Origin of the sequence: Serratia sp. EWG9, from assembly GCF_019913725.1 — a bacterium.
Classification (GTDB): Bacteria; Pseudomonadota; Gammaproteobacteria; order Enterobacterales; family Enterobacteriaceae; genus Serratia; species Serratia ureilytica.
This window is the reverse complement of record NZ_JADNRO010000003.1, coordinates 338,604-395,210: the sequence shown is the minus strand read 5'-3', so window position 1 is coordinate 395,210 and position 56,607 is coordinate 338,604. Positions and strand designations below refer to the sequence as shown.

The following is a 56,607-nucleotide window of genomic DNA, read 5'->3' as shown; positions in this document are numbered from 1 at the left end:
AAGGCTATCATCTGCGCGCCGGCGAGCCGCACGCGGAAGTGCACGCGCTGCGCATGGCGGGCGACAAGGCGCGCGGCGCCACCGCCTATGTGACGCTCGAGCCGTGCAGCCATCACGGCCGCACGCCGCCCTGCGCCGATGCGCTGGTGGCCGCCGGCGTGACGCGGGTGGTCGCGGCGATGCAAGATCCCAATCCTCAGGTGGCGGGGCGCGGCTTGTACAAGCTGCAGCAAGCCGGCGTCGAAGTACGTCATGGCCTGATGCTGGCCGAGGCCGAAGCGGTCAACCTGGGCTTCCTCAAACGCATGCGCACCGGTTTTCCCTATGTGCAACTGAAGCTGGGCGCGTCGCTGGACGGCCGCACGGCGATGGCCTCCGGCGAAAGCCAGTGGATCACCTCACCCGAAGCGCGTCAGGACGTGCAGCGACTGCGTGCGCAGAGCGCCGCCATTCTCAGCACCAGCGCCACCGTGCTGGCGGACGATCCGTCGCTGACGGTGCGTTGGGATGAGCTGGATGCCGAGACCCAGCGCCTCTATCCGCGCGAAAATCTGCGTCAGCCGCTGCGTATCCTGCTCGACAGCCAAAATCGCATTACCCCACAGCACCGCGTGGTGCAGCAGCCGGGCGCCACCTGGCTGGCGCGGCTGCAGGCGGATGAACAGGCCTGGCCGCAAGACGTTGAGCAGTTTATCTGCCCGGCGCACGGCGGCGGCGTCGATCTGGTGGTGATGATGATGCTGTTGGCCAAGCGCCAGGTGAATTCAATCTGGGTGGAGGCGGGGGCGACGCTGGCCGGCGCGCTGCTGCAGGCCGGCCTGGTGGATGAGCTCATTTTGTACATCGCGCCAAAACTGTTGGGCGATAATGGCCGCGGCCTGTGTCATTTGCCGGGCCTCGAGCGTCTGGCCGACGCACCGGAATTCGTCTTTAGCGACGTGCGCCAGGTTGGCCCCGATCTGCGTTTGCGCCTGCGGGCGAAACACTGAATCTCGCGCCCGCGCGCCGGTTTTACAAAAGCGCCGCGCAGGCGATGAAAGAATATGATAGAATCCGCCCCCCTGCGGGGTATTGAACCCATTTTTAAGGAAAGCCCATGAAAGTTATCGAAGGTGTTGTTGCTACTCCAAATGCCCGTGTGGCGATCGCAATTGCACGTTTTAACAATTTCATCAACGACAGCCTGCTGGAAGGCGCCATCGACGCGCTGAAACGCATTGGTCAGGTTGCTGACGACAACATCACCGTTGTCTGGGTCCCGGGCGCTTACGAGCTGCCGCTGACGGCGAGCGTATTGGCCAAAACCGGCAAATACGACGCGGTTATCGCGCTGGGCACCGTTATCCGTGGGGGCACCGCGCACTTCGAATATGTGGCGGGCGAAGCCAGCTCCGGCATCGGCAACGTTGCGATGAATGCCGAAATCCCGGTTGCCTTTGGCGTGCTGACCACCGAAAGCATCGAACAGGCGATCGAACGCGCCGGCACCAAAGCGGGCAACAAGGGCGCTGAAGCCGCGTTGACCGCACTTGAAATGATTAATGTTATCAAAGCTATTAAAGCCTGAATTTAGTTAAGGGGAATTCCGTGAAACCTGCTGCTCGTCGCCGCGCTCGTGAGTGCGCTGTTCAAGCGCTTTACTCTTGGCAGTTGTCTAAAAACGACCTTGCCGATGTTGAACACCAGTTCCTGACGGAGCAGGATGTCAAAGATGTTGACGTCGCCTATTTTCGCGAGTTGCTGTCCGGCGCGGCAGTGAATGCAGGTATGCTGGACGAACTGATGGCGCCTTACCTGTCGCGTCAGCTCGAAGAGCTGGGCCAGGTGGAACGCGCGGTGCTGCGCGTCGCGCTGTTTGAACTGAAAATGCGCGAGGATGTCCCTTACAAGGTGGCGATCAACGAAGCGATCGAGCTGGCGAAAACCTTCGGCGCGGAAGACAGCCACAAGTTTGTGAACGGGGTGCTGGATAAAGTGGCGCCAACCCTTCGCAAGAAAAAGTAAAAACATTAAGGCCGGCATTCCCGGCCTTAATTTCTTCTAGTGGAATATCGATATGGCATGCGGCGAATTTGACCTCATTGCCCGCTATTTTGACCGGTTTAAGCGCGTGCGCCGGGATGTACAGTTGGGCATTGGAGATGACTGCGCACTGCTGGCAGTGCCGGAAAAACAGCTGGTGGCCGTCAGTACCGATACGTTGGTCGCGGGCATTCACTTCCTGCCGGACATCGATCCGGCCGATCTCGGGTATAAAGCGCTGGCGGTCAATCTGAGCGATCTGGCGGCGATGGGCGCCGATCCGGCGTGGCTCTCGCTGGCCCTGACGCTGCCGGAGGTGAACGAACCCTGGCTGAAGGCGTTCAGCGACAGCCTGTTCGATCAACTCAATTATTACGGCATGCAGCTGATCGGCGGCGATACCACGCGCGGCCCGCTGAGCATGACCTTGACCATTCAGGGGCTGATCCCGGCCGGCCGGGCGTTGAGCCGCAGCGGCGCGCGCATCGGCGACTGGATCTATGTGACCGGCACGCTGGGCGACAGCGCCGCCGGTTTGGCGATCCTGCAGGATCGCCTGGCGGTGACGGATAGCGCGGCGCGTGATTATCTGGTCGCTCGCCATCTGCGTCCGCAGCCGCGGGTGCTGCAGGGGCAGGCGCTGCGCGATCTGGCCAGCTCGGCAATCGATCTTTCCGACGGCCTGATTTCCGATCTGAAGCATATCCTGAAGGCCAGCGACTGCGGCGCGCGCATCGTGCTGGACGAGCTGCCGATGTCGCAGGCGCTGAGCAGCCATGCCGATGCCGAACAGGCGCTGCGTTGGGCGCTGGCGGGCGGCGAAGACTACGAGCTGTGCTTCACCGTGCCGGAGATCAACCGCGGCGCGCTGGACGTGGCGCTGAGCCACCTCGGGGCCGATTACACCTGTATCGGTCAGATTGGCCCGCTGTCTGAAGGCATTCGCTATTACCGCAACGACGAGGCGGTGGTGCTGGACTGGGCCGGGTTCGATCATTTCAACGCGGAGCCGGGCACCCATGGATGAAGCCAAGCGTCGGCTGCGGATGAGCAATCCGTGGCACCTGCTGGCCACCGGTTTCGGCAGCGGTTTGTCACCGGTGATGCCGGGCACCATGGGATCGCTGGCGGCGATCCCGTTCTGGCTGCTGCTGATCCAACTGCCGTGGCAGCTCTACTCGCTGACGGTGATGTTCAGCATTTGCATCGGCGTCTATATTTGCCACCGCACGGCAAAAGACATGAAGGTGCACGATCACGGCAGCATCGTCTGGGATGAGTTCGTCGGCATGTGGATCACGCTGATGGCGCTGCCGGTCAACGATTGGCGCTGGGTCGCCGCCGGTTTCGTCATCTTCCGCATTCTGGATATGTGGAAGCCGTGGCCGATCCGCTGGTTCGACCGCAACGTGCATGGCGGCATGGGCATCATGGTCGACGATATCATCGCCGGCGTGCTGTCTGCGGGCATCATCTACCTGATTGGGCACCACTGGCCGATCGGGCTGTTCTGACAGCCGGGCGCGCTTCTTCGCGCCCGCCTCTCTTATTCAAACCCCGTCACCCGATGCGGCACGTAAGCCGTTTCCAACTCCGCCACCTCTTGCGGCGACAAACTCAAATCGACCGCGGCAATGGCGTCGTCCAACTGCTCGCTGCGTGACGCGCCAACGATCGGCGCGCTGACCGCCGGCTTGTTCAGCAGCCAGGCCAGCGCGATCTGCGCGCGTGGCACGCCGCGTTCCTCCGCCAGGCTGGCGACGCGCTCGGCGATAATGGCGTCGATGCCTTCGGTTTCATCGTACAGACTCTTGCCGAACTGGTCCGAGACCAGGCGGGCGGTGGTTTCGCCCCAGGGGCGGGTCAGGCGGCCGCGCGCCAGCGGGCTCCACGGCAGTACGGCGATGCCTTCGGCGACGCACAGCGGGTGCATCTCGCGCTCTTCTTCGCGCTGGATCAGGTTGTATTGATCCTGCATGCTGACGAAGCGCGTCCAGCCGTGCAGATCGGCGGTATACAGCGCCTTGGCGAACTGCCAGGCGTACATGGAAGAGGCGCCGATGTAACGCGCCTTACCGGCTTTCACCACGTCGTGCAGTGCTTCCAGCGTCTCTTCCAGCGGCGTTTCGTAATCCCAGCGATGGATTTGCAGCAAATCGACATAGTCGGTGCCGAGACGGCGCAGGCTGTCGTCGATGGACTGCATGATCTTGGCGCGCGACAAACCGCGCTCCAGGTTGCTCAGCGGGAAATAGACCTTGGTTGCGATCACCACCTCCTCGCGGCGTGCATAGTCGCGCAGCGCCCGGCCGAGGATCTCCTCGCTGCTGCCGTCGGAATAGCTGTTGGCGGTGTCGAAAAAGTTGATGCCGGCTTCCAGCGCCTGTTTCAACAGTGGGCGGCTGCTTTCTTCCGGCAGCGTCCAGGCGTGATTGCCGCGGCTCGGTTCGCCGTAGGTCATGCAACCCAGGCAGATGCGCGAGACGTTCAGATCGGTGTTGCCCAGTTTGAGATATTTCATGCTTGCCTCCCATTCACAGCTCAGACAGTAACTGTAGCGCGGATCCCGGAGGGCGGAAATGAAAACGCCCCCGAAGGCGGAGGCGTTTTATCAGGCGCGAGTGGCGAATTACTGCGCCAGCCAGGTTTCGATTTGGCGCTGAATGCCGGCGGCGTCCAGCCCCAGATCGGCGCGCAGTTCTTCCTGGGTGCCCTGTGAGACGAAGCTGTCCGGCAGGCCGAGGTTCAGCACCGGCACCGGACGGCGTTTGGCCATCAGCAGTTCGTTGACGCCGCTGCCGGCGCCGCCCATGATGGCGTTCTCTTCCAGCGTGACCAGCGTTTCATGGCTGGCGGCCAGTTCGAGCACCAGCTGCTCGTCCAGCGGTTTGACGAAGCGCATGTCGACCAGCGTGGCGTTGAGCGCTTCCGCCGCCGCAGCGGCCTCCGGCAGCAGGGTGCCGAAGTTGAGAATGGCGATCTTTTCCCCCTGGCGGCGCACCACGCCTTTGCCGATCGGCAGCAGGCTGAGCGGCTCCAGCGCAGCGCCGGTGCCGGTGCCGCGCGGATAGCGCACGGCGCTCGGGCCGTCGTTGTAGTGATAGCCGGTATACAGCATCTGGCGGCATTCGTTTTCGTCGCTCGGCGTCATGATCACCATGGTCGGGATGCAGCGCATGAACGACAGATCGAACGCCCCCTGGTGGGTCTGGCCGTCGGCGCCGACGATGCCGCCGCGATCGATGGCGAACATCACCGGCAGGTTTTGGATCGCCACGTCATGGATCAGCTGATCGTAGGCGCGTTGCAGGAAGGTGGAATAGATCGCCACCACCGGCTTGTAGCCGCCGATCGCCAGCCCGGCGGCGAAGGTGACCGCGTGTTGCTCGGCGATCGCCACATCGAAATATTGCTGCGGATAGTCGCGCGAGAACTGCACCATGCCGGAACCTTCGCGCATCGCCGGCGTGATCGCCATCAGTGAGCTGTCTTTGGCGGCGGTTTCACACAGCCAGTCGCCGAAGATTTTCGAATAGGTCGGCAGACCGCCGGCGCTTTTCGGCAGCGTGCCGCTGGCGGGATCGAACTTCGGCACCGCGTGGAAGCTGATCGGATCCTTCTCCGCCGGCGCGTAACCGCGGCCTTTCTTGGTCATGATGTGCAACAGCTGCGGGCCTTTCAGATCGCGCATGTTTTTCAACGTGGCGACCAGGCCCTGTACGTCGTGCCCGTCTACCGGGCCGATGTAGTTGAAGCCCAGCTCTTCGAACAGCGTACCCGGCACCACCATGCCTTTCAGGTGCTCTTCGGTGCGTTTCACCAGCTCCTTGATCGGCGGCACGCCGGCCAGCACTTTTTTGCCGCCTTCGCGCAGGGTGGAGTAAAGCTTGCCGGACAGCAGCTGCGCCAGATGGTTGTTCAGCGCGCCGACGTTTTCCGAGATCGACATCTCGTTGTCGTTCAGCACCACCAGCATGTCCGGATTGATGTCGCCGGCGTGGTTCATCGCTTCGAACGCCATGCCGGCGGTGATGGCGCCATCGCCGATCACGCACACCGTGCGGCGGCCTTTGCCTTCACGCTCTGCCGCCACCGCCATGCCGAGGCCGGCGCTGATCGAGGTTGACGAATGGCCGACCGACAGCACGTCGTATTCGCTTTCGGCGCGCCACGGGAAGGGGTGCAACCCGTTCTTTTGCCGGATAGTGGCGATCCGGTCGCGGCGGCCGGTCAGGATTTTGTGCGGGTAGGCCTGGTGACCGACGTCCCACACCAGATGATCGAACGGCGTGTTGTAGACGAAATGCAACGCCACCGTCAGTTCGACGGTACCCAGCCCGGAGGCAAAGTGGCCGCTGGAGCGACTGACGCTGTTCAGCAGATATTGCCGCAGCTCATCGCACAGCTTCGGCAAGCTCTCTTTGGGCAGTGAGCGGAGTTCCTCGGGGTTTTCCGCTAGCGCCAGGGTTGGGTATTTGGCTATATCAAGACTCATTCGATACTCATATCAGAGGAGTTAACGTCACACGTTAATTGTCGCGTTCAATAATGAAGCTGGCTAACGCTCGCAATGGCGCTGTGTTATAAGATTGCGCTGCCAAAGTGTCTAATGCAGCTAATGCTTCCTGATAGAGATCCCACGCTTTTGCTTTCGCGCTGTCAAGCCCGAGTAACGCCGGGTAGGTACTCTTTCCGTGTTGTTGGTCCGCTCCCTGGCGCTTGCCGATCTTTTCAGTCTCGCCGACAACGTCCAAAATGTCATCCTGCACCTGGAACGCCAGGCCGACCGCAGCAGCATAACGATCCAACTGCGGCAGCGCCGCTCGTCCTGCTTCGCCGGCGCTCAGCGCGCCCAGACGCACCGCGGCGCGGATCAGCGCACCGGTTTTGTGGCGGTGGATCTGCTCCAGCGCCTGCAGATCGACACGCTTGCCTTCGGCCTCCAGATCCAGCGATTGGCCGCCGCACATGCCGGCGACGCCGCTGGCTGCCGCCAGTTCGGAGACCATCGCCAGCCGATCGCGCAGCGCCACGTCGGGCATTTCGGCATCGGCCAGGATCGAAAACGCCAGCGTTTGCAGCGCATCGCCGGCCAGGATCGCGTTGGCTTCGCCGAATTTAATGTGGCAGGTCGGCTGGCCGCGGCGCAGATCGTCGTCGTCCATCGCCGGCAGATCGTCGTGGATCAGCGAGTAGGCGTGAATGCATTCCACCGCCGCCGCCGGCGCGTCCAGATTGGTCAGCGATACGCCGAACATCTGGCCGGTGGTGTACACCAGGAACGGGCGCAGGCGCTTGCCGCCCAGTAAGGCGCCATGACGCATCGCCGCCACCATGTTGCCGTTGTTGAACGGCAGCGGGGCGATGAAATCCAGCAGCGCGCGATCGGCGCGCCGGCGGAAAATCTGCAGTTGATCGGCAAAAGCGGCCGATGGGACGATCTCAGACATGTCGGTTACTCGGTATCCGGTGTGAAAGGCGCCAACGCCGCGTCGTCGGCGCTGTCGTTAAGGAGGATCTGCACACGCTGTTCCGCCTGTTGCAGTTTCTGCTGGCCTTGACGCGCCAGCTGCACGCCGCGTTCGAATTCGTTCAGCGCGTCTTCCAGCGGCAGTTCGCCCGACTCCAGACGCGTCACGATGCTTTCCAGCTCGCCGAGGGCGCTTTCAAAGCTGGCTGTTTGCTCTGTACTGGCTGATTGTGCTGGTTTTTTCGGCATAATTTTCTTTTTACGTCATCATGTGAACCGTGGCGCCAGAGCCTATCCTAGCGGATCTTGATTAGCAAATCATGGCGCTCATGTGTGGTTTTGTGCGCAGAGCACGGCGATATGGTGATATACTCCGCGCCGTAATTCTTATCTGACAACAAAGACCGCCATGAAGTTTATCATTAAATTGTTCCCGGAAATCACCATCAAGAGCCAATCTGTGCGCTTGCGCTTTATCAAGATTCTCTCGACCAATATTCGCAACGTCCTGAAGCAGTATGATGAAACGCTGGCGGTCGTCCGTCACTGGGATCATATCGAAGTTCGCGCCAAAGATGAAAACCAGCGGCCGGTCATCGCCGACGCGCTGACGCGCATTCCCGGCATCCACCATATCCTGGAAGTGGAAGATCGCGCTTATACCGATATCCACCACATCTTCGAGCAGACGCTGGAAGCCTACCGCGCCCAGCTGGAAGGCAAAACCTTCTGCGTGCGCGTCAAGCGCCGCGGCAAGCAGGCGTTCAACTCGCAGGACGTGGAGCGCTACGTCGGCGGCGGTCTGAACCAGCATATCGACAGCGCGCGCGTTAACCTGACCCGCCCGCAGGTCACGGTAAACCTCGAGATCGAAGACGACAAGCTGATGCTGGTTAAACGCCGCCTCGAAGGCATCGGCGGTTACCCGGTCGGCACTCAGGAAGACGTGATGTCGCTGATTTCCGGCGGTTTCGACTCGGGCGTGTCCAGCTATATGCTGATGCGTCGCGGCTGCCGCGTGCACTTCTGCTTCTTTAACCTGGGCGGCGCCGCGCATGAGATTGGCGTGAAGCAGGTGGCGCACTATCTGTGGAACCGTTTCGCTAGTTCGCACAAGGTGCGCTTCGTCGCCATCGACTTCGAACCGGTGGTGGGCGAGATCCTGGAGAAAGTCGACGACGGCCAGATGGGCGTGGTGCTCAAGCGCATGATGGTGCGCGCCGCTTCGCAAGTGGCCGAACGCTACGGCGTGCAGGCGCTGGTAACCGGTGAGGCGCTGGGGCAGGTGTCCAGCCAGACGCTGACCAACCTGCGCTTGATCGACAATGCGTCCGATACGCTGATCCTGCGTCCGCTGATCTCGCACGATAAAGAGCACATCATCAAACTGGCGCGTGAAATCGGCACCGAAGACTTCGCCAAAACCATGCCGGAATACTGCGGCGTGATTTCGAAGAGCCCGACGGTAAAAGCCGTCAAGGCCAAGATTGAAGAGGAAGAAAGCCACTTCGATTTCAGCATTCTCGATCGGGTGGTGAGCGAGGCGAAGAACGTCGATATTCGCTCCATCGCCGAGCAGGCGCAGGAGCAGGTGACCGAAGTGGAAACCGTCGCGGCCTTCGGCGCCGACGAGGTGATCCTGGATATCCGTTCCAACGACGAGCAGGAAGAGAAGCCGTTGCAGCTGGAACAGGTTGAAGTGAAAGCGCTGCCGTTCTATAAGCTGAGCACCCAGTTCGGCGATCTGGATCAGAGCAAAACCTATCTGCTGTACTGCGAGCGCGGCGTAATGAGCCGCCTGCAGGCGCTGTACCTGCTGGAGCAGGGCTTCAGCAACGTGAAGGTTTATCGCCCGTAACGCGGGCAGCGGCGTAAATGAGAGGGGCTGAACCGGTGTTCAGCCCTTTTTTATCGACAAGCCGCTCAGTCGCGGAAATCGTACATCCCAGGGATCAGCACCAGCTGCGCGGCGATCTCCGCCGCTTTGGCCTTGCCGAGCAGCAGGTCTATCAGCTTCAGTGCAAACTCCATCGCGGTGCCCGGCCCCTGGCTGGTGAGCAGGTTGACGCGCGCGTCGTACACCACGCGCCGCTCCATCCATTTATCCGCCGGTATCCGATCTTTCAAACCCGGGAAACCGGTCATGTTGCCGATCGGGAACAGATCGTGGTGCTGCAACACCAGCGCCGGGGCCGCGCAGATGGCGGCAACGATGTGGCCCTGCAGATGCATCTGCCGCACTTTTTCCACCAGCAGCGGACTGTCGCGGAAGCATTCCGCCCCCTGCAGGCCGCCGGGCAGCACGATGGCGTCGAAAGGCTCATCGACGATCGCCACCAGCGGCGCGTCGGCCAGCAGCTTGACGCCGCGTGAACAAACGATAGTCAGCTCGCCGTCGCCGGCGACGCTGGCGGTAGTGACTTTAACGCCCGCCCGCACCAGCAGATCGATGGTGGTGACGGCTTCGGTTTCTTCGCTACCAGGTGCCAGGCAGACCAGCGCCGATACGCTCATATTCATTTTCCTTTCGTTTAATCAATTCAAACAGCCGCGCATTCTCCGGCAGCGTGAGGCCGTGGCTGCGCGCGCGGCGCAGCAGGTAGCCGGTGATGTAGTCGATCTCGGTATGCCGCTGGCTGCGGATATCCTGCAGCATCGACGAAACGTTGTCGGCGGTGCTGTGGATCACGTCCATCACGTATTGCATCAGGCCTTCGCAGGAGGTGTGGTAACCCTCCATGGCCATCACGCTGGCGACTTCACGACACAGCGCTTCGATCTGCTCCGGGTAGCGCTGCAGATCGCCGTTGCGGCAGCCGTACAGCGCCGTCAGCGGGTTGATCACGCAGTTGACCGCCAGCTTGCGCCAGTTGGCCGAGGCGATGTTGTTGTGCCAGGCGACGTCGGGCAGCGCCTGATGCAGCACTTCCGCCAGGTGGCTGAGGTGCTGGGCGGCCGGTGAGGTGGGGCCGATGTGGGTGATGCCGGTGGCGACGTGGATAATGGTGCTGCCTTCGTGGCGCGCGGCGTGGGTGGTGGTGCCCTGCAAGATGGGCTGGCCATTCGGCGGCAGCTCCTCCTGAGTGCCCATGCCGTTGTGCAGCAGCAAGATGGCGCAGCGGGGGCTCAGCTTCGGCAACAGCGCGCTGACCGCGCTGGATACCTGCCAGGCTTTCAGCGTCACCAGCAGCAGCTCGCTTTGCGCGAGGTGCTCCGGATCGTTGGTGGGCAAATTGCGATTAAACGAGACGCCTTCCGGCTCTATCACGTTCACGGCGCAAAAAGGCTGCGGCACTCTTAGCCATCCCTGTACATCGTGGCCCTGCTGATACAGCCGGGAGAGCCACAGTTGTCCGAGCGCGCCGCAACCAAGAATGGTTATTTTCATTCAGTCTCCTTGGAAACACGGGAATACCGCTCAATTACCGTGATCTAACTATAGGCTTTATAGCAGCCTGAAGCGCTATCCCTGCGTGCGTTCAGCAGATTTTGTCTGAGGCGGCAAAGCGGTTATCATGCTCGGCATCAAAATCGCCTAAGCTATTAGGCACTCATTCAGGAGGAAGAAGTATGCCATCTTTCGACATCGTTTCCGAAATTGATATGCAGGAAGTGCGTAACGCCGTTGAGAACGCCACCCGCGATCTCGGCACCCGCTGGGATTTTCGCAACGTGCCGGCCAGCTTTGAGCTAAACGAGAAGAATCAAAGCATCAAGGTTGCCACCGAGTCTGATTTCCAGGTGCAGCAGCTGCTCGACATTCTGCGCGAAAAGCTGAGCAAGCGCAGCATCGACGGCGCCGCGCTGGAGATCCCGGACGAGTTTACCCACAGCGGTAAAACCTACAGCGTGGAAGCCAAGCTGAAGCAGGGGATTGAAACCAGCGTGGCGAAGAAAATCGTCAAGCTGATCAAAGACAGCAAGCTGAAGGTGCAGGCGCAGATCCAGGGCGAAGAAGTGCGGGTGACCGGCAAGTCACGCGACGACTTGCAGAGCGTGATGGCGCTGGTGCGCGGCGGCGATCTGGGCCAGCCGTTCCAGTTCAAGAACTTCCGCGATTAATCTCGACGGGGCCGGCATTGCCGGCCCCGTTTCTTTACAGCGAATTGACCAGCGCTTCCAGCTGACCGCGGTTGGTCTGCTTGGTATCCACCTTGACGTAGGCGCTGCGCTCTTCCGGCACGACGATCGCCTCGGCCACGCCGGGCTGCGCCTTCAGGCGGCTTTCCAGCGCTGAATCCTTCACCGCCAGTTCCGACAGCGTAATGCGCAGGCTGCTGACATACGGCGGCTCTTTCATGGTGCTGCTGACCAGGAACCAGACGGCGGCCAATACCGCGCCGGCGATAAACACCAAGCCTGCCCCCTGCAAACCGTACAGCCAGCCGCCGAGGCTGCCGCCGATCGCCACGCCGATAAACTGGCTGGTGGAGTACACCCCCATCGCGGTGCCTTTGTAGCCGGCCGGCGATTCTTTGCTGATCAGCGAAGGCAGGATGGCTTCCATCACGTTGAAGGCCATAAAGAACAGCTGCACGCCGGCGATGATGCCCCATAGATGAGCGCCGGAGAGCCACAGCAGCACTTCGGCGCAGAACAGCACCGCCACGCAGCCCATAAACACCTGCTTCATGCGGCGATATTTCTCGGCATAGATAATGAACGGCACCACGGCGGCGAACGACACCAGCATGGTCACCAGGTAGACGATCCAGTGTTCGCTGGCCGCCAGCCCGGCTTTTTCCATCGCCAGCGGCAGCGCCACGAAGCTCGACATCAGCAGAATGTGCAGACACATGATGCCGAAGTTGAGTTTCAACAGGCGCGAGTTGCTCAGCACTTTGCGGAAGCTGCCGCGCACGATGCTGGACTCGCGGTTCAGCAGATGGGTGTCGGCGGAAGGCACCACCGCCAGGGTGATGACGATGCCGGCCAGCGCCAGCACGGCGATCATCCAGAACAGCGCGTGCAAGCCCAAGGCGTGAGTGATGATAGGGCCCAGAACCATGGCGATGGCGAAGGTGATGCCGAAGCTGACGCCGATAAACGCCATCGCTTTGGTGCGGTTCTGCTCGCGGGTCAGATCGGAGAGCAGGGCCATTACCGCGGCGGCGATGGCGCCGGAGCCTTGCAACGCGCGGCCGAGGATCACGCCCCAGATAGAGTCAGTGACGGCTGCGATCACGCTGCCGAGGGCAAAGATCAGCAGGCCGCCGACGATCAGCGGCTTGCGGCCGATGCGATCGGACACCAGGCCGAACGGGATCTGAAACACCGCCTGCGCCAGGCCGTAAATGCCGATGGCGATGCCGATCAGCGCTTCGCTGGCGCCGTTGAGCGCCATGCCGTAGGTGGTCAACACCGGCAATACCATAAACATGCCGAGCATGCGCAGGGAGAACACGGTGCCCAATCCCCAGGTGGCGCGGCGCTCCTGCGGGGTCATTGAATTATCGTTCACGTCAAACCTCGGTAAAAACCATGCCATCAGACGTTGAGACAGCGCCTGATGGCATGATTTCTGTAAAGCTGCGTCATTTTAGTGTGCAGGGCAGGGGGGGTAAATCGAATGTTGTTTAACAGATATTACAGTTTGGCCGCTTTTCGGCGTGACAAATAAAATGGGCCGCATACGCGGCCCATTGACAGATGATTTGGCTTACCAAACGTAGGTCACCAGCGCTTCAGGCGCCGCCGTGGCGCTGAAGTCGATCGACATCATCACGCTCAGCGAGGTGATGGCGACGATGGAGAACACGAACAGTTTACGCGCCCAGACGCTGTCGTTTTCGGTTTTGTAACCGCGCAGCGCCATGCCCAGCCACCATACGCTCACCGCCGCAGCGACGATCAGGTATTTGTAGCCGGCGTAGCCCACCAGGGTCAGCATCAGCGTGGCGATCATAAACGCCAGGATGTAGACCGTGATGTGGTTCTTGGCGACGGAAATGCCTTTCACCACCGGCAGCACCGGAATGTTGGCCGCCTGGTAATCTTTAAAGCGGAAGATAGCGATCGCATAAGAATGCGGCATCTGCCACAGGCTAAAGATAGCCAGCAGGATCAACGCGCCGGCGTCGAACTCGTTGGTGACCGCGCAGTAACCGATAACCGGCGGCGCGGCGCCCGACAAGCTGCCGATCAGCGTGCCGTAGACCGAGTGGCGCTTCATGTACAGGCTGTAAACGCCGACATAAACCACGAAGCCCATCACCGCCAGCCACATGGCCAGCGGGTTGGCCGCGATATACAGCAACGCGAAGCCCACAATACCCAACGCGGTCGCATAAACCAGGGTGACACTCGGCGCGATCAGGCCTTTTACCAGCACCCGATTCTTCGTTCTCTCCATCTTCTTGTCGATGTCGCGGTCGATGTAGTTGTTAAACACACAGCCCGACGCGACCACCAACGAGACACCCACCAGGGTGGCGAGAAACAGGGGATAGTCGATGCTCCCTTTGGAAGCGAGCAGGAATCCCCCAACGACAGAAATTAAATTGCCGAAAATAATTCCTGGTTTAGTGACTTGCAGGTATTGCTTAATCATCACGTGCAGCTCAGCTCTTAATCGACCATCATATTGATGTTGAGGTTGTACATAATCCAGAGTGAACCTACAACAACGATACCGATGATCATAGCGGTGAACAGCAATGCCACCAGGTTCCAGCGCTCTTCCGATGAGGTGTTCATGTGCAGGAAGTAAACCAGGTGAACAATCACCTGGATAACCGCCATACCGACAACAACCGCCAGGATGGTGGAGTGGGAGATGCTGCCATCGTTCCCGTACATTACCATCGCAAATGGAATTACCGTCAGGATGATCGACAGGATAAAGCCGATCAGGTATGACTTCACGCTGCCGTGGCTTGCGCCGCCGTGAGAGGTTTCATGGGATGAATGACTCATGACATAGCCCCCAGCAGGTAGACAACGGTAAATACGCAGATCCAGACCACGTCCAGGAAGTGCCAGAACAGGCTCAGGCACATCAGGCGGGTTTTGTTGGTCGCGGTCAGGCCGAACTTGCTCACCTGAATCATCATCACGATGATCCAAACCAGGCCGGAAGTCACGTGCAGACCGTGGGTGCCGACCAGCGCGAAGAAGCTGGACAGGAACGCGCTGCGATCCGGACCGAAGCCTTCGGTGATCAGTTTGTGGAATTCAAAAACTTCCATTCCAACAAAGCCCAGACCGAACAGGAAGGTCAGGAACAGCCAGGTGTTTACACCGCCAACTTTACCCTTGTTCATGGCGATCATCGCCATGCCGTAGGTGATGGAGCTGAACAGCAGCAGGAAGGTTTCAACCAGGACGAAGTCCAGGTCAAAAATGTTTTTGCCTGCAGGGCGCCGGCGGTCCCGTTCACCAGGACTGCATAAGTCGCGAACAAGCTCGCAAACAAAATACAGTCGCTCATCAGGTAGATCCAGAATCCGAAGACCTTGGTCCCACCCGCGTCGTGGTGCCCATGCTCTGCATGGGCTGCGTTATGATTGGTCAGAGTATCAGTTGACATGGTTCACGCCTGCTTTACGGATTTGTTCGTAGTGTTGGTTCTCAATGCGCTCGATTTCATCAACCTGCACATAGTAGTCAACATCGTTATCGAAGCTCTTGCCGATCCAGACGACGATCATACCGATGAAGCCGGCCAGAGCCATCCACCAGATTTCCCAAATCATTGCGAAACCGAATACCAGGCTGAAGAAGGCGATGATAACGCCGGCGCCGGTGTTCTTAGGCATATGAATCGGTTCGTATTTAGCCGGTTTCTTATAAGCTTCGCCTTTTTCTTTCATGTCCCAGAACTCATCACGGTCATGAATCTGCGGCACTACGGCAAAGTTATAGAACGGCGGTGGAGAAGACGTTGACCACTCCAGAGTACGAGCGCCCCATGGGTCACCGGTCAGATCGCGGTTCTGTTCGCGGTCACGGATACTGACGAAGATCTGGGTCAGCTGGCACAGGATGCCGCAGGCGATCAGCGCCGCACCGCCGGCAGCAACCAGCAGCAGAGGGTGGAACTCAGGGTTGATGTTCTGGCTGATACGACGGGTCATGCCCATAAAGCCCAATGCGTACAGCGGCATGAAGGCGGTGAAGAAGCCGATGATCCAGAACCAGAACGCGCGGATGCCCCATTTTTCGTTCAGCGTGAAGCCGAAGGATTTCGGGAACCAGTAGGTCAGGCCCGCGAAGCAACCGAACACCACGCCGCCGATGATGACGTTGTGGAAGTGCGCGATCAGGAACAGGCTGTTGTGCAGCACGAAGTTCGCGCCCGGCACCGCCAGCAGAACGCCGGTCATACCACCCACGGAGAAGGTGATGATGAAGCCAACGGTCCACAGCATTGCGGAGTTGAGCTTGATGCGGCCCTGATACATGGTGAACAGCCAGTTGAAGATTTTCACCCCGGTCGGGATGGAAATGATCATGGTGGCGATACCGAAGAAGGCGTTAACGTTCGCGCCGGACCCCATGGTGAAGAAGTGGTGCAGCCATACGATGAACGACAGAACGGTGATCGCGATAGTTGCCCATACCAGTGAGGTATAGCCGAACAGGCGTTTTCTGGAGAAGGTCGCGGTGACTTCGGAGAACACGCCGAACACCGGCAGAACCAGAATGTACACCTCTGGGTGACCCCAGGCCCAAATCAGGTTGATGTACATCATCATGTTGCCGCCCATATCATTGGTGAAGAAATGGGTGCCCAGATAGCGATCCAGGGTCAGCAGCGCGATGGTGACGGTCAGAATTGGGAAAGAAACGATGATCAGGACGTTGGTACACAGCGCCGCCCAGGTGAACACCGGCATCTTCATCATAGGCATGCCAGGGGCACGCATCTTCAGAATGGTGGCGAAGAAGTTCACGCCGGTCAGCAGGGTACCCAGACCGGAAATCTGCAGACTCCAGATCCAGTAATCGACCCCGACGCCAGGACTGTACTCTTTACCCGACAGCGGCGGATACGCCAGCCAACCGGTCTGAGCGAATTCACCGACCCCCAGGGAGATGTTGATCAGCACAACGCCCACCACGAAGAACCAGAAGCTCAGGGAGTTCAGGAACGGGAAGGCGACGTCGCGCGCGCCGATTTGCAGCGGCACCACGACGTTCATCAGGCCGACCACGAAAGGCATCGCCATGAAGAAGATCATGATGACGCCGTGCGCGGTGAAGATCTGGTCGTAGTGGTGCGGCGGCAGGAATCCGGCTTCGCCGGCGGACGCCAACGCCTGCTGGCTACGCATCATGATGGCGTCGGCGAAGCCGCGCAGCAGCATGACCATCGCCACGACGATATACATGATACCAATTTTTTTATGGTCGACCGAAGTCAGCCATTCGCTCCACAGCCACTTCCATTTGCCGAAATAGGTCAGCAGCGCCAGCACTGCCAGGCCCCCGACGATAATTGCGGCTACGGTGACCATGATGATCGGTTCGTGGTACGGAACCGCATCAAGTGTTAATTTTCCCAACATCAGTTATTCCTCGGCTCCGGCGTGAGCAGCATGTTCACCCATGTCCATACCTTGGCTCATGTCCATGCCTTCGTGCGCGCCAGCGCCCTTGTGCATATCCATGTCGCCCATGAATTTGGCAATTGTTTCTTTGAACAAATTCGGTTTGACAGCGGCAAAGTACTCGACCGGGTTGTTTTCACTCGGCTCTGCCAGTTTGTTAAAGTCGTCGGTGGTGTTCAGGTTTTTAGGCGATGCCTTCACCTTGGCCACCCACTGATCGAAGTCGCCTTCGGTCGGGGTAACGATCGCGGTGAATTTCATACCGGAGAAGCCTGCGCCGCTGTAGCTGCTGGAGATGCCCTTGTAGGCACCGGCTTCGTTGCCGATCAGGTGCAGTTTGGTCTGCATGCCGGCCATCGCATAAATCTGTCCACCCAACTGCGGGATAAAGAACGAGTTCATTACCGAGTTAGAGGTGATCTTGAATTCGACTGGAACATCTTTCGGGAAAGCCAGCTCATTAACGGTCGCAATGCCTTGTTCCGGATAGATGAACAGCCATTTCCAGTCGAGCGACACCACTTCGATCGTCATCGGCTTCTTGTCGGTGACAATCGGCTTGAACGGGTCGAGTTCGTGGGTAGTCTTCCAGGTAATGGTGCCAAGGATGGCGATGATAATGATAGGAATGGTCCAGACGACCGCTTCGATCTTGTTGGAGTGGGCCCAGTTCGGACTGTACTTGGCGTCTTTGTTGGAAGCGCGATACTTCCAGGCAAAGGCGAACGCCATGAAGATAACTGGCACCACCACGATCAACATCAACGCGATTGCAGTGATAATCAGTGTCCGTTGCTCAACACCAATTGCTCCTTTGGGATTCATCAAAACCATATCGCAGCCACTGAGCAATACAGTGCCTGCAATTAATGACAGCATCCCAATACTTTTATTGTATTTCTTAAGTCTCATCTAACGACCTCAATAACAAAGGCTCAATTGTCGTTTCATGTGTGCGGGCATTTTACGGGAAGGTTGCAGTACTGTAAACATGCTTAAGGGAGTGTCAGCGGCTTGTTGACACTTTCTGTTAAGGGGGTCACAGATGTAACCCTGCGTGACAATTTACCAATGACAACAACGCGTTGGCACGCTGAATCGTGACGAGCAGTCCGTATGTTAAGGAAAACTAAAGGTATGATGAATCTGGCGAAGAAATGCGCGGCGGGGAAATACGCAGAAAAGGTTTATTTAATGTAAAATAATTGTGTCTTAAAGGTGAATTTAATTTTATTTCCGAGCGCCGCAGTCGGATAAAAAAATAATTTTCTCGCTGATTATCTTTTTTTAACGAAATAAATACACCCCCGGATCGCTTTTTTTTCGGCCGGCAAAATCGCCGGCCGGTCGGGTTACGCCAAACGAGCGCGGCGCAGCGCCAGATAATCCAGCATGCTGCCCATCGCGACGCCGAGCAGGCTCAATGCGGCGCCGATCTGCAGCAGCCGGTCGGCCAACAGCGGCGCCTGCGTCCAGTCGAGCGCATTGGCGATCAGCAGCAGCAACCACAGCCCCAGCAGCGAGCAGCCCAGCGTCAGCAGGCGCAGCGCCCAGCGGTAAGCCTGGGTAAACGCGGTGCGCGGCATAAAGTCGCCATGCTGCTGGGTGTGTTCCAGCGTCTGGCGGCAGACGCCGAGCAACAGCAAGCCCGGCAGCGCGGCGGCGATCGAAAACAGATAGAACAGCGGCCAGCCATGGGCTTCGACGAACCAGCCGGCGATCGGCCCGACATAAACGCGGCCCACGGCGGACAGCGCCGACAGCAGCGCGAACTGGGTGGCGGAGAACGAACGGTTGCATAGCGTCATCAGCAGCGCGACGAAGGCCGCGGTGCCCATGCCGCCGCACAGGTTTTCAAGGAAGATGGCGCTGCCCATGGTGAGCAGGTTCTTGTCGGTCACCGCCAGGATCCAATAGCCGAGATTGGAGACCGCCTGCAGGACGCCGAACAGCATCAGGGCGCGGAACAGGGTGAGACGCTGCATCAGCACGCCGCCGAACAGAGCGCCGACGATGGTGGCGAACAGCCCGAGGGTTTTGTTCACCAGCCCCACTTCGCCGGCGTCGAATCCCACGCCGCGGATCAGGAAGGTGGTGCTCAGGCTGCCGGCGAAGGCGTCGCCCATTTTGTACATCACGATCAGCAGCAGGATCAGCCAGGCGTTGTTGCGGCCGAAGAAATCGCGCAGCGGCGCGACGACCGCCTGTTCCATGGTGCGCGGCGCCGGGATGCTTTCATCCGGCTCCGGCGCCATCAGCGTGGCGGCCACGCCGATCAGCATCAATCCGGCCATCAGCCAGTAGGTGGCTTGCCAGCCGAAATAGCGATCCGCCAGCCACAGCGCCAGGCCGCCGGAAACCAGCATCGCCAGCCGATAACCCAGCACCGATATCGCCGCGCCCGCGCCGCGTTCTTCGGCTTTCAGCAGGTCGGTTTTATAGGCGTCGAACACGATATCTTGCGAGGCGGAGCAGAACGCCACCAGCACCGCCAACGCCGCCAGCCACCACAGGTGCTGCGCGGGTTGCATAAAGCCCATCGCCACGATCGCCGCCACCAGCAGCAGCTGGCTGATCAGCAGCCAACCGCGCCGCCGCCCGAGGAACGGCGGGGTATAGCGATCCATGAAGGGCGACCAGAGGAATTTGAAGACGTAGGCCTGGCCCACCAGCGAGAAGATGCCGATGGTTTTCAGATCGATGTTTTCGACGGTCATCCAGGCTTGCAGCGTGCCGGAGGTCAGTGCCAGCGGCAGACCCGACGCGAAGCCCAGCAGCAGCAGAATGGCGGAGTTACGCTGGGTGAAGATGTTCAGATAGTGTTTCGACATGAGTTCCCTGTCTGCGCCGCCCGATCCGCCGGGCGGCGCCAGGCGCGCCGATTAGCGCGCGTTTTGCTTGATAAAGTCGTTGACGCTGGTGTCCTGCGCCATGTCGGCGATCACGTCGCCCAGCACGGAGTTGACGGCGTCGGTGATCTTGTCGTTGGTCGCCGTGAAGGCGCCCTGCACGTTATAGGTCGAGCGGTAGTTTTTCACCTGCTTGTTGCCGTTCTTCGCCTGGGCGATGATCGAGATGTCGGCTTTGGTGGTGATGTTGTAGCGCAGGTTGCCTTCGGATACGTCCGCGTACAGATTATTGACGACCACCTGCAGCGCGACCGGGCCGTCGGCGCCAATCATGTAACCGCGGGCGCCCATTTGTTTCTCCAGCACTTCCTGCAGCAGGAAACGCAGATCGCGCGACGGCGTCAGCGTGACCAGTTGGCCGTCGCGGTTTACCTTGGCCAGCGCCTGATCGGTGCGCTGATCCGCGCCGTTGATGCTGATGGTGATGCCCTGCAGGGTCGGATCCTGCTGCGGCAGAACGATTTTCGGCGTGACGTTCAGGGTGTTGCTGCTGGTCGCGCAGCCGGCCAGCAGCAGGGCGGCCAGCAAAGGAAGACAAAGTTTCTTTAACATGTTTTCTGTCTCATTCTCGATGGATTTAGCAATAATCAGAGCGGGATAGCCGACAACGAATTGCCGACATCATAGCATCGCCGCCGTGCGGTGGAAGCGCGGAAGGCGCCTGAGTGACAAATTTTTACCTGCCGTTGATAAAAACACGCTTTTTTGGCCCGCTCAATCGGATAATCCCCCAAGCGGCGGGGATGACGCTCATCCTCTGACCGCAGAAAAGAGAAATTTGTCCAGGCGATGGTCTAAACGGGGGAAAACCGGCTAATATTGAACTAGATGGGCACGGTCCTCTGCCGGTGTTGTAAGGAGATCCTATGATTCGCGAGCAAATAGAAGCAAAGTTAAGGGCGGCGTTTGAGCCCGCGTATCTGGAAGTCGTTGATGAAAGCTATCGTCATAACGTTCCGGCGGGTTCAGAAAGTCATTTCAAAGTGGTATTGGTCAGCGATCGCTTCGTCGGCGAACGGTTTTTGACGCGTCACCGCTCCATCTACGGGGTATTGTCGGAAGAGTTGGCCGATGGCGTACACGCGCTGGCGCTGCACACCTATACGCTCAAAGAGTGGGAAGGGTTGCAGGATACCGTGCCGGCCTCGCCGCCGTGCCGCGGCGCCGGGACGCTGGCCTGAGGGGGAAATTTTCAGGTATCAGTGGAACTTTGCCCTCGAATTAGGGTATTACTACTGACGAATTTTGAAACGGCCTGCGGGCCGTTTCTGTTTTTGACGACGACACGGCCGATGCGCAATATGGCCAACGTTCGGTCTGTTTTGGCGGCCTTTTGGCGATCGAATCGACAAAAGTGTGATTTTTAGCGCGCCTGCGCCGCCTAGCTTTCCTCGACTCGCCATGCATGCGCCGCTATAATGTCGCGTCTTATTTTTCCGGAATGGTTTCGGGACGCTTCTGTCATCAGGGAACTCGGTTCTTATTTGTAGCCGTCCTGGTTCTTGGAACGGAGTTGACCGAGCACTGTGATTTTTTTGAGGTAACAAGATGCAAGTTTCAGTAGAAACCACTCAAGGCCTTGGGCGCCGTCTCTCTATTACTGTACCGGCTGATACTATCAAGCAGGCGGTGAAGAAAGAGCTGATCAACGCAGCGAAAAGCGTGCGTATCGACGGCTTCCGCAAAGGCAAAGTGCCGATGAACATCGTGGAACAGCGTTACGGCGCCTCTGTTCGTCAGGACGTGCTGGGCGAAGCGATGCAGCGCAGCTTCGTTGACGCGATCATCAAAGAAAAGATTAATCCGGCCGGCGCACCAAACTACGTGCCGGGCGAGTACAAAGAAGGTGAAGACTTCACTTTCGCCGTTGAATTCGAAGTGTATCCAGAAGTTGAGCTGAAAGGCCTGGAAAACATCGAAGTTGAAAAACCAGTAGTGGAAGTGAACGACGAAGACGTCGACGCGATGCTGGACACTCTGCGCAAGCAGCAGGCGACCTGGAAAGAAACCGATCGCGCGGCGGAAGCTGAAGATCGCGTGACCGTTGACTTCACCGGTTCTATCGACGGTGAAGAGTTCGAAGGCGGCAAAGCGTCCGACTTCGTGCTGGCAATGGGCCAGGGCCGCATGATCCCAGGCTTCGAAGAAGGTCTGGTCGGTCACAAAGCGGGCGAAGAGTTCTCCATCGACGTGAACTTCCCGGAAGACTACCACGCGGAAAACCTGAAGGGCAAAGCGGCCAAATTCGCTATCGTGCTGAAGAAAGTTGAAGAGCGCGAGCTGCCGGAACTGACCGAAGAGTTCATCAAGCGTTTCGGCGTGGCGGACGGTTCCGTTGCCGGCCTGCGCACCGAAGTTCGCAAGAACATGGAGCGCGAGCTGAAAGGCGCCGTGCGTAACCGCATCAAGTCTCAGGCGATCGAAGGCCTGGTGAGCGCGAACGAAATCGACGTGCCTGCTGCGCTGATCGACGGCGAAATCGACGTGCTGCGTCGTCAGGCTGCACAGCGTTTCGGCGGCAACGAGAAGCAAGCGCTGGAACTGCCACGCGAGCTGTTCGAAGAGCAAGCCAAACGCCGCGTAGTGGTTGGCCTGCTGCTGGGCGAAGTGATCAGCACCAACGACCTGAAAGCTGACGAAGACCGCGTGAAGACGCTGATCGAAGAAATGGCCTCCGCCTACGAAGATCCGAGCGAAGTCATTGAGTTCTACAGCAAAAACAAAGAGCTGATGAACAACATGCGCAACGTGGCTCTGGAAGAGCAAGCGGTTGAAGCCCTGCTGGCAAAAGCGAAAGTGACTGAAAAAGCCACTACCTTCAGCGAGCTGATGAACCAAACTCAACAGGCGTAATGCCTGCGTGCCGGGCGCGATGAACGGCGCCCCCGGTTTCGCCTGGCGAACCGGCGCACGATGAAAAAGCCCGCAACCTCAGGTTGCGGGCTTTTCTTTTTGCCACGTTGCTGATTAATCTCAGGTTAAGCGGGGCAATATGCACTATATTTACCCTGTTGCCTGGGGAACTGGCTGGCATGATAACGGTCAGAATAACGGCATCGTTTCCGGCGCGCGGAGAAAATCGGCCTCTGGGCTTGAAATCGCGCCGGGCTCCCCCAATCTGTAAAGAATAATTCTGGGGCTGTTTGCCAAAGTGCGCGGGATGAAATAACCGTCGGGTACGTGTGGCGCGGGTCGAATGCTTGAGCATAGTCATCATGGCCGTTCTCAAGTAGAATCGGCGTATTAGGGTGACACCCTGGCCGCCAAGGCAATTTCTATTAGGAGACGGTAATGTCATACAGTGGCGAACGAGATCAATTTGCACCGAACATGGCGCTGGTGCCGATGGTGGTAGAGCAGACTTCACGCGGGGAGCGTTCTTACGACATCTATTCCCGCCTGCTGAAAGAGCGCATCATTTTCCTGACCGGCCAGGTGGAAGATCACATGGCCAACCTGATCGTGGCGCAAATGCTGTTCCTCGAAGCGGAAAGCCCGGAAAAAGACATTTTCCTCTACATCAACTCGCCGGGCGGGGTGATCACCGCGGGCATGTCGATTTACGACACCATGAAGTTCATCAAGCCGGACGTCAGCACCATCTGTATGGGGCAGGCGTGCTCGATGGGCTCCTTCCTGCTGACCGCGGGCGCCAAAGGCAAACGTTTCTGCCTGCCGAACTCGCGCGTGATGATTCACCAGCCGCTGGGCGGCTACCAGGGCCAGGCGACGGACATCGAAATCCACGCGCGTGAAATCCTCAAGGTGAAAGCGCGCATGAATGAACTGATGGCCGAGCATACCGGCCAGCCGCTGGAGCAGATCGAGCGCGATACCGAGCGCGATCGCTTTATGACCGCGGAAGAAGCCGTGGAATACGGCCTGGTTGACGGCATTCTGACACACCGCAGCTAGAACCACGCGGCGCCGATGGACTATAGTAATCAGAGTGGGCAGGGGCTCGCTCTGTTGTAGCCTCCCGGCGTTCCCGATATGAGTTTGGGCGCACTGCCGCCGTGATTTTCCTGCGGGACAAGACTAAAGAAGAGGTTTGACTGATGACAGATAAGCGCAAAGACGGTTCAGGAAAGCTGCTGTACTGCTCTTTTTGCGGCAAAAGCCAGCATGAAGTGCGTAAGCTGATTGCCGGGCCGTCAGTGTATATCTGCGATGAATGTGTCGATCTGTGTAACGACATTATTCGCGAAGAGATTAAAGAAGTTGCCCCGCATCGTGAGCGCAGTGCGCTGCCGACGCCGCACGAAATCCGCCACCACCTGGATGACTATGTCATCGGTCAGGAGCAGGCGAAGAAAGTGCTGGCGGTTGCGGTGTACAACCACTACAAACGCCTGCGCAACGGCGATACCAGCAACGGTATCGAGTTGGGCAAGAGCAACATCTTGCTGATTGGCCCGACCGGCAGCGGCAAGACTCTGCTGGCGGAAACGCTGGCGCGCTTCCTGGACGTGCCGTTCACCATGGCCGACGCCACCACGCTGACCGAAGCCGGTTACGTGGGCGAGGACGTGGAAAATATTATCCAGAAGCTGTTGCAAAAATGTGACTATGACGTGCAGAAAGCGCAGCGCGGCATCGTTTATATCGATGAAATCGATAAGATTTCCCGCAAGTCCGACAACCCGTCTATCACGCGTGACGTTTCGGGTGAAGGCGTGCAGCAGGCGCTGCTGAAGCTGATTGAAGGCACCATCGCCGCGGTTCCGCCGCAGGGCGGGCGCAAGCATCCGCAGCAGGAGTTCCTGCAGGTCGATACCTCCAAGATCCTGTTTATCTGCGGCGGCGCATTTGCCGGCCTGGATAAGGTGATCGGTCAGCGCGTCAACACCGGCTCCGGCATCGGCTTCGGCGCGACCGTCAAGGGCGAGTCCGAGAAGGCCACCGAAGGCGAACTGTTGCTGCAGGCCGAACCGGAAGACCTGATCAAGTTCGGTCTGATCCCTGAGTTCATCGGCCGTCTGCCGGTGGTGGCGACCCTGAGCGAGCTGAGCGAAGACGCGCTGATTCAGATCCTGAAAGAGCCGAAGAACGCTCTGACCAAGCAGTATCAGGCGCTGTTCAACCTGGAAGGTGTGGAGCTGGAGTTCCGTGACGAAGCGCTGAACGCCATCGCCAAGAAAGCCATGGCGCGCAAAACCGGCGCCCGCGGCCTGCGTTCCATCGTGGAAGGCGCGCTGCTCGATACCATGTACGATCTGCCGTCGATGGACAGCGTGGATAAAGTGGTGATCGACGAGTCGGTGATCGCCGGTCAATCCAAACCGCTGCTGATTTACGGCAAGCCGGAAGCCCAGGCATCTGGCGAATAATTAGCCAGTTAAACCAGCGCGTTATCAGCAAAATGGGGGATTTCATCCCCCATTTCTTTTTCCTGCATTCTTGCCGTTGAATGTAAGAGATTCATCCCCATATACTCATTAACCAGATTTTATGAAACGTTAGATGCTTGCGTCTCATGAGATTCCCCCTCAACCTGGCGGAAATTAAACTAAGAGAGAGCTCTATGAACCCTGAGCGTTCCGAACGCATTGAAATCCCCGTTTTGCCATTGCGCGACGTGGTGGTTTATCCGCACATGGTGATCCCGTTATTTGTTGGCCGGGAAAAATCGATTCGGTGCCTCGAAGCCGCAATGGATCACGATAAGAAGATCATGCTGGTGGCACAGAAAGAGGCCTCAACGGATGAACCTGGCATTAACGACTTGTTCTCGGTTGGCACCGTAGCGTCGATCCTGCAGATGCTGAAGCTGCCGGACGGCACGGTAAAAGTGCTGGTCGAGGGGCTGCAGCGCGCACGCATCACTACGCTGTCCGACAGCGGTGAGCATTTTGCCGCGCAGGCGGAATACCTTGAATCGCCGGCTATCGACGAGCGCGAGCAAGAAGTGCTGGTGCGCACCGCGATCAATCAGTTTGAAGGCTATATCAAACTGAACAAAAAAATCCCGCCGGAGGTGCTGACGTCACTGAACAGCATCGACGACGCCGCGCGCCTGGCGGACACCATCGCCGCCCACATGCCGCTGAAACTCAGCGACAAACAGTCGGTGCTCGAGATGTCCGACATCACCGAGCGTCTGGAATACCTGATGGCGATGATGGAGTCGGAGATCGACCTGCTGCAGGTTGAGAAACGCATCCGCAACCGCGTCAAGAAGCAGATGGAGAAGAGCCAGCGCGAGTACTATCTGAATGAGCAGATGAAGGCGATTCAGAAAGAACTGGGCGAGATGGACGACGCGCCGGACGAGCACGAAGCGCTGAAGCGCAAGATCGATGCGGCGAAAATGCCGAAAGAGGCGCGCGAGAAAACCGAAGCGGAACTGCAAAAGCTGAAGATGATGTCGCCGATGTCGGCGGAAGCGACCGTGGTGCGCGGCTACATCGACTGGATGCTGCAGGTGCCGTGGAACGCGCGCAGCAAGGTGAAAAAAGACCTGGTCAAGGCGCAGGAAGTGCTCGATACCGATCACTACGGCCTGGAGCGCGTCAAGGATCGCATCCTCGAGTACCTCGCGGTGCAGAGCCGCGTCAGCAAAATCAAAGGGCCTATCCTGTGTCTGGTTGGGCCGCCGGGCGTGGGTAAAACCTCGCTGGGGCAGTCGATCGCCAAAGCGACCGGGCGCCAGTACGTGCGCATGGCGTTGGGCGGCGTGCGTGACGAAGCGGAAATCCGCGGTCACCGCCGTACCTACATCGGATCGATGCCGGGCAAACTGATCCAGAAAATGGCCAAGGTTGGGGTGAAGAACCCGCTGTTCCTGCTGGATGAGATCGACAAGATGTCTTCCGATATGCGCGGCGATCCGGCTTCCGCTCTGCTGGAGGTGCTGGATCCGGAACAGAACGTGGCGTTCAACGACCACTACCTGGAAGTGGATTACGATCTGTCCGACGTGATGTTCGTCGCCACCTCCAACTCGATGAACATCCCTGCGCCGCTGCTGGACCGTATGGAAGTGATCCGTCTGTCGGGTTATACCGAGGACGAAAAGCTCAACATCGCCAAACAGCACCTGCTGCCAAAGCAGCTTGAGCGCAACGCGCTGAAAAAAGGCGAGCTGACGGTCGACGACAGCGCCATCATCGGCATCATTCGCTTCTACACCCGCGAAGCCGGGGTGCGCAGCCTGGAGCGTGAAATCTCCAAACTGTGCCGTAAAGCGGTGAAAACGCTGCTGATGGACAAGAAGCGCAAGCACATCGAGATCAACGGCGACAACCTGAAGGACTACCTGGGCGTGCAGCGCGTCGATTACGGCCGTGCGGATACCGAAAACCGCGTGGGCGAAGTCACCGGGCTGGCGTGGACGGAAGTGGGCGGCGATCTGCTGACCATCGAAACCGCCTGCGTGCCGGGCAAAGGCAAGCTGACTTACACCGGCTCTCTGGGTGAAGTGATGCAGGAATCGATTCAGGCGGCGCTGACCGTGGTGCGCGCGCGCGCGGAGAAATTGGGCATCAACGCCGATTTCTACGAGAAGCGCGACATCCACGTGCACGTGCCGGAAGGGGCGACGCCGAAAGACGGCCCAAGCGCCGGTATCGCGATGTGCACCGCGCTGGTCTCCTGCCTGACCGGCAACCCGGTACGCGCCGATGTGGCGATGACCGGCGAGATCACGCTGCGCGGCCAGGTGTTGCCGATCGGCGGCCTGAAAGAGAAACTGTTGGCGGCGCATCGCGGCGGCATCAAAACCGTGCTGATCCCTTACGAGAACAAGCGCGATCTGGAAGAGATCCCGGACAATGTAATCGCCGATCTGGAGATTCATCCGGTGCAGCGAATCGATGAAGTTTTGAACATTGCGTTGCAAAACCCGGCCTTCGGCGCACTGCCGGTAGCGGCAAAATAGTGACGAATCGCAAAAACCATTGATAAAACTTATACTGGCAAGCCATTTCGGACTTGCCAGTATTTTTTTGTACCGCTAAGTTAGATCTCTGTCGGCCCACGTTTTGCCACGCAGTCGGTGGCTTGCCAAGGTTCGATGGGATTGATATAACAGCTGCGCTGTCGCAACCGTAGGGATTTTTCGGTGCGACGATAGAATTCTAGAGGGGATGATAGAGTGAATAAGTCACAACTGATCGACAAGATTGCCGCAGGTGCTGATATTTCCAAAGCGGCAGCTGGACGTGCTTTAGACGCAGTAATCGCTTCCGTTACCGACTCTCTGAAAGCTGGGGATGACGTGGCTCTGGTTGGTTTCGGTTCCTTCACCGTGCGTGAACGTTCGGCTCGTACCGGCCGTAACCCGCAAACCGGTAAAGAAATCAAGATCGCGGCAGCCAAAGTGCCGGCCTTCCGTGCAGGGAAAGCGCTGAAAGACGCTGTAAACTGATTTGGCGTCTAACCGTTTAGCGTAACAGGGTTTTGTAATAAACAATCACCTGACGCAGCGGTGCTGGTAAGGTAAGATACAAGGCGCATCGGACTGATGCGCTTTTTTTATTTTTGTCGCAGGGAACGCGCCTGCACAAGGGTTGTTAATCCACATCACAGCGGAGTGTTGTCACACTATGATGGACAATTTACGCGCGGCTGCCAATCACGTCGTGCTCAAAATCATCCTGGCCCTGATCATCCTGTCATTCGTCCTGACCGGGGTGGGTAACTACCTGATCGGCGGCTCCGGCGATTATGCTGCGAAAGTAAATGGTCAGACGATCGAACGCGCTCAGCTGGAACAGGCTTTCCAAAGCGAGCGTAGCCGCATGCAGCAGCAGCTGGGTGACCAGTTCTCTGCGCTGGCCGGCAACGAAGGCTACATGCAGCAGATGCGCCGTCAGGTGTTGTCCCAGTTGATCGACAACATGCTGCTCGACCAATACGCCAAGAAGCTGGGCCTGGCGGTCAGCGACGATCAGATCAAGGACGCCATCCGCAAGGCGCCTTATTTCCAAACCAACGGCCAGTTCGATAACGCCAAGTACCTCGACCTGATCGGCCGTATGGGCTACACCGCCGACAACTTCGCGCAGTCGATGCGTCAGCAGCTGGTCAATCAGCAGCTGATCCAGGCCTTCGGCGAATCCGGCTTCGTGCTGCCGTCCGAATCGCAAGCCATGGCGGCGTTGGTGCTGCAGGAGCGCGACGTGCGTCTGGCGACTATCGATCTGAAGGCGCTGCAGGCGAAACAGAGCGCCGGCGACGACGAACTGAAGGCGTATTACGATCAGAACAAGAACAGCTTCATCGCCCCGGAGCAGGTGAAGGTGAGCTATATCCCGCTGGACGCCGCGTCCATGCAGGACAAGGTGAAAGTGAGCGAAGAGGACATCAGCGCTTACTACGACCAGCACAAGAGCAGCTACGGCCAGCCGGAGCGTAAAAACTACAGCGTGATCCAGCTGAAAACCGAGGCGGAAGCCAATGCGGCGCTGGATGAGCTGAAGAAGGGCGCCGATTTCGCCACGCTGGCGAAAGAGAAATCCACCGACATCATCTCACGCCGTACCGGCGGTGAACTGGGTTGGCTGGAGCCGGAAACCACCGCCGACGAACTGAAGCAGGCTAACCTGACTGAAAAAGGGCAGCTGTCCGGCGTGGTGAAATCTTCCGTCGGCTACCTGATCGTGCGTTTGAACGACATCGAACCAGAGAAACTGAAGCCGCTGAGCGAAGTGCATGACGCTATCGCCAAGCAGGTGAAGCAGGAGAAAGCGGTAGATGCGTATTACGCGCTGCAGCAGAAGGTGAGCGAAGCGGCGACCAGCGACAACGAATCCCTGGCCTCGGCTGAAGAAGCGGCGGGCGTGAAAGCGGCGCAAACCGACTGGTTCACCCGTGACAACATCCCTGCGGCGCTGAACTTCAAGCCGGTGGTGCAGGCGATCTTCGACGGTTCGCTGATCGGCGAGAACGGCGCGCCGGGCAGTAACTCCGACGTGATCACCGTAGACGGCGACCGCGCCTTCGTGGTGCGCGTGAGCGGTCACAAGCCGGAAGGCATCGAGCCGTTCGACCAGGTAAAAGACCGCGTGGCGGATCTGGTGAAGCGCAACAAGGCGGTGCAGGAAGCGAAACTACAGGGCGAGAAGCTGCTGGTTGAGCTGAAGCAGGGCAAGGGCGACGAGGCGATGAAAGCCGCCGGCCTGAGCTTTGGCGCCGTGCAGAAGATGGCGCGCGCGCCGGAAGACAGCCAGCTGGTGGAGAGCGTGTTCGCGTTGCCGCACCCGCAGGACGGCAAACCGGTGTACGGCATGTCGCAGGATCGCCAGGACAACGTGGTGCTGATCGCACTCGATGCGGTGAAGCCAGGCACGCTGCCGGAAGACGAAATGAAAACCTTCGTCGGCAAGATGGAAGAGGGCGCGACCGGCGTTTCCTTCGATTCGCTGCTGGCGAGCCTGCGTAAAGAAGCCAAAATTAAAATGGGCGCCGCTGAGCAACAGCCGCAGTAATCGCCGCATTTTTCTGCAACGCAGTGCAACAAACAAAGGCCGCTTTCGCGGCCTTTTCCACATCTGATATCCGCCGATTGCTGAATATCTGCCGCCGCGGCAAGGTAGCCGTGCTGTCACACACAAGGAGGATACAGCATGCAACATACAGAGAAAAAAACGTTATCAGGTTACCGTCATCACGTTAAAGCCGCGCTGGCCGCGCTGTTGTTATGCCTGGCGGTGCCGGCCGCCGCGGCGGATAAAGCCGATGCGCCGGCGCCGATGCTCTCAACCCCGACGAGCAATGGCGGGCAACAGGCGATGACCAAGGCGGCCGAAGAGACGGCGGTCAGCATCAATCAGGCCACCGCCGAACAGCTCGCAGCGGCTTTGAGCGGTGTCGGTCTGAAGAAGGCGGAAGGCATTGTGCGCTATCGCGAACAGAACGGGCCATTCACCCAGGTTGAGCAACTGCAGGAGGTGCCGGGCATCGGGCCGGCGCTGTTCGAGAAGAACCGCACTCGGCTGAAAATGTGATCCCGGTCGCGGCTGCGCGGCAAAATGCCGCTGAGGCAATGGCGACTCTGCTACATTTTACAGGTCTTACCAGTTTGGCGCGTTGACCAAACGGGCGAGGGAGCCCACGCGGCTCCCTCTTTCTGTAATCACCAGGCAGGAGCGATCGTTCCCTATGCAAACCTTTATCAAAGTTCGCGGTTATCACCTTGATGTCTACCAGCACGTTAACAATGCCCGCTATCTGGAGTTTCTGGAGGAGGCGCGCTGGGAGTGGCTGGAAAACGAGGCAGGGTTCCGCTGGATGACGGAAAACAACATCGCTTTCATCGTGGTGAACATCAATATCAATTACCGCAGCCCGGCGGTATTGGGGGATAAACTGCGCATCGACAGCCAGATGGTGCAGCTCAACGGCAAAAGCGGGGTGCTGAGCCAGAAGGTGACGCAGGATCCGGCGGGGACGCCGGTGGCCGACGCGCTGCTGACTTTCGTGTGCGTCGATCTGAAAACGCAGCGGGCGCTGCCGATTGAAGGGGAATTGCGCGAGCACCTGGAAGCGCTCACGCCCAAATAACATTCGCAGTCAGCTCACCGGCGGCGGAGGCTGCCGCCGTCGCTGCCTCAGGCCAGACCGGCCTTCTGTTTCAACGCCGCCATCACTTCCGCTTGGTTGGCGCGATATTGCGTCAGGCCATTGGCGCGCAGGTTGCAGGCGGCGCATTCGCCGCAGCCGTCACCCTTGATGCCGTTGTAGCAGGTCAGCGTATCCTGACGCACCCGATCCAGCTGCTGGTAATAGTCCGCCAGCGCCCAGGTTTCGGCCTTGTTCAGCCACATCAACGGCGTTTCGAAGCGGATATCGCGGGCGATGCCCAACACCACCGCCTGGTTCAGCGCTTTGACGAACTCGTCGCGGCAATCCGGGTAGCCGGAGAAGTCGGTTTCACACACGCCGGTGATCACCGCCTCCGCTTCCACCTGGTAGGCGTAGATCGCCGCCAGCGTCAGGAACAGGATGTTGCGGCCCGGCACGAAGGTGCTCGGCAGCGCGTTTTTCTGGTTGGGATCGTAGGCGGGAACCGGAATATTGTCGCGAGTCAGGCTGCTGATGGCCAGCTCATTGAGCAACGTCACGTCCAGCACCTTGTGCGCCTTGGCGCCGAGGGCCTCCGACAGCTCCTGAGCCACTTCAATTTCGGCGCGATGGCGCTGGCCGTAATCGAACGTGACGCAGTGAACTTCGTCATACTGTTGCAATGCCTGGATCAAGCAGGTCGTGGAGTCTTGTCCACCGCTGAAAACGACAACCGCGCGCTTCATAAAATCACCTTTTTGGGCTTTGGCCATTCCCGATACACATTCGGGCGGCAGGATAAAAATTGCGTTGCGGCGACAATAGTAGCAGAAAGGGCCGTCAGGCGCAGGGCGGTTCGGCTCCGGTCGGTGCGTCATCCACCGGCGGCGGCAGCCACGCCTGGCAAAAATCGAACCAGCCATGGGCGGTCAGCGTCACGCCATGCATGCGCGGCGGCGCGCTGATCTGATACTGGTAGTGGAACAGCGGCGTGATGATGGCGGCGGCCATCAGCTGTTGATAATAGGCCTGCAGCCGTTCGAAGCGCAGTGGCTGCGCCTGCAGCTGCTGGATCTCCCGCAGCGTCTCCTGCTGCTGCTGCCAGCGGCTTGCCGTCAGGATGCCGCGCCACAGCGAATCCTGCCGCAGCCAGCTCTCCAGCGTCGCCTCCGGCGCCTCGCCGATCAGGTTGTCCGCCAGCAGCAGGTCGGCCTGGGCGATCTGCGCCTCGCTTTGCCAGCGTTTGCCGGCGTAGTAACGCACTTCCAGCTCGCAGCCGTGCTGCGCGAGCAGCCGCTGTAGCGCGACCGTCACCGTTTGCAGCTCGACCGGCGGCCGATACAGCAATGTTAGCCGAGCGGGCAGCGGGACATCTTCTTCAATCCGTTGGCTGGGGATGCGCCAGCCGGGCAGCATTTCATGGCTGGGGGTGATCACGCTGTTGGGGATCGGCAGATGGCTGAGCAGGCCGGACTGCTGGATCAGCATCAGCAGCTTTTGCCCCTGGGCTTCGCTCAGCACGCCGTGGCGCAGGTTCAGCGCCAGATAACACCAGCCCAGGCTCATGCTGCGCTGCACCGGCCGGGCCTGCGCCAAATCGTCTTGCTGACCGATGGTGATGCGCACCGGATGCCGGCAGCTGGCATCGGCGCCGGCGGTGGGCAGATCGGGCGTGATCCAGTATTCGATGGTGTCCAGATACGGATGCTGCAGATGGTAACCGGCATGCTGTTCCAGCCTCACCAACTGCGGTTCATTCAACGCCAGTTTAAATGGGCCGGCGCCGATGGCCGGCAGTTCGGGGTGCGTCATCAGACAAGGCAGCTCCGCCAGCCGGTGTGCCAGCCAATAGTCCGGCAGGTGCAGGTCGAACTGAATGCACAGCGGATGCGGCAGGCTGACGTTCGCGACGCTGCTCAGGCTGGGTTGGCTGCGCGGATGGCCCAGCAGTTTTTCCAGCGTATGCAGCAGTTGCTGGCCGGTCAACGGTTCGCCGTTGTGCCAGCGCAGCTGGCTACGCAAAAAGAATCGCCAGCGCAGGCCGCCATCGCTTATCTGCCAGTGGTGCGCCAGATCGGGCTGCGGCTCCGGGTTACCGGTCATCAGGCGCGTCAGCCCGGCGTGCAGGGTCGACACCAGATGTTGCTCGGCGCGGCCGGTCAGCGTGAGCGGATCGAGCGCCTCCAGCGTACGGTAATAGGGAATGCGCAGCGTCGGGCTGCCGGCTTGCCATTGCCCGCCGAGGTGCGGGCTGAGCAGATCCTGCAGGTGTTGCGGATCGAGCTGCGCCATCTCCAGCGCCCCCTGATGATTGCCCTGTTGCAATAGCTGCTGCAACAGCTGCGCGCGCAGCTCATCCGGTGTTTTCAGGCAGTGCAGGCTGGCGCGTTTGCCGCGGCCGGGCTGCGAATGCCAGCTCAGCCAGCCCTGATCCTGCAGCTGCTGCACCAGCGTGCGGGCATGGCGTTCGCTGCAGTAGAACATTGCCGCCAGCTCGCCGATGGTCACGGCGACCGGCGCGTTGCCGAGCTGTTGATACAGGCGTTGATATTGGCTGAGACGGTGAACCAGGCGCATGAGCAGAAATCCGGAACAGTTTTCCCAAATTGTTCACTATTACTTCCGCAAATACCATCCCATACTGCACTGATTGTAATCGCGTTCACATTCATGAGGTCTTTATGTATCGCCTGGCGGCTTTCGATATGGACGGCACGCTGTTGATGCCGGATCACCGGGTTGGCCCGGAAACGCTGGCGGTGCTGAACCAGCTGGTGGAGCGGGAGATGGTGGTGACGTTCGCCACCGGGCGGCACTACCTTGATGCGCAACCGATCATGGCGCAGCTGGGGCTGCAGGGCTATCTGATCACCGGCAACGGCACGCGGGTGTATGACTACCGTGGCCAACAGCTGCACGCCGCCGATCTGCCGGCGGAGATCGCCGAAGAGGTGCTGCATCATCATTGGCGCACCCGCGCCAGCATGCACGTGTTCCGCGACGAAGGTTGGCTGACCGAGTTCCCCGCGCCGGAAGAGATGCTGCAGGCGCACCACCTGAGCGGCTTTCGTTTCCAACTGGCTGACGTGCGCCGCTTACCGGCGTTCGGCAACAGCAAGGTGTGCTTTGTTGCACCGCATGAGGAGTTGCTGGAATTGCAGGTGCAGCTGCGGGCGCAGCTGGGCGGCGAGGCCGATCTGTGTTTCTCCGCTTACGATTGCCTGGAGGTGCTGCCGCTCGGTTGCAACAAGGGCGCGGCGCTGGACCGGCTGAGCCGTCACCTGGGATTGACGATGGCCGACTGCATGGCGTTCGGCGATGCGATGAACGACAAAGAGATGCTGGGCGCGGTGGGACACGGCGTGGTGATGGGGAACGCCCTGCCGCAGCTGAAATCCCTGCTGCCGCAGCTGCCGGTTATCGGCCACTGCCAACAACAGGCGGTGGCTCATTATTTACAACATTGGCTGCGTTCACCTTGCCTCACCTATTCCCCCGAATAATGAGGTTCTCCTTACAGCCGGCCGGGTATGACTACCCGGCTTTTTTTTACGTTGCGCCCGGCGTTACAAATCCGCCAGCTGCGCCAGATACGGTTGCAGATCGCCAATGTTGTTGCTGACCCACTCCGGGTTGTAATAGGTATCGAGGTAGCGCTCGCCGCTGTCGCACAGCAGGGTGACGATCGCCCCTTGCTCGCCGTTTTCCCGCATCTGCTTCGCCAATTGCAGCGCGCCCCAGACGTTGGTGCCGGTGGAGGCGCCGACCTTGCGGCCGAGCACGGCCTCCAGCCAGTGAATGGTGGCGACGCTGGCGGCGTCCGGCACCCGCAACATGTTATCGACCACCGAAGGGATGAACGACGGCTCGGCGCGTGGGCGGCCGATGCCTTCGATACGGCTGCCGCAGCTGCCGATCAGGGTGCGATCGCCGTGGTGGAAGCAGTCATAGAACACCGAGTTTTCCGGATCGACCACCGTCAACCGGGTATCGTGCCCCTGATAACGGATATAGCGCCCCAGCGTGGCGGAGGTGCCGCCGGTGCCGGCGCTCATCACGATGTGTTTCGGCACCGGGAAGGGTTCGCGCGCCATCTGGCGGAAGATGCTGTCGGCGATATTGTTGTTGCCGCGCCAGTCAGTGGCGCGCTCGGCATAGGTGAACTGATCCATATAGTGGCCGTTCAGCTCTTTCGCCAGCTGTTCGGAAGCGGCGTAGATCTGGGCGGCGTGATCGACGAAGTGACAGCGGCCACCGTAAAAGGCGATCTGCTCTACCTTACGGCGTGCGGTGCAGGACGGCATCACCGCGATGAACGGCAGACCGATCAGCCGCGCGAAGTAGGCTTCGGACACCGCCGTGCTGCCGGACGAGGCCTCGATGATGGTGGTGTTCTCGGTGATCCAGCCGTTGCACAGGCCGTAAAGGAACAGCGAGCGCGCCAGGCGGTGTTTCAGGCTGCCGGTCGGGTGGGTGCTCTCATCTTTCAGGTACAGGCAGATGCCGGGAAACGCCGGCAGGTTCAGGCGAATCAGGTGCGTATCGGCGGAGCGTTGAAAATCCGCTTCTATTTCACCGATAGCATATTTTACCCAAGAGTTTGTCATGATTTGGCCTCAGAATAGGGGGCTGATTTATGGCGTAGCATAGCCTGTCGGCAGGAAAAAAGGATTGCCATTTTCCCTGTTTAATCGCCTAATGGGAGAAAATTTTTCTCCAGGTGGCCGCTATGTTAGATAAAACAGACCGTAAGCTGCTGTGCATGCTGCAGCAAGATTGCACCCAGTCGCTGCAGGCGCTGGCCGATGCGGTTAATTTGACCTCTACGCCGTGCTGGAAGCGCCTGAAACGTCTGGAAGACGAAGGCTATATCCGCGGCCGGGTGGCCTTGTTGGATAACGAAAAGCTTGGCCTGGGGCTGACGGCGTTCGTACTGATCAAGACCCAACAGCACAGCAGCGAGTGGTATCAGGCGTTTGTGCAGCTGACCAGTCAGATGCCCGAGGTGCTGGCGTTCTACCGTATGGCGGGAGAGTACGACTACCTGATGCAGGTCGAAGTGGCGGACATGAAAAGCTACGACGGTTTTTACAAGCGCCTGGTGAACGGCGTGCCGGGCCTTATCGACGTCACCTCGAGCTTTGCCATGGAAAAAATCAAATACACCACCGCGCTGCCGGTGCCGGAGTGAAAAGTTCACCGGACGAGCGGCTCAACGGTGGTATCCTGCTTCGTTGAAGCGGAAAAAGAGACAAACCTCATAAAACCCTGGAATCAAACTGCGTGAGATTATTTGCACAAATCGGCTGGTACTTCCGCCGGGAGTGGCGCCGCTACCTGGGCGCGGTGGTATTGCTTATCGTCATCGCCATCCTGCAACTGCTGCCGCCTAAACTGGTCGGCATCATCGTGGACGGCGTCACCGAAAAACAGATGTCTACCGGCGTGCTGTTGGCCTGGCTCGGGCTGATGATCGGCACTGCGATCGTCGTTTACCTGCTGCGCTATGTGTGGCGGGTGCTGCTGTTCGGCGCTTCCTACCAGCTGGCGGTCGAGCTGCGCGAAAACTTTTACCGTCAGCTCAGTCGGCAGAACCCGGCGTTCTACCTGCGCCACCGCACCGGCGATCTGATGGCGCGCGCCACCAACGACGTGGATCGCGTGGTGTTCGCCGCCGGTGAAGGCGTGCTGACGCTGGTGGATTCGCTGGTGATGGGGTTGGTGGTGCTGGTGGTCATGAGCACCCAAATCAGCTGGCAGCTGACGGTGTTGGCGTTAATCCCGATGCCGCTGATGGCGATCGCCATCAAATATTACGGCGATCAGCTGCACCAGCGCTTTAAATCGGCGCAGGCGGCGTTTTCCAGCCTCAACGATCAGGCGCAGGAAAGCATGACCAGCATCCGCATGATCAAGGCCTTCGGGCTGGAAGATCACCAATCCAACCGCTTCGCCGACGTCGCGGCGCAGACCGGCGCCAAGAACATGCACGTGGCGCGGGTGGATGCGCGCTTCGATCCGACCATTTATATCGCCATCGGCGCCTCTAACCTGCTGGCCATCGGCGGCGGCAGCTGGATGGTGGTGAACGGTTCGCTGACGCTCGGGCAACTGACCAGCTTTGTGATGTACCTCGGCCTGATGATCTGGCCGATGCTGGCGCTGGCCTGGATGTTCAACATCGTCGAGCGCGGCAGCGCGGCCTACAGCCGTATCCGCAGCCTGCTCGACGAGGCGCCGGCGGTGCAGGATGGCCCGCAGGCGTTGCCGGCCGGGCGCGGCGTGCTGGAGGTGGATATCCGCGCGTTCCACTACCCGGAAAACCCGCACCCGGCGCTGCATGACGTGGCGCTGACGTTGAAGCCGGGGCAGATGCTGGGGCTGTGCGGGCCGACCGGGGCCGGTAAGTCGACATTACTGTCGCTGATCCAGCGTCAGTTCGACGTCGACCAAGGGCAGATCCGCTATCACGGCCTGCCGCTTCCGCAGGTCAGGCTCGACGACTGGCGTTCGCGGCTGTCGGTGGTGAGCCAGACGCCGTTCCTGTTCTCCGATACCGTGGCGAACAACATCGCGCTGGGCCAGCCGGGGGCGACGCAGGCGCAGATTGAACAGGCGGCGCGGCTGGCCAGCGTCCATGAGGACATTCTGCGGCTGCCGCAGGGCTATGACACCGAAGTGGGCGAACGCGGCGTGATGCTGTCGGGCGGCCAGAAACAGCGCATCTCCATCGCGCGCGCGTTGCTGCTGGATGCGGAGATCCTGATCCTCGACGATGCGTTGTCGGCGGTGGACGGCCGTACCGAGCACCAGATCCTGCACAACCTGCGCAGCTGGGGGCAAGATCGCACGGTGATCATCAGCGCGCACCGGCTGTCGGCATTGACCGAAGCCAGCGAAATCCTGGTGATGCAGCACGGCGGCGTGGCGCAGCGCGGCGATCCGGCGGCGCTGGCGGCGCAGCCGGGCTGGTATCGCGATATGTACCGTTATCAGCAGCTGGAAGCGGCGCTGGACGAAGCGCCGGAAAACGGCGAGGAGGCGTTGGCCGATGAATAAAGTGCAAAAGCTGTGGCCGACGCTGAAGCGGCTGCTGGCCTACGGCTCGCCGTACCGCAAACCGCTGGGGGTGGCGGTGCTGATGCTGTGGGTGGCGGCGGCGGCGGAAGTCGCCGGGCCGATCCTGGTCAGCTATTTTATCGATAATTACGTCGCCAAAGGGCAACTGCCGCTGATGATTGTCGGCGGGCTGGCGGCGGCCTACATTCTGCTGGAGCTGCTGGCGGCGGCGCTGCACTACTTCCAGGCGCTGCTGTTCAACCAGGCGGCGGTAGGCGTGGTGCAGCGGCTGCGTACCGACGTGATGGACGCCGCGCTGCGCCAGCCGCTCAGCGCCTTCGACACGCAACCGGTCGGGCAATTGATCTCGCGCGTCACCAACGACACCGAAGTGATCAAGGATCTGTACGTGATGGTGGTCTCCACGGTGCTGAAAAGCGCCGCGCTGATCGGCGCTATGCTGGTGGCGATGTTCAGCCTCGACTGGCGCATGGCGTTAGTGGCTATCTGCATCTTCCCGGCGGTGTTCGTGGTGATGGGCATCTATCAATATTACAGCACGCCGATTGTGCGCCGGGTGCGCAGTTATCTGGCGGACATCAACGACGGTTTCAACGAAGTGATCAACGGCATGGGCGTGATCCAGCAATTCCGCCAGCAGGTGAGGTTCGGCGAGCGCATGAGCGCCGCCAGCCAATCGCACTATCTCGCGCGCATGCAGACGCTGCGGCTCGACGGTTTTCTGCTGCGGCCGCTGCTCAGTCTGTTTTCGGCGCTGGTGCTGTGCGGTTTGCTGATGTTGTTCGGCTTCAGCGGCGAAGGCGTGATTGGCGTCGGCGTGCTCTATGCCTTCATCAACTACCTGGGGCGTTTGAACGAACCGCTGATCGAGTTGACGTCACAACAGTCGATCCTGCAGCAGGCGGTGGTGGCCGGCGAACGTATTTTCGAACTGATGGATCGCAGCCAGCAAAGCTACGGCGCAGACGATCGTCCGTTGGCCGGCGGCAGCATCGACATCACCGATCTGAGCTTCGCCTACCGTGCGGATAAAAAGGTGCTGCAGCATATTTCGCTGGCGGTGCCCTCACGCGGCTTCGTGGCGCTGGTCGGCCATACCGGCAGCGGCAAGAGCACGCTGGCTAACCTGCTGATGGGCTATTACCCGGTCAGCGAAGGGGAAGTGCGTCTCGACGGCCGTCCGCTCTCCAGCCTGTCGCACCGCACGCTGCGCCAGGGCGTGGCGATGGTGCAACAGGATCCGGTGGTGATCGCCGATTCGGTGCTGGCCAACGTGACGCTGGGGCGCAACATCGATGAAGAAGCCGTCTGGCGGGCGCTGGAAACGGTGCAGCTGGCGAGTCTGGTGCGCGGCTTCCCGCAGGGTATCCATACCCGGCTGGGGGAGCAGGGCAATAACCTGTCGGTCGGGCAGAAACAGCTGCTGGCGATGGCGCGGGTATTGGTGCAGGCGCCGCAGATCCTGATCCTCGACGAGGCGACCGCCAACATCGACTCGGGCACCGAGCAGGCTATCCAGCGGGCGCTGCGCGTGATCCGCGAGCACACCACGCTGGTGGTGATCGCTCACCGCCTCTCGACGATCGTCGATGCCGATTCCATTCTGGTGCTGCATCGCGGCCAGGCGGTGGAGCAGGGCAACCATCAACAGCTGCTGGCGCAGCAGGGGCGCTACTACCAGATGTATCAGCTGCAGCTGGCGGGCGAGCAGTTGGCGGAAGCGGTGCGCGACGAGAGCCAACCCGCCTGATCCCACGGGCCGCGATCGCGGCCCTTATTTTTCCCAACGCACCACAAGCAGGCAACTCCGCCAGGCTACGCCCCCTTTCTGCACTTTTTCGACGCGACGCGCACCAAATCAGTGCGCATTATTTAACCCATTCAAGGTATCGGTACTGCACCGCGCCGCGGCGGCGCCCGCGTGCCCGCTAATCCGCTGAATCGCCATGCAAAATAAAATTTGGCACAGCCCTTGCTACATATGAGGCGTACCGGGGGTGAGTTTGGGCTTAATTCGTGGAGAGGCAATATGAAGCTGGTGACCGTGGTAATCAAACCGTTCAAGCTGGAGGACGTGCGCGAGGCCTTGTCCTCCGTGGGCATTCAGGGGTTGACCGTAACCGAAGTGAAGGGCTTTGGCCGCCAGAAAGGGCACGCCGAGCTATATCGCGGCGCCGAATATAACGTCAACTTCCTGCCCAAGGTCAAAATCGATATCGCCATCGCCGACGATCAGTTGGATGAAGTGGTTGATGTCATTAGCAAAGCCGCCTACACCGGCAAAATCGGCGACGGCAAAATTTTCGTTGCCGAATTGCAACGCGTGATCCGTATTCGCACCGGCGAAACCGACGAATCGGCACTGTAACCGCGAACTCAGTTAAGTGATGGGGATGATTGATAATGAAAAGACTGTTATCCATGTTGGGCCTGAGTTCGGTAACAATGGTTCCTTCTTTGGCCCTGGCCGCCCCGGCGGTCGCCGATAAGGCCGACAACGCCTTTATGATGATCTGCACCGCGTTGGTGCTGTTCATGACGCTGCCCGGCATTGCGCTGTTTTACGGCGGCCTGTTGCGCGGCAAAAACGTGCTGTCGATGCTGACGCAGGTCACCGTCACCTTCGCGCTGGTCTGCGTGCTGTGGGTGCTGTATGGCTACAGCCTAGCGTTCAGCGAAGGCAATGCGGTGTTCGGCGGATTCCAGACGGCGATGCTGAAAGGCATCGGCATCGACAGCGTCACCGGCAGCATCAGCCAGATGATCCACGTCGCTTTCCAGGCCTCCTTCGCCTGCATTACCGTGGCGCTGGTGGTGGGGGGCTTCGCCGAACGCATTCGCTTCTCGGCGGTGCTGATCTTCGCGATCCTGTGGTTCACCCTGTCTTACCTGCCGATCGCGCACATGGTGTGGGGCGGTGGCTATCTGGCTACCGACGGCGCGCTGGACTTCGCCGGCGGCACCGTGGTGCACATCAACGCCGCCAGCGCCGGGCTGATCGGCGCCTATCTGCTCGGCAAACGCGCCGGCTTCGGTAAAGAGGCGTTCAAACCGCATAACCTGCCGATGGTGTTTACCGGCGCCTCCATCTTGTATATCGGCTGGTTCGGCTTTAACGCCGGTTCCGCCAGCGCGGCTAACGGCATTGCGGCCTTGGCATTCCTGAACACTGTGGTGGCTACTGCGGGCGCCATTCTGTCCTGGACCTTTGCCGAGTGGGTGCTGCGCGGCAAGCCTTCGTTGCTGGGCGCCTGCTCCGGCATGATCGCCGGGCTGGTTGCCGTTACGCCGGCGGCGGGCACCGTGGGCGTGGGCGGCGCGTTGATCATCGGCCTGGTGGGGGGCGTCGCCGGCCTGTGGGGCGTAGTGACGTTGAAGAAATGGCTGAAAGTGGACGACACCTGCGACGTGTTCGGCGTGCACGGCGTGTGCGGCATCGTCGGCTGTCTGCTGACCGGCGTGTTCACCGCTTCTTCCCTCGGCGGCACCGGCTATGCCGAAGGGGTGACGATGGGGCATCAGGTGTGGATCCAGCTGCTGAGCGTCGTGATTACGCTGGTGTGGTCAAGCGTCGCCGCCTTTATCGCCTTCAAGATCGCGGGCGCGATGGTGGGGCTGAGAGTGCCGGAAGAGCAGGAGCGCGAAGGGTTGGACGTCAACAGCCACGGCGAGAGCGCCTACAACCAGTAAGACTCGAAGCAGGGCAGTGCGCTAAATACGAAAATAATGATGAAGCAAAAAGGGGCGATGGAAACATCGCCCCTTTCTTTATGCCGCAAATCAGGCGTCGCGTTGGCGAATCACCCCTTCCTGTACGGTGGTGGCGACCAGCACGCCGTCGCGGGTGTAGATCTGGCCGCGCACAAAGCCGCGTGCGCCGGAGGCGGAGGAGCTTTCCACCGCGTACAGCAGCCAATCATCCATGCGGAACGGGCGGTGGAACCACATCGAATGGTCAATGGTGGCCACCTGCATGCCCGGCTCGAGGAAGCCGACGCCGTGCGGCTGCAGAGCCGTCGGCAGGAAGTTAAAGTCCGATGCGTAGCCCAGCAGATATTGGTGGATGCGCGCATCGTCCGGCATGCTGCCGTTGGCGCGGAACCACACGTAGCGATGCGGTTCTTCCACGCTGCCCTTCAACGGGTTGTGGAATTTCACCGGGCGCATTTCGATCGGTTTCTGACCGATAAATTTTTCGCGTACTTTGGTCGGCAGCATCGGCGCCAGCTTCTGAGCAATCTCTGATTCGGACAGCAGCCCTTCCGGCGGCGGCACGTCCGGCATCTGGTTCTGGTGCTCGAAACCTTCTTCCGGGCTCTGGAAGGAGGCGGTCATATAGAAGATAGGTTTGCCGTGCTGGATGGCGCTGACGCGACGGGCGCTGAAGCTGTTGCCGTCGCGCAGGGTTTCCACGTCGTAAACGATCGGCTTGCTGCTGTCGCCCGGGCGCAGGAAGTAGCTGTGGAACGAGTGCACGCTGCGCTCGTCCGGCACCGTCTGTTTGGCGGCGTACAGCGCCTGGCCGACCACTTGCCCGCCGAACACCTGGCGCAGCCCCAGATCTTCGCTTTGGCCGCGGAACAGCCCTTCTTCGATTTTCTCCAGATCCAACAGATCGAGGAGGTTTTGCAATGCCTGGCTCATAAAATTGTTACCTTTCTAATAATCATTTTGCGCAGTGTGCGGAATATCACGGCGCGGCGTCAATATCTTGCGTTAAAGGGCCGATGAGAATGCTCTTAATAGTGAGCGCATTGGGCTGGCTAAGTGATTAATAGGCGGGGCAAAGTGGATTTATCAGTGTTTTGTGCTAAGTTTAATGAGTGAGGTGGTGAAAGCCACCAACGTGTTGATAATAAAAAAGGAGACCGATCCATGAAACTCTGGCAAATCGTAGGCGGTGCCGCAGCACTGACGATCACGCTGGCAGGATGCGCGCAAAAGAGTGCTGATGTGCCTACACCGGCGGCCGGCAACCCGGCGGCTGCGCAAACGCAGATTCAGGGGCCGGCGGTGACAGGTTCGGTTAATATACGTCAGCGCATTGCGCTGCCGCCGGACGCCGTACTGACTGTCACCCTCTCTGATGCCTCGCTGGCGGATGCGCCGTCCAAAGTGATTGCACAGCGCGCGATACGTACCGAAGGGCAACAAGCGCCGTTCAACTTTACGCTGCCGTACAACCCGTCTGATATCCAACCGAATGCGCGCATCATTCTGAGCGCGGCGGTGACGGTCAACGGGCGACTGATGTTCATTACCGACACGATCCAGGAAGTGGTTAACCGCAACGGCACCCGCGCCGACCTGCTGCTGGTTCCGGTGCAGGGCGTGCCGATGCAGGCTGCGCCAAGCGCGATGCAGTAATTCTGCTGCGGTACGGCAAGACCCAATCAACAGCCTTTGCGCTTCGGCCAAAGGCTGTTTTGTTTTACCAGCGCCAGCCGTAGCGATCGAAATCGACCGTGCTGTGCGGGCCGAAAATAATCCCCTCCGCCAGCAATGCCTGCCGTTGCCGTTGAAAATCCTCCCCCTGTTGCGAGATTTGCCCGTGCCGGTTGATTACGCGGTGCCACGGCAGCGTGCTGCCTTCCGGCAAACGCCGCAGCACACCGCCGACCTGACGCGCGGCGCGCGGCGAACCGGCCAGACGGGCGACTTCACCGTAGGTGGTGACTTTGCCGTACGGAATAGCGGCCACGATATGGAATACCCGCTGGCTGAAAGAGGCGTCTTCTGGTTGCATGTTGCAGTTCCTGCGCGAGTCAAAACCCAGGCGGAGAGTGTGCCACAATGCAGGTGGGCAAGAAAACAGCGGTTGGCCCGGGTTGGCTTGCTATTTGATGGGGCATCGCCGATAATGCCCACCGCTTCGGAGTACAGAAGCCGTCAATGGGGGCCCTGTTGGTTCTCCCGCAACACTAACTTGTGAACTCGGTCAGGTCCGGAAGGAAGCAGCCGCAGCAGGTGACGTGTGTGCCGGGATGTAGCTGGCAGGGTCCCCACCCATTTGCGTCCCGCAAAACGCTCTTCCCCATTATTCATCAAGTCGATACGCTGAACAGGCGTTACTTGCGCACCTCGCGATCGCGAAGCGTGTCCTCTGCACCGTTTTAGCCTTTATCCCCCTGATAGAAATGTATTGTTGCCAACAGATCCGATGACGGCGAAAAAATAACGCGTATACCGCCATTTGTGGGACAAATAAGGATGGAGAGATGGGGAAAATTCTTAAAGTTGCGCACCTGTTGGGATGACGTTAGTATTGTTTTTTCTCTGTGCGAAAAAACTATCCGCGCTTAGCGGCGGTCGTCGAACTGGCTCAATAAGTTTAAATAATAACCCGTGTGCGCTGTCAGGCTAAACATGATTTATATCATTGATAAAGATATTACATTTAATACTGAAAACGGTTCATTGAAAAGTTTAAAGAAGGGACGGGAAGTTTTCTTATCCAGCGTCAATGCCAGAGTATTCAAATGCTTGCTTGAACACGGCCATGAGACGGTGAGCCGCGAGACGCTGTTGCAGCAGGTTTGGACCGATCACGGCTTGAGCGCCTCTTCCGCGACGTTAAATCAATATATCAGCCTGACCCGACGCGCATTGACGTCTGTCGGTTTCAACGAGCGCCTCATCGTTACCCTATCCAAAAAGGGGTATAGACTTAATCGAATAATACCTGTCGACCGACTGCGGATTGATTTACCCGAGCCCCCTCAGCTTGCCGATGCCGCGGTGACGTTGGCGTCACCTGCCGCAACGACAAAAAACACCCATCACTATTTTTTTATTCTGCTGCGCAGTTTATCGATCGTCGTACCCTTATCTTTTCTGGCGCTGTGCTTCATCTATTACAAGCACCATCGCGACAGTGAAAAGAAGCAGGTATTGTCCTACGTCGGCACGGTGAACGGTTGCCCGATCTACTATGCCGGCCATTTTTTGGCGAATCACCAGGACGGCTACTTGCAGTTTCTGGTCAGGAAAGATTTGTATGGCCGACATTGTCGATCCGGCGAGGTCGTCATTACCAAGGTTAACCGTTCTCAAAATGCCAATGAAGACAGCGGACGCCAGTTTATCGCCAAATGCACGAAGGACAGTGCGGCTGTTTTGCATAACTGTGAGAGCGAGTACATTCGGGCATGGAAAAAAAGTTAAATATTCTGTCAGCCACGCTGGTCGGCCTGTGCGTGTTGACCGGCAGCGTGATGTATTCCCTGATACGCAGCCATCATGACTTCAGTGATTTTTCCTGCGAAGCGAACGCCACGTTCAATTATTTCAATTCACTGGACGCGCAGGCGGCCCATAACGACATTCAGCTGTCGCTGAAAATAAACTACATCTTTTTGTCCGGCGATAAGGGCGTGATGGTCCTGTCGGGGTTAGCCAACGACGGTGAAAAGAAATACTTCGTCAATCGGCGGGTTAACTTCAGCTATGTTTCGCAGGGGAGTTTTTATCGCTTTCAGTACGGCGAGGTCAACTATTCGCCGCGTGATACCTTACCGGAAGAGATTTATACCTACTTTTTCAGCAATGAGTCGACGTTTTATCATATTCGCAGCATTGATAAAAACACGTTGATGTTTAGCAATGCCTATTCGCCGATGTTCTTATGCAATATTGAATCCTGACGTTTACTTTATTGCCCCTCCGATAAAGATGTATTTTATTTGCCGTTTATAGCGTTCCGCCGTCTTTTTAGCGCACAACTAATAACATGAGTTATTATCGGTCATTGTCTATTTTTCGCATCACTAATCGAATTTAATGGCGGTTCACTTATTTTATAAATTCCTCTATCACCATGTTTTTAAATGATTTAATGGCTTTAGGTTTGTGTTGTTTTGTTAGATTAATTTTATATTGTTTATTTTAAATAAATAAGTTGCATGAATATTTTTAACATGATTAATTGAGCCGGCTCTTAACACGGTGAATCACTTATTTGCGTTGAAAATGCATCTGCCGCATGCGTGCAAAGGTAATGGCACAGGGAGCCTTTGGACTTCATTAAACTGATAGGCGAGAGATGGACATACATAGCATTGCCCTGAACGAGACTCTGTTGGAAAATGAGTTGGTGATCTTAAACAACAATGAAAAGACGCTGTTATTTAAAAAAGAGAATGTGCTCATCGAAATGACCGAATTGCAGCGGCGTTTCATGCTGTGCCTGTTGAGTGGCATCTATAAGAAAAATGACATTATTCGCGCAGTCTGGTTCTGCAACCATGAGACCATCAGCGACAATAACTATTATCAAATGATATTCCAATGCCGCGCTTTGCTCTCCCGCCACGGTATTCCGGGCGAGGTGATCAAAACCATTCCCCGATTTGGCGTGATGCTGAGTTTCCAGGCCTGCGAACGCGCGAATACGCGGGAGCAATGCTTGGCACCGGCGGCTAATAAACAGCGGCGAACGTGGCTGGACGCCGTGAATTATAAAGTGGCGCTGGCCATCACGCTGCTGTTTTCCGTGGCGATGGTGTTGGGCATTTCCGCTTAGCGTTGGCGCCGTTGAATAACCGGGGGGCCAGTGAGCAAGCGGTTGATAGACTTTTTTATTCTACTTTTCTTCCTGGTTAATTTGACGTTCATGCTTTCTCAGGTGTGGCGAATGATAACCGTGAATAACGAACCCGTTGAGCCGCACCTTGAAAGTGGGCGTGAGCAAGTGCGCCATGGCGTCTTTCCCCAGGAAGATGACATCGAGAAAATTAACGACGCACACTGGTTTGGCCGCTATCAGGCGGCGAAAAGCGGCGAAAAGGCGCGCGGGTATAAGGTCGGCGAGTGGGCGATCGGCGCCGAGCTGCTGGCTAACGCGCCGGAGGCCGCGGCGCTCGGCAAGATAACCGGTCTGCTGTTCAGTGATAACGCCGAAAAAAGCCTGGTTATCGTGGAACATGGCGGTAAGCAAACCGGGTATGGCGTTGGCGATCGGCTGGTCGGCAGCAATGCCGTTATCGTGCGGATATTAAAAAACAAAATACTGCTCGATGAAAACGGTTATTACGCCGCGCTGACGTTTAAAGAGTAGCCGGCGCGCCGCTTCGGCGTGGGGTGTTTTACAGCATAAGGCAACACTGTGATGACGCATTTTATTTTTCGTTCCCGCGCAGGCTGGAGCGCCGGTTTATGGCGCGCGTTAGCGGCGGTGGCCGTCATGATTGCCCTGGGGGGCCTGGCGCGTGCGGAGCAATTCTCCGCCAATTTCAAAGGCACGGACATTCAGGAATTTATCAATACGGTCAGTAAAAACCTGAGCAAGACCATCATTATCGATCCGGCGGTGAAAGGTAAGGTTACGGTGCGCAGCTACGAACAGCTCGACGAGAAGCAATATTACCAGTTCTTTCTCAATGTGCTGGACGTCTACGGCTATACGGTCATCGGCATGCCCAACAATGTCCTGAAGGTGATCGCCGCCAAAGAGGGAAAAAGAGCCGCGCTGTCGCAAAGCGGCGGCGAGGCGATCGCCGAAGGGGATGAAGTGGTGATGCGCGTGGTGCCGCTGCGCAATATCGCGGCCAAAGACGTTTCGCCGATCTTGCGCCAGCTTAACGACAGCATCGGCGTGGGCAGCGTGGCGCATTACGAGCAGGGCAATGCGCTGTTGATCACCGGCCGAGCCGGGGTGGTCAACGGCCTGCTCGACCTTGTGAGGGAGATGGATCAGGACGACGGCAATCAGGTCGAGACCTTCGCGCTGAAGCATGCGGCGGCGCCGGAGATCGCGCGGATGGTGAACGAACTGTTTCGTGAAGAGGGCAAACGGCGTATGACCGGGGCAGGCTCGCTGCGGCTGGTGGCGGATGAGCGCACCAACAGCGTGATGATCGCCGGGGACGATCGGGCTCGCGAACACGCCAAAGAACTGATTGAGCAGTTGGATAACAAGAGTGTCACCCAAGGCAATACCCAGGTCATTCCGCTCAAATACGCCAAGGCGCAGAGCCTGGTCGAGGTGCTGACCGGCGTGAGCGCGGGCCTGCAAAACGAGAAAGAGAGCGCCGCCGCCAACGTGGCGCTGTTGAAAAATGTGGTGATCAAGGCCGATGAGCAGACCAATGCGCTGATCATCACCGCCGCGCCGGACGTGATGCGCGATCTGGAGGCGGTGGTCGCCAAGCTGGATGTACGGCGCGCGCAGGTGCTGGTCGAAGCGGTGATCGTCGAAGTGCAGGATGGTCAGGGGCTGAACATCGGCGTGCAGTGGGCCAACAAATACGGCGGCGGCACGCAGTTCGCCGGCCAGGCGCCCGGCATCTCGGCGGGGTTCGAAAACGGCATGAGCGATGTGTTCGGCAAGGCCAACGGCCTAATGACCGGTTTCTACAGCGGCAACTGGGGCGTATTGCTGTCCGCCATCGCCAGCAACAACCAAAACAATATCCTGGCTACGCCGAGCATCGTTACGCTCGATAACGCCGAGGCGGAGTTCAGCGTCGGGCAGGATGTGCCGATCCTCACCGGTTCGCAAACCACCAACAGCGATAACGTCTTCAATACCGTGTCGCGCAAAACGGTGGGCATCAAGCTCAAGGTCAAACCGCAGATCAATCAGGGCCAGTCCGTGCTGATGCAGATCGAGCAGGAGGTCTCCAGCGTTGCCGACAGCGCCGGCGCCACGCCGGATTCGCTGGGGGCGACCTTCAATATCCGCACGGTCAACAATACGGTGCTGGTGGACAGCGGTGAGACCGTGGTGGTGGGCGGGCTGCTGGACAAGTCCAACTCGGAGCTGGAGAGCAGCGTGCCGATCCTGGGCAAGATCCCGCTGGTGGGGGCGCTGTTTCGCTCGAACGCCACCAAAGCGAGCAAGCGTAATTTGATGCTGTTTATCCGCCCGACCATCATTCGCAGCTCCGAGGGGTATGCCCGGCAGAGCCAGCGCAAGTTAGGCAAGTTCGACGCCGAGCAGCAGGACGATCGTGAGCTGAATAACGCACTACGCAGCGAGATCGCCGGCGATAAGAAGGCGGTCGACAATCGGGCGTTCCTCGCCACCGTCGCGCGTATCGAGGCGTTTTATTCGCGCGGAGCGCGCCCGTGAAGCCCCGTTCTGCGGGGCCGCGGCTGCCTTTTGGCTGGGCGCGGCAGCATGGCGTGCTGGCCGTCGACGGCCAGAGCGGCATCCAACTGTATTGTCATCCCGAGACCCGCCACGCCGCATTGATGGAGGCGTACCGCTGCCTGCCCGGTGAGCCGACGCTGGCCCGGCTGGACACGGAGGCCTTTGAACAACGGCTGGTGGCGCACTATCAGCGGGAAAGCGGCCAGGCGCAGAAAATGATCGACGATCTGGGCGGCGAACTGGATTTCTATGCGTTGGCGGAAGAGCTGCCGCAGCAGCAAGACCTGTTGGATGAACAGGACGATGCGCCGATTATCCGCCTGATTAACGCCTTGCTGAGTGAGGCGATCAAAGAGCGCGCCTCCGATATTCACATCGAAACCTACGAGAGCGAGCTGGTGATCCGTTTTCGCATCGACGGCGCGCTGCGCCGCATTCTGGCGCCACAGCGCAAGCTGGCGGCGCTGCTGGTGTCGCGCATCAAGGTCATGTCGAAGCTGGATATCGCCGAGAAGCGCGTGCCGCAGGATGGGCGCATGGCGCTGAAGGTTGGCGGGCGGGCGATCGACGTGCGGGTGTCGGTGATGCCGGCCAGCCACGGCGAGCGCGTGGTCATGCGCCTGTTGGATAAACAGGGCGTGCGGCTCGAACTGCCCAGCCTGGGCATGGCGGCGGCGCACCAACAGGCGTTGCTGCGCCTGATCCGCCAGCCGCACGGCATTATTCTGGTCACCGGCCCGACCGGTTCGGGCAAGAGCACCACGCTTTATACCTTGCTGAACCAGATCAATGACGAACAGCGCAACATCATGACGATCGAAGATCCCGTCGAGTATGAACTGGCCGGCATCGCGCAGACGCAGGTGAACCCCAAGGTGGACATGACCTTCGCGCGCGGGCTGCGCGCGCTGCTGCGTCAGGATCCCGATGTGGTGTTGATCGGCGAGATCCGCGACGGTGAAACGGCGCAGATCGCGGTGCAGGCCTCATTGACCGGACATCTGGTGCTGTCGACCCTGCATACCAACACGGCGATCGGCGCCGTGACCCGGCTGCGGGACATGGGCGTTGAACCGTTTTTGCTTTCCAGCTCGCTGAGCGGCGTGTTGGCGCAGCGCCTGGTGCGCCGGCTTTGTCCGCACTGTCGCGAGCCTTATGCGCTGCCTGACGCGCAGCGGCGCCAACTGGGGCTGGCGTCGACGCAGGCGCTGACCTGTTGGCGCCCGATAGGATGCGAGGCCTGCGGCGGGCAGGGCTATCGCGGCCGAATCGGTTTGCATGAACTGTTGGTGCTGGATGAACCGATGCGCAGGGCAATCCACCGTAGCGACGGTGAGCTGGACATCGCCAGGCTGGCCGGGGAGCGCTATCAGCCGCTGCGCCAGGATGGGATCGCCAAAATGTGCGCCGGAGAGACCAGCCTGGAAGAAGTGTTGCGGGTGACGCGCGAAGGGGATGGCGATGAAGTTTGATTATCGCGCCTGCGATCGTGAGGGGCGCGCCCGGCGTGGCGTGTTGGAGGCGGATTCTTTGCGCCAGGCCCGCGATCGGTTGCGTGAGAAGGGGTGGCAGGTGCTGGCGATGCAGGCGCGCAAGCGATCCGCTCTTGCCGGCCTGCTCGCCGGCCGTTGGATGGGCGGCGTGAGCAGCGGCGATCTGGCGCTGCTCACCCGGCAACTGGCGACGCTGCTGTCCGCCGCGCTGCCGCTGGAAGAGGCGCTGATGGCGGTGGCGCGGCAAACGGAGAAAAAAGGCCTGCAAGCGGCGTTGACTCAGGTGAGGCAGCGCATTCTGGAGGGTTTCCCGCTGGCGCAGGCGCTGGGGCAGTATCCGCAGATTTTTGACCGTCTCTATTGCGCCATGGTGGCGGCCGGTGAGATTGCCGGCCATCTGGGGCCGGTGCTGGAACGGCTGGCTGACTATGTCGAACAGCGCCAGCACATGAAGAACAAGATCGTGCAGGCGTTGGTGTACCCGATGGTGCTGACGGCGGTGGCGATTGGCGTGGTGGCTATCTTGCTGACGGCAGTGGTACCGAAGGTGATCGAACAGTTTGTGCATATGAAGCAGACCTTGCCGCTGTCGACCCGGATGCTGCTCGGCGCCAGCGACGGATTGCGCCAATGGGGGGCGGCGGTGTTGATGGCGGCGCTGGCGGGCCTTGGCGCTTTCCGTTATCGCCTGCGGGATCCGGCGCGGCGCGCACGCTGGCATGCGTTCATCCTGCGGCTGCCGGTGGTCGGCAAGCTGTCGCTGGCGGTGAATACCGCGCGCTACGCCAAAACGCTGAGCATTTTGAACGCCAGCGCCGTGCCGTTGCTGGAGGCGATGCGCATCAGCGCCGGCGTGTTGGGCAACGAGGCTGCCCGTGAGCGCCTGCTGGCGGCGATGGAGCGGGTGCGAGAGGGGGAAGGATTGTCGCCGTCGCTTGAAGGCACCGCGCTGTTCTCGCCGATGATGCGACACATGATCATGTCCGGCGAGCGCAGCGGCGAACTGGACATGATGCTCGAACGGGCGGCGGCGATGCAGCAGGAGGCCTTCAGCCGGCAAATCACGCTGGCGCTGGGGCTGTTTGAGCCATTATTGGTGATCGCGATGGCCGGTTCGGTGCTGTTTATCATTCTGGCCATCCTGCAGCCGATATTGCAGCTCAATAATATGGTCGGCTAATCATGTCATTAATGGAGAATAAAGTGAGTCATATCAGCAATATGCGCAGGTCCCGGCAGCGTGGGTTCACGCTGCTGGAAATCATGGTGGTGATCGTCATTCTGGGGCTGTTGGCCAGCCTGACCATCCCAAGCCTGATGGGTAACAAGGAGAAGGCCGATCGGCAAAAGGCCGCCAGCGATATCGTCGCGCTGGAGAACGCGCTGGGTATGTACAAGCTGGATAACGGCCGTTATCCCAGCGCGGAGCAGGGGCTGGCGGCGTTGGTGACCCGGCCGACGCTGGCGCCGATCCCAAGGAATTATCCCGAAGACGGTTATATCCGCCGCTTGCCGCAAGACCCCTGGGGGCAAGCGTATCGTCTGCGCAACCCGGGGCGCCATGGCAAGCTGGATGTGTTCACGCTGGGGCCGGACGGCGTCGCTGATACCGATGATGACATCGGTAACTGGGTGGCCGACGCGCCATGAGGCGCATACGCGGTTTTACGCTGCTGGAGACCATGTTGGTATTGCTGCTGCTGGGGGTGACCAGCGGCCTGGTGATGCTGAGTTTTCCGGCGGATGAGAAGCCGTTGGCGCAGCAGGGAGAGCGATTGAGCCATTGGCTGAATGCCCTCGCCGAGCGGGCCGAGCGCGAAGGGGTGAGGTATGGCGTGGCGTTCGATGATGGCGGTTGGCGCAGCGTCGCCGAAGCGGGGCGGGAGAGCCGGGAGCAGTACGCTCTGCCGGACGGCGTCGCGCTGCGGCTGAGCGTTGAAGGGCAAACCGTCGCGCTCGCCGCAGAGGCGGCGCTGCCGCAGGTGTGGCTGTATCCGGGGGGCGAAACCACGGCGTTCAGCGTGGAGCTATCCCAGGGCAAGTGTCTGTGGCGATTGCAGGCGCCCGGTTACTTTGTATTTGAAACGACGGACATTCGTTGCGATGACGCGGAAAATGAGACGCCAGCAGGGCATGACGCTGCTGGAAGTGATGGTGGCCATGATGATCTTCGCCATCGGCTGTCTGGCGCTGATCAACAGCACCGGCGGCCAGGTGCGTAGCCTGAGCGCGATCGAAGCCAAGACCGTGGCGCTGTGGGTGGCGGACAACCAGCTGACGCTGCTGCAGCTCGAGCCCCGCCCACCGACGCTCGCCTGGCATTCGGGCACCACGGTAATGGCCGGTGAAACCTGGCACTGGCGCTATCGCGGGCGGGAGACCAGCGACGCCGGGATGCGGGCGATCGCGATTGAAGTCAGGCGCGACCCGCAGGATCGCAATGCGCTGGTGGAGATGCTCACCTACAGGGCGTTGTTGTGAAGCGCGCTTTGCAACGGGGTTTTACGCTGGTGGAAATGCTGTTGGCCATCGCCCTGTTCGCCATGCTGTCGCTCACCGCATTGACGGTCTTCAGAGGCGTGCTGAAAAACGACGAAATCACCCAGCGCAAATCGACGCAGTTGACCCAGCTGCAACGGGCGCTGGCGATCGTCGAGCGCGATTTGACGCAGGCGCAGGCGCGCGCGCGACCGGCGATAAACGCTGGCCGGCGGCGCCGGAGTTTGCGGTGCTGCAGACGGCGGGAGAGGAAGGCGGCGATTTTCAGCTGTTGCTGATCCGAAACGGCTGGCCGAACCCCCAGGCCCGATTGCCGCGCGCCACGCAGGAGCGGGTGGCGTATCGCTACCGGCAGGGGCGGCTCGAACGCCTCAGTTACCCGAGTTTGAGCAGCCCGCAGGCGGCGGTGCGCAGCGTGCTGCTGCTGTCTGAGGTGACGCGGTTCCAACTGCGTTTTTACCGGCAGGGCGAATGGTTGACGGCCTGGCGCGCCGGCGGGCTGCTGCCGCAGGCGGTGGAGATCGCCATCGACACCCCCGCGCTGGGGGAAGTCCGGCGCATCGTCACGTTGCCTGCCGCGAGGCCATTATGAATAAACAACGCGGTATGGCGCTGTTGATGGTGTTGCTGATGATGTCGCTGATGGCGATCGTGGCGGTCAATATCAACGATAACTGGCAGCGTTCGCTGGCGCGCACCCAGTCTCAGCAGGATCGGTTACGGGCGAAATGGTTGCTGCTGGGCGGCGAGAGCTACGCCCGGCAGCGGCTGCAGCAGGCGGGAGAGCAGCGGAAGGCGTGGGGGGCATCAGGGGTGGCCTTCAGCATGCGCACCGAAGAGGGGGAAGTGGCGATACGTCTGCGCCGCGTTGACGCCTGTTTCAACCTCAACGCCCTGATCCGCGCCGCCGGCCCGGCGGATGTCGGCGATAGCGAGGGGGCCCCCCCAATAAGGAGAGGCGAATATTCATGCTGCTATTGAACAATCAGGGGATCGCCGCTGCCCAGGCGGGCGCGATTGCCGATGCGATCGTCGCCAGAGCCTATGGCGAAGGATATCTGATGGGGGATGTCAGCGAGCTGCGGGAGCTGGCCGGCATCGACCGCGAGCTTTATCTGCGTCTGGCGCCGCTGCTTTGTGCGGCGCCGGATGCCGAGCTGCGCCTCAATCCGGACGCCGTGAACGACGCTCAGCTGCCGCTGCTGCGGGCGATGTTGATGAACGCGCTGAGCGATGAGCGGCTGCGGGCGCTGCTGGCGGCCCGTCCGCCGCAGGGCTGGCAGACGCTGGCGTTTTTGTCGCAGGAAAAAGCGCTGCAGGCGCTGGGCGAGGATGGCCTTGGCGAGCGACTTATTTTCGACGATAACCGCTGGATTGCGCAGCTGCAGCTTAGGCTGAACGACGGACGCTATCGGCTGGTCAGCGCGTTGCAGCCGGGCCCGTCAGGCATCACGGTCAGCGGACGTCGGTTCGACAGAGGGGAAGGGTAAACGATGGCGAACACCATCCTGCTTATCGCGCTGGACGATGATGCGATGGCCGATGTGCGCTGGGGCCGCGTCGGCGAGACGCGCTGCCGCTTTGCCGCCCGCCTCGATCTGGCCGAAGGCGGTAGTGAGTTGGCGGCCATGGCGCAGGGCAGCCGGGTCGTGGTGCTGGTGCCTGCCCGTCATGTGGTGCTGAGACAAACGACATTCCAGGGCAAGGCCCGGCAGGCGACGCCGCTGGCGCTGGCGTACTCCCATGAGACCGGGTTGTTGACCGATGTCGAGCAGATGCATTGGGCGGTGCTGGGCAAGGTGCAGCGCGATTTCACTATCGCCGGCGTTGCGCTGGCGCAGATGCAAGGGTGGGTTGATAGCCTCAACGCCTGCGGCATTCGCGTCGATGCCCTGCTGCCCGACGTGCTGGCGTTGCCGTTGCCGAACCAATGCAGCGCACTGCGCTGGCGCGGACACTGGCTGCTCCGAACGGGGGGCATGCAGGGCATGCAGTTGCCCGATGCCTGGGGGGACAGCGTCCCGTGGCCGACGCCGGATTGGTGTCTGCACAGTGGCGGAGAGGTGCCGGCGGGCTGGGAAACGGCGCGTATCGATGAGGATCCGCTGTGGCGATTGGCGGAAGAGGCCTGGAACAGCACATCCACGCTGTTGCAGGGGCGTTTCAAACCGGGCGTGCGCTGGCCGCGCCGTCTGCCCGATAAGACCGCCTGCGCGATGCTGTTGCTCAGCGGTTCGCTGCTGGTGGGGGGCTTGCATCACCAATTAATGGCCAGACAGAGCGAAAGCCAGATAACGGCGCTGACTCAGCGCCTGCTGCCGAGTGGCGAGACCGCGCCGGCGTTCGCCGAACGGGCGGCGCAAGCGTGGGCACGGCGTATGCAAGACACCCTGAATGCGCCGCAGCTGTTCAGGCTGTTGCCCTACGCGGCCGAGGCGCTTGCTGTCTGGGAACCTCCGCAGTTGCAGGCGCTGGCTTTCGACGCCGCCGACGATCGTTTGGTGGTGACGGTAAACAGAAACGACGCGCCGCTGCCGGCGCCGGTCAACGACGGTGGCGTCAGCATGACGTTCAGCGAGGGAAGCGCGCCTAACCAGGCGATCCTGACGGTGAGAGGTGAGCGATGAACATCGGTTGGCGCGATAAGGCGCTGCGGCGGGCAGTGCTGTTAAGCCTGTTGATGCTGATGGCCTGCGGCTACTGCCTGTATCAGTTTTCACAGGCGCAAAAAAACGCACAACGGCTGGCGGCGCTGCGGGAGCAGGCGCGCGTCATCCAACAATTGCAGGCGCGTTTGCCGCAGAGCGCCGCCGCGCGCGAGCAACTGCCGGAGCGACTGCGACAGAGTGCGCTGGCATATCGCATCGCCATCGCCGAACTGACGGAAAGTGAAGCGGATGTGCGGGTCACGCTGCCGCCCGTGCCGTTTGAACGCCTGTTGCCGTGGCTGGCCGCCCTGCAACGCGAGCACGGGATCCGCGTGCTC

57 protein-coding genes, 1 other RNA gene and 1 pseudogene (2 of these 59 running past the window's edge) are annotated in these 56,607 nt (G+C 59.7%); 40 read left to right on the top strand and 19 right to left on the bottom strand.

Features of this window, described 5'->3' with window-relative positions; all coding sequences use genetic code 11:
- The 5 genes from ribD to pgpA all read left to right on the top strand — a co-directional run.
- Positions 1–989, top strand: the 3' portion of a protein-coding gene (gene ribD, locus ITX55_RS10075; RefSeq protein WP_033642057.1) for a bifunctional diaminohydroxyphosphoribosylaminopyrimidine deaminase/5-amino-6-(5-phosphoribosylamino)uracil reductase RibD. It extends 121 nt beyond the left edge of the window; only the last 989 of its 1,110 coding nucleotides appear in the window; its start codon lies beyond the left edge, outside the window; it ends in the stop codon at positions 987–989.
- Between the two features lie 107 nt (positions 990–1,096).
- On the top strand, positions 1,097–1,567 hold the full coding sequence (ribE, locus tag ITX55_RS10070) for a 6,7-dimethyl-8-ribityllumazine synthase (RefSeq protein ID WP_004940385.1): 471 nt from the start codon (positions 1,097–1,099) through the stop codon (positions 1,565–1,567).
- Positions 1,568–1,587: 20 nt separating this feature from the next.
- Complete coding sequence (gene nusB, locus ITX55_RS10065; RefSeq protein ID WP_004940384.1) at positions 1,588–2,004, top strand: transcription antitermination factor NusB; 417 nt, start codon at positions 1,588–1,590, stop codon at positions 2,002–2,004.
- Positions 2,005–2,056: 52 nt separating this feature from the next.
- Positions 2,057–3,049, top strand: coding sequence for a thiamine-phosphate kinase (gene thiL, locus ITX55_RS10060; RefSeq protein WP_033642058.1), 993 nt, complete (start codon positions 2,057–2,059; stop codon positions 3,047–3,049).
- Positions 3,042–3,536, top strand: a complete 495-nt coding sequence (gene pgpA / locus ITX55_RS10055; RefSeq protein ID WP_033634010.1) for a phosphatidylglycerophosphatase A — start codon at positions 3,042–3,044, stop codon at positions 3,534–3,536. The genes thiL and pgpA overlap by 8 nt, the downstream gene beginning before the upstream one ends.
- A 32-nt stretch (positions 3,537–3,568) precedes the next feature.
- On the opposite strand, the gene ITX55_RS10050 is transcribed toward pgpA, so the two are convergent.
- The 4 genes from ITX55_RS10050 to xseB all read right to left on the bottom strand — a co-directional run bounded on the left by ITX55_RS10050 (position 3,569) and on the right by xseB (position 7,741).
- On the bottom strand, positions 3,569–4,543 hold the full coding sequence (locus tag ITX55_RS10050) for an aldo/keto reductase (RefSeq protein ID WP_164057382.1): 975 nt from the start codon (positions 4,541–4,543) through the stop codon (positions 3,569–3,571).
- A gap of 108 nt (positions 4,544–4,651) precedes the next feature.
- Entirely contained in the window at positions 4,652–6,517 is a 1,866-nt protein-coding gene (dxs, locus tag ITX55_RS10045) for a 1-deoxy-D-xylulose-5-phosphate synthase (protein WP_033642060.1), read from the bottom strand.
- A 34-nt stretch (positions 6,518–6,551) separates the two neighbouring features.
- Complete coding sequence (gene ispA, locus ITX55_RS10040; RefSeq protein ID WP_033642061.1) at positions 6,552–7,472, bottom strand: (2E,6E)-farnesyl diphosphate synthase; 921 nt, start codon at positions 7,470–7,472, stop codon at positions 6,552–6,554.
- Positions 7,473–7,477: 5 nt separating this feature from the next.
- Complete coding sequence (gene xseB / locus ITX55_RS10035) at positions 7,478–7,741, bottom strand: exodeoxyribonuclease VII small subunit (protein ID WP_033642062.1); 264 nt, start codon at positions 7,739–7,741, stop codon at positions 7,478–7,480.
- A gap of 160 nt (positions 7,742–7,901) precedes the next feature.
- Here xseB and thiI point away from each other — a divergent pair, with 160 nt between their 5' ends.
- Positions 7,902–9,350: a tRNA uracil 4-sulfurtransferase ThiI gene (gene thiI, locus ITX55_RS10030; RefSeq protein ID WP_033642063.1), complete on the top strand. Its 1,449-nt coding sequence runs from the start codon at positions 7,902–7,904 to the stop codon at positions 9,348–9,350.
- A 65-nt stretch (positions 9,351–9,415) separates the two neighbouring features.
- On the opposite strand, the gene yajL is transcribed toward thiI, so the two are convergent.
- Both yajL and panE read right to left on the bottom strand, forming a co-directional pair.
- Entirely contained in the window at positions 9,416–10,006 is a 591-nt protein-coding gene (yajL, locus tag ITX55_RS10025; RefSeq protein ID WP_033642064.1) for a protein deglycase YajL, read from the bottom strand.
- On the bottom strand, positions 9,969–10,880 hold the full coding sequence (panE, locus tag ITX55_RS10020) for a 2-dehydropantoate 2-reductase (protein WP_033642065.1): 912 nt from the start codon (positions 10,878–10,880) through the stop codon (positions 9,969–9,971). The genes yajL and panE overlap by 38 nt, the downstream gene beginning before the upstream one ends.
- Before the next feature lie 182 nt (positions 10,881–11,062).
- Here panE and ITX55_RS10015 point away from each other — a divergent pair, with 182 nt between their 5' ends.
- A complete protein-coding gene (locus tag ITX55_RS10015; protein WP_164057380.1) occupies positions 11,063–11,554 on the top strand; it encodes a YajQ family cyclic di-GMP-binding protein in 492 nt (163 codons plus the stop codon).
- 34 nt (positions 11,555–11,588) lie between these two features.
- Here the strand turns inward: ITX55_RS10015 and ITX55_RS10010 are convergent, their stop codons facing one another.
- The 8 genes and pseudogenes from ITX55_RS10010 to ITX55_RS09975 all read right to left on the bottom strand — a co-directional run bounded on the left by ITX55_RS10010 (position 11,589) and on the right by ITX55_RS09975 (position 20,504).
- Positions 11,589–12,953 carry an MFS transporter gene (locus tag ITX55_RS10010; protein ID WP_025301760.1) on the bottom strand — a complete coding sequence of 455 codons (1,365 nt, stop codon included), beginning with the start codon at positions 12,951–12,953 and terminating at the stop codon, positions 11,589–11,591.
- 198 nt (positions 12,954–13,151) lie between these two features.
- Positions 13,152–14,042, bottom strand: coding sequence for a heme o synthase (gene cyoE, locus ITX55_RS10005; protein ID WP_025301761.1), 891 nt, complete (start codon positions 14,040–14,042; stop codon positions 13,152–13,154).
- A gap of 17 nt (positions 14,043–14,059) precedes the next feature.
- Positions 14,060–14,407 (bottom strand): cytochrome o ubiquinol oxidase subunit IV, encoded by a 348-nt coding sequence (locus ITX55_RS10000; RefSeq protein ID WP_031300021.1) that lies wholly within the window; start codon positions 14,405–14,407, stop codon positions 14,060–14,062.
- Positions 14,404–15,020 (bottom strand): annotated as a pseudogene (locus ITX55_RS09995) (cytochrome o ubiquinol oxidase subunit III). The gene ITX55_RS10000 and the pseudogene ITX55_RS09995 overlap by 4 nt, the downstream one beginning before the upstream one ends.
- A complete protein-coding gene (cyoB, locus tag ITX55_RS09990; RefSeq protein WP_060659870.1) occupies positions 15,010–17,001 on the bottom strand; it encodes a cytochrome o ubiquinol oxidase subunit I in 1,992 nt (663 codons plus the stop codon). The pseudogene ITX55_RS09995 and the gene cyoB overlap by 11 nt, the downstream one beginning before the upstream one ends.
- 3 nt (positions 17,002–17,004) lie before the next feature.
- Positions 17,005–17,955, bottom strand: a complete 951-nt coding sequence (gene cyoA, locus ITX55_RS09985) for a cytochrome o ubiquinol oxidase subunit II (protein ID WP_033642069.1) — start codon at positions 17,953–17,955, stop codon at positions 17,005–17,007.
- Between the two features lie 440 nt (positions 17,956–18,395).
- Positions 18,396–19,874 (bottom strand): muropeptide MFS transporter AmpG, encoded by a 1,479-nt coding sequence (gene ampG / locus ITX55_RS09980; RefSeq protein ID WP_033642070.1) that lies wholly within the window; start codon positions 19,872–19,874, stop codon positions 18,396–18,398.
- A gap of 51 nt (positions 19,875–19,925) precedes the next feature.
- Complete coding sequence (locus tag ITX55_RS09975) at positions 19,926–20,504, bottom strand: lipoprotein (protein ID WP_042783787.1); 579 nt, start codon at positions 20,502–20,504, stop codon at positions 19,926–19,928.
- A gap of 314 nt (positions 20,505–20,818) precedes the next feature.
- On the opposite strand from ITX55_RS09975, the gene bolA reads away from it, so the two are divergent.
- From bolA to ITX55_RS09930, 9 genes are all read left to right on the top strand, one after another.
- Positions 20,819–21,133, top strand: coding sequence for a transcriptional regulator BolA (bolA, locus tag ITX55_RS09970; protein WP_004940361.1), 315 nt, complete (start codon positions 20,819–20,821; stop codon positions 21,131–21,133).
- A gap of 367 nt (positions 21,134–21,500) precedes the next feature.
- Entirely contained in the window at positions 21,501–22,805 is a 1,305-nt protein-coding gene (gene tig, locus ITX55_RS09965; protein ID WP_031300019.1) for a trigger factor, read from the top strand.
- Positions 22,806–23,243: 438 nt separating this feature from the next.
- Positions 23,244–23,867, top strand: a complete 624-nt coding sequence (clpP, locus tag ITX55_RS09960; protein ID WP_016928858.1) for an ATP-dependent Clp endopeptidase proteolytic subunit ClpP — start codon at positions 23,244–23,246, stop codon at positions 23,865–23,867.
- A 143-nt stretch (positions 23,868–24,010) separates the two neighbouring features.
- Entirely contained in the window at positions 24,011–25,282 is a 1,272-nt protein-coding gene (gene clpX, locus ITX55_RS09955) for an ATP-dependent protease ATP-binding subunit ClpX (RefSeq protein WP_004940354.1), read from the top strand.
- Between the two features lie 194 nt (positions 25,283–25,476).
- Complete coding sequence (gene lon / locus ITX55_RS09950) at positions 25,477–27,831, top strand: endopeptidase La (RefSeq protein ID WP_019454189.1); 2,355 nt, start codon at positions 25,477–25,479, stop codon at positions 27,829–27,831.
- Between the two features lie 216 nt (positions 27,832–28,047).
- Positions 28,048–28,320 carry a nucleoid-associated protein HU-beta gene (hupB, locus tag ITX55_RS09945; protein WP_004940351.1) on the top strand — a complete coding sequence of 91 codons (273 nt, stop codon included), beginning with the start codon at positions 28,048–28,050 and terminating at the stop codon, positions 28,318–28,320.
- A 178-nt stretch (positions 28,321–28,498) separates the two neighbouring features.
- On the top strand, positions 28,499–30,382 hold the full coding sequence (gene ppiD / locus ITX55_RS09940; protein WP_033642073.1) for a peptidylprolyl isomerase: 1,884 nt from the start codon (positions 28,499–28,501) through the stop codon (positions 30,380–30,382).
- A gap of 138 nt (positions 30,383–30,520) precedes the next feature.
- The gene (locus ITX55_RS09935; protein ID WP_033642074.1) at positions 30,521–30,901 is read left to right on the top strand and encodes a helix-hairpin-helix domain-containing protein; all 381 of its coding nucleotides are present in this window, start codon (positions 30,521–30,523) and stop codon (positions 30,899–30,901) included.
- Positions 30,902–31,055: 154 nt separating this feature from the next.
- A complete protein-coding gene (locus tag ITX55_RS09930) occupies positions 31,056–31,457 on the top strand; it encodes a thioesterase family protein (RefSeq protein ID WP_033642075.1) in 402 nt (133 codons plus the stop codon).
- Positions 31,458–31,504: 47 nt separating this feature from the next.
- Here the strand turns inward: ITX55_RS09930 and queC are convergent, their stop codons facing one another.
- Both queC and ITX55_RS09920 read right to left on the bottom strand, forming a co-directional pair.
- Positions 31,505–32,203: a 7-cyano-7-deazaguanine synthase QueC gene (gene queC / locus ITX55_RS09925; RefSeq protein ID WP_033644204.1), complete on the bottom strand. Its 699-nt coding sequence runs from the start codon at positions 32,201–32,203 to the stop codon at positions 31,505–31,507.
- Positions 32,204–32,297: 94 nt separating this feature from the next.
- Complete coding sequence (locus tag ITX55_RS09920) at positions 32,298–34,034, bottom strand: SgrR family transcriptional regulator (RefSeq protein WP_108680239.1); 1,737 nt, start codon at positions 34,032–34,034, stop codon at positions 32,298–32,300.
- 104 nt (positions 34,035–34,138) lie between these two features.
- Between ITX55_RS09920 and cof the strand changes: the two genes are divergently transcribed.
- Positions 34,139–34,960, top strand: coding sequence for an HMP-PP phosphatase (cof, locus tag ITX55_RS09915; protein ID WP_033642079.1), 822 nt, complete (start codon positions 34,139–34,141; stop codon positions 34,958–34,960).
- Positions 34,961–35,023: 63 nt separating this feature from the next.
- Here cof and ITX55_RS09910 read toward each other — a convergent pair whose 3' ends face one another.
- Positions 35,024–36,064, bottom strand: a complete 1,041-nt coding sequence (locus ITX55_RS09910; protein ID WP_033642080.1) for a PLP-dependent cysteine synthase family protein — start codon at positions 36,062–36,064, stop codon at positions 35,024–35,026.
- A gap of 122 nt (positions 36,065–36,186) precedes the next feature.
- Here ITX55_RS09910 and ITX55_RS09905 point away from each other — a divergent pair, with 122 nt between their 5' ends.
- The 5 genes from ITX55_RS09905 to amtB all read left to right on the top strand — a co-directional run bounded on the left by ITX55_RS09905 (position 36,187) and on the right by amtB (position 42,227).
- The gene (locus tag ITX55_RS09905) at positions 36,187–36,648 is read left to right on the top strand and encodes an Lrp/AsnC family transcriptional regulator (RefSeq protein WP_004940330.1); all 462 of its coding nucleotides are present in this window, start codon (positions 36,187–36,189) and stop codon (positions 36,646–36,648) included.
- 92 nt (positions 36,649–36,740) lie between these two features.
- Positions 36,741–38,516 (top strand): multidrug efflux ABC transporter permease/ATP-binding subunit SmdA, encoded by a 1,776-nt coding sequence (smdA, locus tag ITX55_RS09900; RefSeq protein WP_033642081.1) that lies wholly within the window; start codon positions 36,741–36,743, stop codon positions 38,514–38,516.
- Positions 38,509–40,287 (top strand): multidrug efflux ABC transporter permease/ATP-binding subunit SmdB, encoded by a 1,779-nt coding sequence (gene smdB, locus ITX55_RS09895; RefSeq protein WP_033642082.1) that lies wholly within the window; start codon positions 38,509–38,511, stop codon positions 40,285–40,287. The genes smdA and smdB overlap by 8 nt, the downstream gene beginning before the upstream one ends.
- Positions 40,288–40,566: 279 nt before the next feature.
- A complete protein-coding gene (gene glnK, locus ITX55_RS09890; protein ID WP_004940327.1) occupies positions 40,567–40,905 on the top strand; it encodes a P-II family nitrogen regulator in 339 nt (112 codons plus the stop codon).
- Positions 40,906–40,940: 35 nt separating this feature from the next.
- Positions 40,941–42,227 carry an ammonium transporter AmtB gene (amtB, locus tag ITX55_RS09885; protein WP_033642085.1) on the top strand — a complete coding sequence of 429 codons (1,287 nt, stop codon included), beginning with the start codon at positions 40,941–40,943 and terminating at the stop codon, positions 42,225–42,227.
- 90 nt (positions 42,228–42,317) lie between these two features.
- Here amtB and tesB read toward each other — a convergent pair whose 3' ends face one another.
- Positions 42,318–43,181 carry an acyl-CoA thioesterase II gene (gene tesB / locus ITX55_RS09880; protein WP_033642086.1) on the bottom strand — a complete coding sequence of 288 codons (864 nt, stop codon included), beginning with the start codon at positions 43,179–43,181 and terminating at the stop codon, positions 42,318–42,320.
- A 231-nt stretch (positions 43,182–43,412) separates the two neighbouring features.
- On the opposite strand from tesB, the gene ITX55_RS09875 reads away from it, so the two are divergent.
- Positions 43,413–43,904: a YbaY family lipoprotein gene (locus ITX55_RS09875; RefSeq protein ID WP_033642087.1), complete on the top strand. Its 492-nt coding sequence runs from the start codon at positions 43,413–43,415 to the stop codon at positions 43,902–43,904.
- A gap of 64 nt (positions 43,905–43,968) precedes the next feature.
- Here the strand turns inward: ITX55_RS09875 and ITX55_RS09870 are convergent, their stop codons facing one another.
- Positions 43,969–44,283 carry an MGMT family protein gene (locus ITX55_RS09870; protein ID WP_033642088.1) on the bottom strand — a complete coding sequence of 105 codons (315 nt, stop codon included), beginning with the start codon at positions 44,281–44,283 and terminating at the stop codon, positions 43,969–43,971.
- Positions 44,284–44,439: 156 nt separating this feature from the next.
- Here ITX55_RS09870 and ffs point away from each other — a divergent pair.
- From ffs to gspM, 17 genes are all read left to right on the top strand, one after another.
- An RNA gene (ffs, locus tag ITX55_RS09865) (signal recognition particle sRNA small type) lies at positions 44,440–44,536 on the top strand.
- 367 nt (positions 44,537–44,903) lie between these two features.
- On the top strand, positions 44,904–45,701 hold the full coding sequence (locus ITX55_RS09860) for a winged helix-turn-helix domain-containing protein (RefSeq protein ID WP_033642089.1): 798 nt from the start codon (positions 44,904–44,906) through the stop codon (positions 45,699–45,701).
- On the top strand, positions 45,686–46,180 hold the full coding sequence (locus tag ITX55_RS09855) for a FidL-like protein (RefSeq protein WP_033642090.1): 495 nt from the start codon (positions 45,686–45,688) through the stop codon (positions 46,178–46,180). The genes ITX55_RS09860 and ITX55_RS09855 overlap by 16 nt, the downstream gene beginning before the upstream one ends.
- 398 nt (positions 46,181–46,578) lie before the next feature.
- A complete protein-coding gene (locus ITX55_RS09850) occupies positions 46,579–47,058 on the top strand; it encodes a CadC family transcriptional regulator (RefSeq protein ID WP_033642091.1) in 480 nt (159 codons plus the stop codon).
- A gap of 30 nt (positions 47,059–47,088) precedes the next feature.
- Complete coding sequence (locus ITX55_RS09845) at positions 47,089–47,592, top strand: type II secretion system protein N (protein WP_033642092.1); 504 nt, start codon at positions 47,089–47,091, stop codon at positions 47,590–47,592.
- 51 nt (positions 47,593–47,643) lie between these two features.
- Entirely contained in the window at positions 47,644–49,608 is a 1,965-nt protein-coding gene (gene gspD / locus ITX55_RS09840; protein ID WP_080273367.1) for a type II secretion system secretin GspD, read from the top strand.
- A complete protein-coding gene (gene gspE, locus ITX55_RS09835; protein WP_033642093.1) occupies positions 49,605–51,101 on the top strand; it encodes a type II secretion system ATPase GspE in 1,497 nt (498 codons plus the stop codon). Before gspD ends, gspE begins: the two co-directional genes overlap by 4 nt.
- Positions 51,085–52,302: a type II secretion system inner membrane protein GspF gene (gene gspF / locus ITX55_RS09830; protein ID WP_223524168.1), complete on the top strand. Its 1,218-nt coding sequence runs from the start codon at positions 51,085–51,087 to the stop codon at positions 52,300–52,302. The genes gspE and gspF overlap by 17 nt, the downstream gene beginning before the upstream one ends.
- Before the next feature lie 41 nt (positions 52,303–52,343).
- Positions 52,344–52,772 carry a type II secretion system major pseudopilin GspG gene (gene gspG / locus ITX55_RS09825; RefSeq protein WP_197809399.1) on the top strand — a complete coding sequence of 143 codons (429 nt, stop codon included), beginning with the start codon at positions 52,344–52,346 and terminating at the stop codon, positions 52,770–52,772.
- Positions 52,769–53,344: a prepilin-type N-terminal cleavage/methylation domain-containing protein gene (locus ITX55_RS09820; protein WP_069100187.1), complete on the top strand. Its 576-nt coding sequence runs from the start codon at positions 52,769–52,771 to the stop codon at positions 53,342–53,344. Before gspG ends, ITX55_RS09820 begins: the two co-directional genes overlap by 4 nt.
- Entirely contained in the window at positions 53,238–53,603 is a 366-nt protein-coding gene (gene gspI / locus ITX55_RS09815; protein ID WP_072022489.1) for a type II secretion system minor pseudopilin GspI, read from the top strand. The genes ITX55_RS09820 and gspI overlap by 107 nt, the downstream gene beginning before the upstream one ends.
- Positions 53,600–53,899: a type II secretion system minor pseudopilin GspJ gene (gspJ, locus tag ITX55_RS09810; RefSeq protein WP_223085023.1), complete on the top strand. Its 300-nt coding sequence runs from the start codon at positions 53,600–53,602 to the stop codon at positions 53,897–53,899. The genes gspI and gspJ (ITX55_RS09810) overlap by 4 nt, the downstream gene beginning before the upstream one ends.
- Entirely contained in the window at positions 53,851–54,213 is a 363-nt protein-coding gene (gspJ, locus tag ITX55_RS09805; RefSeq protein WP_223085022.1) for a type II secretion system minor pseudopilin GspJ, read from the top strand. The genes gspJ (ITX55_RS09810) and gspJ (ITX55_RS09805) overlap by 49 nt, the downstream gene beginning before the upstream one ends.
- Positions 54,210–54,602, top strand: a complete 393-nt coding sequence (locus tag ITX55_RS24035) for a type II secretion system protein GspK (RefSeq protein WP_255612308.1) — start codon at positions 54,210–54,212, stop codon at positions 54,600–54,602. Before gspJ (ITX55_RS09805) ends, ITX55_RS24035 begins: the two co-directional genes overlap by 4 nt.
- Complete coding sequence (locus tag ITX55_RS24030; protein ID WP_255612307.1) at positions 54,590–55,111, top strand: type II secretion system protein GspK; 522 nt, start codon at positions 54,590–54,592, stop codon at positions 55,109–55,111. Before ITX55_RS24035 ends, ITX55_RS24030 begins: the two co-directional genes overlap by 13 nt.
- A 3-nt stretch (positions 55,112–55,114) precedes the next feature.
- The gene (gspL, locus tag ITX55_RS09795) at positions 55,115–56,248 is read left to right on the top strand and encodes a type II secretion system protein GspL (RefSeq protein ID WP_033651099.1); all 1,134 of its coding nucleotides are present in this window, start codon (positions 55,115–55,117) and stop codon (positions 56,246–56,248) included.
- A protein-coding gene (gene gspM / locus ITX55_RS09790) for a type II secretion system protein GspM (RefSeq protein WP_033651100.1) crosses the window boundary here: on the top strand, positions 56,245–56,607 show its 5' portion. 102 nt of this gene lie beyond the right edge of the window; 363 of the gene's 465 nt are visible here — the first part of the coding sequence; the start codon lies at positions 56,245–56,247; the stop codon falls past the right edge of the window. Before gspL ends, gspM begins: the two co-directional genes overlap by 4 nt.

Coding starts and splice junctions, on each gene's coding strand:
- ribE (WP_004940385.1), top strand. CDS start 1,097: ATGAAAGTTATCGAAGGTGTTGTTGCTACTCCAAATGCCCGTGTGGCG.
- thiL (WP_033642058.1), top strand. CDS start 2,057: ATGGCATGCGGCGAATTTGACCTCATTGCCCGCTATTTTGACCGGTTT.
- pgpA (WP_033634010.1), top strand. CDS start 3,042: ATGGATGAAGCCAAGCGTCGGCTGCGGATGAGCAATCCGTGGCACCTG.
- ITX55_RS10050 (WP_164057382.1), bottom strand. CDS start 4,543: ATGAAATATCTCAAACTGGGCAACACCGATCTGAACGTCTCGCGCATC.
- dxs (WP_033642060.1), bottom strand. CDS start 6,517: ATGAGTCTTGATATAGCCAAATACCCAACCCTGGCGCTAGCGGAAAAC.
- ispA (WP_033642061.1), bottom strand. CDS start 7,472: ATGTCTGAGATCGTCCCATCGGCCGCTTTTGCCGATCAACTGCAGATT.
- xseB (WP_033642062.1), bottom strand. CDS start 7,741: ATGCCGAAAAAACCAGCACAATCAGCCAGTACAGAGCAAACAGCCAGC.
- thiI (WP_033642063.1), top strand. CDS start 7,902: ATGAAGTTTATCATTAAATTGTTCCCGGAAATCACCATCAAGAGCCAA.
- yajL (WP_033642064.1), bottom strand. CDS start 10,006: ATGAGCGTATCGGCGCTGGTCTGCCTGGCACCTGGTAGCGAAGAAACC.
- panE (WP_033642065.1), bottom strand. CDS start 10,880: ATGAAAATAACCATTCTTGGTTGCGGCGCGCTCGGACAACTGTGGCTC.
- ITX55_RS10015 (WP_164057380.1), top strand. CDS start 11,063: ATGCCATCTTTCGACATCGTTTCCGAAATTGATATGCAGGAAGTGCGT.
- cyoE (WP_025301761.1), bottom strand. CDS start 14,042: ATGATTAAGCAATACCTGCAAGTCACTAAACCAGGAATTATTTTCGGC.
- ITX55_RS10000 (WP_031300021.1), bottom strand. CDS start 14,407: ATGAGTCATTCATCCCATGAAACCTCTCACGGCGGCGCAAGCCACGGC.
- cyoB (WP_060659870.1), bottom strand. CDS start 17,001: ATGTTGGGAAAATTAACACTTGATGCGGTTCCGTACCACGAACCGATC.
- cyoA (WP_033642069.1), bottom strand. CDS start 17,955: ATGAGACTTAAGAAATACAATAAAAGTATTGGGATGCTGTCATTAATT.
- ampG (WP_033642070.1), bottom strand. CDS start 19,874: ATGTCGAAACACTATCTGAACATCTTCACCCAGCGTAACTCCGCCATT.
- ITX55_RS09975 (WP_042783787.1), bottom strand. CDS start 20,504: ATGTTAAAGAAACTTTGTCTTCCTTTGCTGGCCGCCCTGCTGCTGGCC.
- bolA (WP_004940361.1), top strand. CDS start 20,819: ATGATTCGCGAGCAAATAGAAGCAAAGTTAAGGGCGGCGTTTGAGCCC.
- tig (WP_031300019.1), top strand. CDS start 21,501: ATGCAAGTTTCAGTAGAAACCACTCAAGGCCTTGGGCGCCGTCTCTCT.
- clpP (WP_016928858.1), top strand. CDS start 23,244: ATGTCATACAGTGGCGAACGAGATCAATTTGCACCGAACATGGCGCTG.
- clpX (WP_004940354.1), top strand. CDS start 24,011: ATGACAGATAAGCGCAAAGACGGTTCAGGAAAGCTGCTGTACTGCTCT.
- lon (WP_019454189.1), top strand. CDS start 25,477: ATGAACCCTGAGCGTTCCGAACGCATTGAAATCCCCGTTTTGCCATTG.
- ppiD (WP_033642073.1), top strand. CDS start 28,499: ATGATGGACAATTTACGCGCGGCTGCCAATCACGTCGTGCTCAAAATC.
- ITX55_RS09935 (WP_033642074.1), top strand. CDS start 30,521: ATGCAACATACAGAGAAAAAAACGTTATCAGGTTACCGTCATCACGTT.
- ITX55_RS09930 (WP_033642075.1), top strand. CDS start 31,056: ATGCAAACCTTTATCAAAGTTCGCGGTTATCACCTTGATGTCTACCAG.
- queC (WP_033644204.1), bottom strand. CDS start 32,203: ATGAAGCGCGCGGTTGTCGTTTTCAGCGGTGGACAAGACTCCACGACC.
- ITX55_RS09920 (WP_108680239.1), bottom strand. CDS start 34,034: ATGCGCCTGGTTCACCGTCTCAGCCAATATCAACGCCTGTATCAACAG.
- cof (WP_033642079.1), top strand. CDS start 34,139: ATGTATCGCCTGGCGGCTTTCGATATGGACGGCACGCTGTTGATGCCG.
- ITX55_RS09910 (WP_033642080.1), bottom strand. CDS start 36,064: ATGACAAACTCTTGGGTAAAATATGCTATCGGTGAAATAGAAGCGGAT.
- ITX55_RS09905 (WP_004940330.1), top strand. CDS start 36,187: ATGTTAGATAAAACAGACCGTAAGCTGCTGTGCATGCTGCAGCAAGAT.
- smdB (WP_033642082.1), top strand. CDS start 38,509: ATGAATAAAGTGCAAAAGCTGTGGCCGACGCTGAAGCGGCTGCTGGCC.
- glnK (WP_004940327.1), top strand. CDS start 40,567: ATGAAGCTGGTGACCGTGGTAATCAAACCGTTCAAGCTGGAGGACGTG.
- amtB (WP_033642085.1), top strand. CDS start 40,941: ATGAAAAGACTGTTATCCATGTTGGGCCTGAGTTCGGTAACAATGGTT.
- tesB (WP_033642086.1), bottom strand. CDS start 43,181: ATGAGCCAGGCATTGCAAAACCTCCTCGATCTGTTGGATCTGGAGAAA.
- ITX55_RS09875 (WP_033642087.1), top strand. CDS start 43,413: ATGAAACTCTGGCAAATCGTAGGCGGTGCCGCAGCACTGACGATCACG.
- ITX55_RS09870 (WP_033642088.1), bottom strand. CDS start 44,283: ATGCAACCAGAAGACGCCTCTTTCAGCCAGCGGGTATTCCATATCGTG.
- ITX55_RS09860 (WP_033642089.1), top strand. CDS start 44,904: ATGATTTATATCATTGATAAAGATATTACATTTAATACTGAAAACGGT.
- ITX55_RS09855 (WP_033642090.1), top strand. CDS start 45,686: ATGGAAAAAAAGTTAAATATTCTGTCAGCCACGCTGGTCGGCCTGTGC.
- ITX55_RS09850 (WP_033642091.1), top strand. CDS start 46,579: ATGGACATACATAGCATTGCCCTGAACGAGACTCTGTTGGAAAATGAG.
- gspD (WP_080273367.1), top strand. CDS start 47,644: ATGACGCATTTTATTTTTCGTTCCCGCGCAGGCTGGAGCGCCGGTTTA.
- gspF (WP_223524168.1), top strand. CDS start 51,085: ATGGCGATGAAGTTTGATTATCGCGCCTGCGATCGTGAGGGGCGCGCC.
- gspG (WP_197809399.1), top strand. CDS start 52,344: ATGCGCAGGTCCCGGCAGCGTGGGTTCACGCTGCTGGAAATCATGGTG.
- ITX55_RS09820 (WP_069100187.1), top strand. CDS start 52,769: ATGAGGCGCATACGCGGTTTTACGCTGCTGGAGACCATGTTGGTATTG.
- gspI (WP_072022489.1), top strand. CDS start 53,238: ATGAGACGCCAGCAGGGCATGACGCTGCTGGAAGTGATGGTGGCCATG.
- ITX55_RS24035 (WP_255612308.1), top strand. CDS start 54,210: ATGAATAAACAACGCGGTATGGCGCTGTTGATGGTGTTGCTGATGATG.
- ITX55_RS24030 (WP_255612307.1), top strand. CDS start 54,590: ATGCTGCTATTGAACAATCAGGGGATCGCCGCTGCCCAGGCGGGCGCG.
- gspL (WP_033651099.1), top strand. CDS start 55,115: ATGGCGAACACCATCCTGCTTATCGCGCTGGACGATGATGCGATGGCC.